Consider the following 43689-nt stretch of genomic DNA (forward strand, 5'->3'; position numbering starts at 1 on the left):
TCCCGTGGCTGCGCAGCCGCGCGATGTCCTCGACCGCCAGGACCTGCGCGTGCTCGATGCGGTGCCGCATGTCCCCGCCGACCTCGGCCATCGCGGCCTCGTAAGCGTCGAGCACCATCCGGTTCCCGGCGTCGCCGATGGCGTGGGTGGCCACCTGGAACCCGTCCCGCATCACCTGCGTGACCCGGTTGCGCAGCTCCGCGGCGTCCATCTGCGGCAGCCCGGAGTTGCCGGGGTCGTCGGCGTAGGGCTGGAGCATCGCGGCACCGTGCGAGCCGAGCGCGCCGTCGATGTAGAGCTTGACGGTGCGGACCCTCAGCATGTCGTTCGCGAAGGAATCACCGCGCGCCTGCACGCCGAGTTCGCGGTAGGCGTCGTAGGTGAGGAACGAGTTGGTGCGGATCGTCAGCTCGCCGGAGGCGGCGAGCTGGTGCAGGACGGCGAGTTCGGCGGCGCTGGTGCCCGCATCGCTGACCGAGGTGAGCCCGACCTCGTTGAGCTTCCGCTGCGCGGCCAGGAAGTTCTGCTTGATGTCCTCGGTGGTCGGTTTCGGCAGGTGTTCCTCGACGAGGTCCTGCGCGGCGTCGACGAAGGCCCCGGTGGGCGCACCGTCGGCCCCGCGCACGATCTCCCCGCCCGAGGGCGTCGGGGTGTCGCGGTTGATGCCGATCTGCCGCAGCGCGGCGGAATTCGCCACGCCGGCGTGCCCGTCGACCCGCACCAGCCACACCGGGCGGTCCGGCACCACGGCGTCCAGGTCCGCGGCGGACGGCAACCTCCCGAGGCCCCAGATCACGTCGTTCCAACCGCGCCCGAGGATCCACTGCCGGTCCGGGTGCTCCGCGGCGAAGGCCTTGAGCGCCTTCATCGCTTCGTCCAGCGACTTGGTCCCGGCGAGGTTGAGCTGCGAAACGTTGGCGCCGAGCTGCCCGAAGTGCCCGTGCGCGTCGTGCAGGCCGGGGATGAGCACCCGCCCGCGCCCGTCGATGCGCTCGGCTCCCCCGGCGTTGCCGACGTCGAGCCCTTCCACCCGCCCGTCCGCCTTGATCAGCAGGTTCGAGAACTCGAACGGCCCGTCGGGGGTCAGCGTGAAGCCCCGCACGTTGTCGATCAGCACCGGCCCTCCTCCCCCAGCTGGACCCGGCGCGCCCGTGGAACACCCCGCCGACACCGCAACGCCCGCCGTGGCCAGCCCGACGAGCTTGAGGAACTGGGCCCGCGAGATGCGGGGCTGCGGGGAACGCCGACAGCAGTCCTGGCACATGCCGACCTCCTAGCTGATCATTCGCGAAGCGAAGGTAAGCCCGCGTCCTTGCCCGGTCAATCAGCAGAAGGTGGGCAAATCCCCCGCCAAGCCCGCCCTCTCCTTGCGCCCAGCCACAGCAAAAACCCGGTTCCGGCACCGCATCCGCCACGAACAAAGATGTCTCAGTGTTCATTTAATTGACATTCACATGAACGCTGATTATCTTAACGTTCGCCTACTTCGATCGACCGAGGAGCAGTACGGCCGATCCGGCCCCACGACCTGCTCGAACCCCTCCGCACCGACTGAGGAGGCCGTGTCCTATCCCGATCCCCGCTACTTCGGCGAGCACGGCGAGATCAGCGCCAGCTTCCGGCCCTCGACCGCCGAGCCCGACTTCGTCGCCAAGCCCATCGCCACCGACGGCCCCACCGTCGGCGCCGGCACCGCCTACCACTACCTGTCCACCACCGCCTCCACCGGCGGCGAGTACGGGCTGTACCGGGTGGACATGGGTCCGGAGAGCGCCGGGCCAAGCACGCACTTCCACAAGGCGATGTCGGAGTCGTTCTTCGTCCTCTCCGGCACCATGCGGCTCTTCGACGGCGAGCGCTGGATCGACGCCACGTCCGGCGACTACCTCTACGTCCCGGTGGGAGGCCTGCACGCCTTCCGCAACGAATCGGGCGAACCCGCCTCGATGCTCATGCTCTTCGCCCCCGGCGCACCCCGCGAGGAGTACTTCGAAGGCATCACCGAACTGGGTTCGCTCAGCGACGAAGAACGCGCGGAGTTCTTCCACCGCCACGACAGCTTCTTCGTCTGAGCGGGCCCCAGATCTCCGACGAAGCGGGCCTCGCCACCGCCTGACCGACTCCCCGGGCGGGTTCGACAATTCGACTGCGCAATGGAGCGCGCCCGAGGTAGTGTGGCCGCACTCTGATCAGGTTCCCCAGGAGTTCGCCGCAGAACGGGAACCCGCTCGCGCGAAACGAGGGGCGGCACAGGTGTTCACCCTGCCCTTTCGGAGGCGCAAGACATGAAGATCGGCCTCGGCCTTCCCATCGCCGACCCCACCGCCCGGCAGCCCTGAAAACCCAACTCCGCCAACTCGAATCCCTGGGTGCGGACGATGCGGTCCTCTACTGCTGGTCACCCAATCCCGACCAGGTCCACCACCTCGCAGACCTCCTCCCCTGACCCGGCAACAGGCGGTCGTGAGCGGTTCGGGGTGCTGGGGCGCCCCGAAGTGCTCACGAAGCCGGTGAGCTCGGTGGTTCCGACAGGAGCGAACATGGTGAAGGGCACCTCGACGGATCGAGGTGCCCTTCACCGCGTTGCGAAGCTCAGATGGTCCAGGTGTCGTTGCCGTGGAGCAGGTGCTGGAGGTCGGCCGGCTTGGACTGCTGGGCCTCCTCCACCTGAGCCCTGGCCAGATCGTCGTAGGTGGGGCGCTGGACCGAGCGGAAGATGCCCGTCACCGCCGGGCTCAGGTCCTGGCCGCCGAGGCGGGACAGCGCGAAGGCGTAGGACGGGTCCTCGCGGTTCGCATCGTGGACCACCACCTCGGACTCGTCCACTTCGGACAGCTTGGAGACGCGGAAGCCGTCGGCACCCGAAACCACGCCGTAGCGCTCGTCCTCCGGGCCGAAGGTGATCGGCTCGCCGTGCTTCAGCGAGACGATCCGGCGCTGCTTCTCCTCGTTGTCCTTCAGCACGTCGAAGGCGCCGTCGTTGAAGATCGGGCAGTTCTGGTAGATCTCCACCAGCGCGCTGCCGCGGTGTTCCGCCGCCGCCTTCAGGGTTTCCGTCACGCTCGCGCGGTCCGAGTCGATCACCCGCGCCACGAACGACGCCTCCGCGCCCAGCGCCAGCGACACCGGGTTGAACGGGTGGTCCAGCGAACCGGCCGGGGTCGACTTGGTGACCTTGCCGACCTCGCTGGTCGGCGAGTACTGGCCCTTGGTCAGGCCGTAGATCCGGTTGTTGAACAGCAGGATCTTGAGGTTCACGTTGCGGCGCAGGGCGTGGATCAGGTGGTTGCCGCCGATGGACAGCGCATCGCCGTCACCGGTCACCACCCACACCGACAGGTCCGGCCGGCTGGTCGCCAGGCCGGTGGCGATCGCCGGGGCCCGGCCGTGGATGGAGTGCATCCCGTAGGTGTTCATGTAGTACGGGAACCGGGACGAGCACCCGATGCCCGAGATGAACACGATGTTCTCCCGCTTGAGCCCCAACGACGGCAGGAAGCTCTGCACCGCGTTGAGCACGACGTAGTCGCCGCAGCCCGGGCACCAGCGGACTTCCTGGTCCGACTTGAAGTCCTTGGCCTTCTGCGGTTCGTCGGCGGTCGGCACTCCGGCCAGCCCGCCCAAGCCCGGGATTCCCAGATCGGTGGTCGTCACGCGGACACCCCCTGCACGACATCGGTGAGCACGTTCTGCAGCTCCTCGGCTCGGAACGGCAGTCCGGCGACCTTGGTGTAGGACTGCACGTCGACCAGGTAGCGGGCGCGCAGGAGCATCGCCAGCTGCCCGAGGTTCATCTCCGGGACGATCACCTTGTCGTAGCTGCGCAGCACGTCGCCAAGGTTGCCCGGCATCGGGTTGAGGTGGCGCAGGTGGGCCTGCGCGATGGACATCCCCTGCGCGCGCACCCGGCGGCAGGCCGCACCGATCGGCCCGTACGACGAACCCCAGCCCAGCACCAGCACGCGGGCGTCGCCGGACGGGTCGTCGACGGTGATGTCCGGAACCGGCACGCCGTCGATCTTGGCCTGGCGCAGCCGGACCATCCGGTCGTGGTTGTCCGGGTCGTAGGAGATGTTGCCCTTGCCCTCGGCCTTCTCCAGGCCGCCGACCCGGTGCTCCAGCCCCGGCGTGCCAGGCACGGCCCACTCGCGGGCCAGCGTCTCGGGATCGCGCACGTAGGGCCAGAACTCGCCGGAACCGTCCGGCGCGTTGGGCTCGGTGGCGAACTCCACGCGCAGGTCGGGCAGCTGCTCGACGTCCGGGATCAGCCACGGCTCCGAACCGTTGGCGATCGCGCCGTCGGACAGCAGCAGCACCGGCGTCCGGTAGGTCAGCGCGATGCGCACCGCGTCCAGCGCCGCGTCGAAGCAGTCCGCGGGCGAGCACGGGGCGATCACCGGCACCGGCGATTCACCGTTGCGGCCGTGCAGCGCCTGGAGCAGGTCGGCCTGCTCGGTCTTGGTCGGCAAGCCCGTGGAGGGGCCGCCGCGCTGGATGTCGCACACCAGCAGCGGCAGCTCCAGCGTCACAGCCAGACCGATGGTCTCCGACTTCAGCGCCAACCCGGGCCCGGACGTGGTCGTCACGCCCAGCGCACCGCCGAACGAAGCGCCGAGCGCCGCACCGACGCCGGCGATCTCGTCCTCCGCTTGGAAGGTCGTGACGCCGAAGTTCTTGTGCTTGGCCAGCTCGTGCAGCACGTCCGAGGCGGGCGTGATCGGGTAGGTGCCGAGGAACACCGGGAGGTCGCTGCACTGCCCGGCGGCCACGATTCCGTAGGCCAGGGCGGTGTTCCCGGTGATCTGCCGGTAGGTACCGGCGGGCAGCGCGGCGGGCGCGACCTCGTAGGTCACCGCGAAGGACTCGGTGGTCTCGCCGTAGTTCCAGCCCGCGCGGAAGGCCAGCACGTTGGCCTCGGCGATCTGCGGCTTCTTGGCGAACTTCTCGCGCAGGAACCGCTCGGTGCCCTCGGTGGGCCGGTGGTACATCCACGACAGCAGCCCGAGCGCGAACATGTTCTTGCAGCGGTCGGCGTCCTTCTTGCCGAGCCCGGTGCCCTCCAGCGCACCCTGGGTCAGCGTTCCCATCGCCACCTGGTGCACCTGGTAGCGGTCGAGGTCGTCGCCCTCGAGCGGGTTGCCGTCGTAGCCGACCTTGGTCAGGTTGCGCTTGCTGAACTCGTCGGTGTTGACGATCAGGATGCCGCCGTGCGGCAGATCGCCCAAGTTCGCCTTGAGCGCCGCCGGGTTCATCGCCACCAGCACGTCCGGCCGGTCGCCCGGGGTGAGGATGTCGTAGTCGGCGAAGTGCAGCTGGAAGCTGGAGACGCCCGGCAGGGTTCCGGCAGGAGCGCGGATCTCGGCGGGGAAGTTCGGCAGCGTCGCCAGGTCGTTGCCGAAGGCCGCGGCTTCGGAGGTGAACCTGTCACCCGTCAGCTGCATGCCGTCGCCGGAGTCCCCGGCGAACCGGATGACCACCCGGTTCAGCTTCTGGGCGCCGTTGGTCCGGTGCCCGTTCGCGGTGCTCAACTTGATCCGTTCCCCTTCACCTGCAGGCAACGTCCATTCTGTGGCGAACGATACAGCCCCGTTCTTTATTCCGATCACAGCCCGACTCGAACCGATCACCTTGCGCACGCAACCGCACGTTCGCCCGGATCGAGGGATGTTCATCGAAACGATCGAGTTCCGCATCGTCGCGCAGGTAATGCCCCCTGTACCGACGTACCCGACACTCGACCACGGCAGACGGCCGGCGGAAAATGTGACGTGCCCCATATCGTGGCTGCCGCCCGTCTCGCGTTGCCGATTTTCCCACCATCCGGGAACGCGTTCGCCGAAACGGCCGATACCTGCGGCGCCGGCGGTCCGCTTTCATCACAGCCGACCGGGCGCGATGCGCTGGAACCCGAACAGCCCCAGGAGGATCAGTGACCGCACCAGCACCTCGGCCCCACTCCCACCCGTTCGTCCCCTACGCACCACCGCGGCTCGACGTCGCGGAGGGGTTGCGGCGCGGTCAGGAGCTCTTCGAGCACTTGGACGGTCGCCGCAGCGTGCGGTTCTTCAGCTCCGACCCGGTCCCGCGCGAGGCGATCGAGATGGCCGTGCGGACCGCGAACACCGCGCCCAGCGGTGCGCACCAGCAGCCGTGGACCTTCGTCGCCGTGCAGGACCCCGACCTCAAGCACCGCATCCGGCTGGCCGCCGAGGCGGAGGAACGCGCGTTCTACGAGCGCGAGGACATCCCGCAGTGGCACGGGGCGCTGTCCCGGCTGGAGACCGACGCGGACAAGGAGTTCCTCGACGTGGTGCCGTGGATCGTGGTCGCCTTCGCCCAGAAGTACCGGGTGGACGACACCGGGCGGCAGAAGCACTACTACGTCAACGAGAGCGTCGGCATCGCCTGCGGCATGTTCATCACCGCCCTGCACACCATGGGGCTGGCCACGCTGACCCACACGCCGAACCCGATGGGATTCCTGACGAAGATCCTGGAGCGCCCGTCCAGCGAGCGCCCCTACATCCTGTTCCCGATCGGCTATCCGGCCGCCGACTGCGAGGTTCCCGAGCTGACCCGCAAGCCCCTGGACGAGGCTCTGCTCTGGCGCTGAGACCCTGTCCCCGAACGCGTTCTGCGTGGCGGCGCCGAGCACGAAGTGGTGCCCTGGGACGAGACGGTGACGAACGGGAACGGGGTGGGTGCGGTGGCCGACGAGGTCGACGTCGTGGTGATCGGCATGGGTCCGGGCGGCGAGGACGTCGCCTCCCGGCTGGCCAGGGCCGGGCTGTCGGTGGTCGCGGTGGAATCCCGCCTGGTCGGCGGCGAATGCCCGTACTTCGCCTGCGTGCCGACGAAGATGATGGTGCGCGCCACCGATGCGCTGGCCGAAGCGCGCCGGGTTCCGCAGCTCGCCGGGCGGGCCGACGTGCGTGCGGAGTGGACGCCGGTGGCCGACCGGATCCGCGACGAGGCCACCACCGATTGGGACGACGAGATCGCCGCGCAGCGCTTCGAACGCACCGGCGGTCGCCTGGTGCGCGGGTTCGGGCAGATCACCGCGCCGGGCGAGGTCACCGTCGGGGACCAGGTGTTCCACGCGCGGCGCGGCATCGTGCTCAACCCCGGCACCGATCCCGTGGTGCCGCCCATCGACGGGCTCGCCGGGAGTCCATATTGGACGAACCGGGACGCGGTGCCGGCCCGCGAGGCGCCGGAATCGCTGCTGGTGCTCGGCGGCGGGCCGGTCGGGCTGGAACTCGCACAGGTCTTCGCCCGGTTCGGCACCGCCGTCACGGTGATCGAGGCGCAGCCCCGGCTGCTGGCGGTCGCCGAACCCGAAGCATCCGAGCTGATCACCGAAGTGCTGCGCGCCGAAGGAATCCAGGTGCGCACCGGCAACGGCGTGGAGCGCGTCAAGCACGACGACCAGTTCGAGGTGCAGCTGGCCGGCGGCGAACAGCTCACGGCGCAACAGCTCCTGGTGGCCACCGGCCGGCGCACCGATCTGCGCGCGCTGGGCGTCGGCGCGGTCGGTCTGGACGAGCAGGCGCGCACCATCCCGGTCGACGAGCGCATGCGCGCCGCCGAGGGGGTGTGGGCGATCGGCGACGTCACCGGTCGTGGCGCGTTCACCCACACATCGATGTACCAGGCGCGCATCGCCGCGGCCGACATCCTCGGGCAGGACGGCGAGACCGCCGACTACCGGGCGATGCCGTCGGTGGTGTTCACCGATCCCGAAGTCGCGACCGTCGGGCTGAGCGAAGCCCGGGCGCGCGATGCCGGGATCAACGTACGCACCGGGATCACGCGGATCCAGGAGTCCACGCGCGGTTTCATCCACAAGGTCGACAACGCCGGGATCATCAAGCTGGTCGCCGACGCGGAGCGCGGCGTGCTCGTCGGAGCGACCGTCGTCGGCCCCTACGGCGGCGAGATCGTGGGGGCGCTCGCGGTGGCCGTGCACGCCGAGGTCCCGGTGTCCAGCCTCCGCAGGATGATCTTCGCCTACCCGACCTTCCACCGAGCCATCGAATCCGCCCTGGCCGACCTCGACGTCTAGCTCCCTCGACGAGTCCCCCGCGCCGGTGCGGGCGGGTCACCGACGAGTCTCAAAATTCAATGGAAATCGGATGTCCGATTTCCATTGAATTTGCGGAACTCCGCCACAGACCGGACCACCTGTCCACAAGTTCCGGTGTGTCGGGATCTGACACGCCGGTGCTGTGTCCGGGCGGGGACCACAGTTTCAATTGAAACTGCGAGCTCCAGGCACGGCGGAGCACAGTTTCAATTGAAACTGCGGGTTGGGTCAGCGGCCGCCGCGGGCTTCTCGGCGGCGGCGCTTGCTGGCGTACATGTCCCGGTCCGCCAGGTGCAGGAGGGCGTCCGGGGCGATCGACGGGTCCGAGGTCACCGCGTAGCCGACGCTGGCGCGCAGGGTGATGGGCATCGCGTGCACCACGATGTCGGTGTTCATGTGCGCCGCCACGCGGTCGCGCAGGGCCTCCGCGGCGGCCTCGTCCGGCAGCAGGCTGACCACCACGAACTCGTCGCCGCCGATGCGCGCGACGGTGTCGCCTGCGCGCACCGCCAGCTGGATCTCGCGGGCGGCGGCGATCAGCAGCTGGTCGCCGACCGCGTGGCCGTAGCGGTCGTTGGCCGGTTTGAGCTGGTCGAGGTCGGCCAGCACCACCGCCAGCACCCCGTTGCCGCGCGCGAGCTGCTGGAGCCCGTGGTCCAGGCGGTCGGCGAGCAGGGCCCGGTTGGCCAGCCCGGTCAGCGGGTCGTGCAGCGCCAGGTGGGCCAGGCGGGCGTCCACCATCCGCTGCTCGCCGATGTCCTCGTACTGGCTGACCACGAACGCCGGCGATCCGTCGGCGCCGGGCACCGTGGTCGCCCGGATCAGCATCCAGATCGGGCGGCCGTCCTTGTGCCGGTAGCGCTTCTCCAGGTTCACCGAGTCGATCAGGCCGGAGGCCAGGTCCTCGAGCGCGGCGTTGCCCTGCTGCTCGTCGTCCTCGTAGGTGATGTCGGCGAACGACATCGACAGGATCTCCTCGCGCGAGTAGCCGAGCATCGAGCAGAGCGTGTCGTTGACCGCCGTCCAGGCGCCCTTGAGGTCCAGCAGCGCCATCCCGATCGGGGCGTTGGCGAAGCTGCGCTGCCACAGCAGCTCGGCCTCCCGGCGCTGGGTGATGTCCTGGATCTGGGAGAGGAAGCAGATCGGGTTGCCGCGGGCGTCGCGGATGAAGGTGCGGGACACCAGCGCCCAGATCAGGCTCCCGTCGGAGCGGATGTAGCGCTTCTCGAGGATCTTCTCGGACTCCACCGGCCCCTCGCGGTCGATGTCTTCCGGGTGGGTGACCTCGCGGTAGTCCAGCCCCTCGAGCTCCTCGGGCTGGTAGCCCAGCAATCGGCAGAGTGCGGCGTTGACGTGCAGGTAGCGGCCCTGCAAGTCGAGGATGGCCATCGCCGCGGCAGCTTGGTCGAAGACGCGCTGCCAGGGCAGGCCAGCAGCGCCGTTCGGCTCGGATGCGGACATGAGAACCGAACCATAGCCGGAGGACCTGCCCCGTGCAGCGAGCGGTCGGTCAGGCGTCGCCCCGGTTCATGGCCAGGAGGCGGTCCAGCACCGCCGGTGAAGCCTTCACGCCGTCGTGCTCGTACTCGTTGGTCACCCACACCCGAGCTCCTCGCACCTGCTCGGCGGAGGCCAGCGCGTGGTCGCGGTCGACGAACATGTCGTCGTGGTAGACCGCCGCGGCCACCGGGACGTCGTTGCGGGCCAGCTGGTCGAGGTCGTAGAGCGCGGGCCAGTCGCTCTTGGCGGCGAGCAGGTCGGCTGCCCCGCGCAGCGGCACCAGCGCCGGGTCCTGCTCGAACAGCCAGGGGTAGATCATCTCGCCGGTGAAGTTGACCCGGCCGGCGGTGGTCCAGTCGAACTCGGGGAACTCCTCGCGCACCCGGTGCGCCGACCACCGCGACGCGGTGCCCTGGCAGTAGATGGACTCGTGCAGCACCGCGTAGAGCGGCCGAGCGGCGAAGGAGACCGCCGCGTCCACGCCGCGCAGGAACGTGTCGGAGAGCGCGCCACCGATGAACGCCTCTTCCAGCTGGTAGTGCAGCGCGTCGAACTGCGAGGCCTGGCCGAACTGGATGCCCAGGGTCTGGAAGCGCTCCGGGGTCAGCCGCTCCCCCGTCGGCATGATCACCTCGTGCTCGGCGAGGTGCTCGACGATCCGCCGCGCGATGTCGGCGTCCTGCGGGTAGCGCGCGAAGTAGGCGTCGTTCTTGCGCAGCGTGCGCGGGTAGGCCGCGCGGTAGACGTCGTCGGCGTCGCCGGTCAGGGTCGGGATGCCGCCGGTGATCAGCACCTGCCGCAGGCCCTGCGGCGCGAGCGACAGGTAGGTCAGCGCGCAGAACCCGCCGAAGCTCTGCCCCAGCACCGACCACGGCTCGTCGCCGATCAGCTGGGCGCGGACGGCTTCGGCGTCTCGGACGATCGAGTCGGCGCGCAGCAGGCTGAGGTGTTCTGCCTGCTCGACCGGGGTCAGCCCGGCCAGGCTCTGCCGGTTCGCCGGAGTGCTGCGCCCGGTCCCTCGCTGGTCGAGCAGCAGCACCCGGTAGTCCTGCAGTGCGCGCCCCAGCCACGCGCTGGTGCTCAGCGGCCGGTCCGCCTTGCCGCCCGGTCCGCCCTGGAGGTAGACCAGCCACGGCAGCTGCTGGTCCTGCTTGGCGGGCGCGACGACCTCCCTCCCGAACACCTCGATCTCCCCGGCGCCGGGGTCGTCGTGGCGCAGCGGAACCCGGAACACGTGGTCCCGGGCGACCAATCCCGGACGGCGGTAGCCGACGGACATGCCAATTCCTCCAAAGTGGACGTCGTGAGCGGCGGTGGTGGTGAGGACGACCATCGCCGCTCAGCCAACCAGGTCGCAGCGAGTCGTGAGCGTAGATGGTCGCAAGGACCACCGTCGCCGCTCACGGGAGCGGGGCGCCGCGGTGGGCTACCCTCTCCGTCACCGGTCGAGCAGAGTGGGGAGCCATGGCGGGGACTTCGGTGGGTCGCGCCGTCGAGCAGATCCGGCAGATGATGCGCAGCCAGGAGTTGTTGCCCGGGCAGCCGCTGCGGCAGGAGGCTCTGGCCGAACGCCTGGGGGTCAGCCGGGTCCCTGTGCGCGAGGCGCTGAAGGCGCTCGAGGCCGAAGGCGTGGTCCGCCACCAGCCGAACGTCGGCTACACCGTGACCCGCTTGTCGTCGGAGGAACTGCGGCAGGCCTACCTGATGCGCGGGGCGCTGGAGGCGGTCGTGCTCCGCGAGCTGCCGCGGTTGAGCGCGGCGCAGATCGTCGAGCTCGGCGAGCTCAACGATCAGATCGCGCAGGCCGCAGACGAGGTCGACGTCCTGCGGATGACCGAGCTCAACCACGACTTCCACTTCGTGATCTTCCGGGCTTCGGGGCTGCGGCTGGTCGTCGACGAGATCGAGCGGATCTGGAAGATGACCGAGGCGTACCGCTCGGTGTACCTCTACGACGAGGCGGCGCGGCGCCGGATCGTCCGCGAGCACCGCCAGCTGATCAACGCCCTGCGCCGCGGCCACACCGAGAAGGCCATCGCGATCATGGATTCCCACCGCGACGCCACCCCGGCCCAGCTCGCCCCGACCCTGGGCTCCGGCCTCCAGCTCCCGGGCTAGTCAGTCCACTATGGATGTTCAGGCAGTCCGCAGGGGAACACCCGAACCTCGCCGGGATCGTCGCCGCTGACCAGGCCGACGGCGAGCCAGCGGCCCGACACCGACCGCCGATTTCGCCGAGTTCGCCGTCCCGCGCAGATTGCATTCAATTTTGTATGGACCGCGGGGGTTCGGCGTGCCAGACTCGGCGCCATTCGGCGAGCGCGGAGGGATGGACATGGCGGACCTCGAGTACCAGGTCAAGGATGGGATCGGGACGATCCTGCTCAACCGGCCGGGGCGGAAGAACGCCTTCACCATGGAGATGATCGACCAGTGGGCGGCGGCGATCCGGTCCGCCCGGTTCGACCCCGAGGTGCGGGTGCTGGTGCTCACCGGTGCTGGTGACGCGTTCTGCTCGGGTGTCGACCTGGACGACTTCACCGCAGGCGAGAAGGCCGTGCTGGACCACAAGACGATCCTGACCGAGCGGATCCACCAGGTCGCGCTGGCGTTGGAGGACTTCGACAAGCCGGTCATCGCCGCGGTCAACGGCGTCGCCGTGGGCGCGGGCATGGACATGGCGCTGATGTGCGACATCCGGTTCGTCGGCGAATCCGCGCGGATGTCCGAGGGGTACGTCCGCATCGGTCTGGTGCCCGGCGATGGCGGTTGCTACTTCCTGCCGCGGCTGGTCGGCACCGCCAAAGCGCTGGAACTGCTGTGGACCGGGGACTTCATCGACGCCGCCACCGCCGTGGAGCTCGGCATCGCCAGCCGCAGCTACCCCGACGACGAGCTGGCGGAGCAGACCTACGCCTTCGCGCGTCGCCTCGCGGACGGTCCGCCCGTGGCGATCCGGGCCATCAAGCGGACCGTCTACCAGTCCGCGCGCACCGACCTGCGGACCTCCCTCGACCTGATCTCGTCGCACATGGCCGTCGTCCAGTCCACTGAGGACTCGGCGGAGGCGATGCGCGCGTTCAAGGAGAAGCGCAGCCCGAAGTTCCACGGTCGGTGAGCGCCGTGGACGGGTTGCTGCACCCGCGGGCGGTGGCGGTCGTCGGGGCTTCCGAGCGTTCGGCGATGGCCGGCCGGTTGACCCGCTACCTGCGCGATTTCGACGGTCCGGTCTACCCGGTGAACCCGAACCACCAGCAGGTGCACGGCCTGCCCTGCTACCCGTCGCTGCTGGAGCTTCCCGGTCCGGTCGACCTGGTGCTCGTGATGGTCCCGGCGGCGCGGGTGCTCGCGGTGGTCGAGGAGGCCGGGCGGGCGGGCGCGTCCTGCGCGGTCGTGCTGTCCTCGGGGTTCGCCGAGGTGGGCGCGGACGGACGCGCGTTGCAGGAGCAGCTGGTCGAGGTGGCCCGGCGGTACGGCTTGCGGGTCATCGGGCCGAACTGCCAGGGCTTGCTCTACCGGCCGACCGGTTTGGCAGCCACGTTCACCGCTGCCGCGGACGGGGAGCAGGCACCTGATTCCGGGATCGCCTACGTCGGGCAGAGCGGGGCGCTGGGCGGCAGCTTCCTGGGCATGGCCGGGGATCGCGGGATCGGGCTCACCGCCTGGATCAGCGTCGGCAACCAGGCCGACATCACCGCGACCGACGCGGCCGAGCTGCTGGTCGCCGATCCGAACGTCCGCGTGCTCGCGTGCTACCTGGAGGAACTGCCCGACGGAGCCCGGTGGCAGCGGCTCACCGCGCACGCCGCTGCGCTCGGCAAGCCCGTCGTCGTCCTGCGTTCCGGGCGTTCCGCCGCGGGTGAGCGGGCCGTCGCCTCGCACACCGGCGCGCTGGTCCGCGCCGGCACCGCGTTCGACCTGCTGACCAGCGAATCCGGTGCGATCCAGGTGGACGACCTGGACGAACTGCTGGACACCGCGGTGGCGCTGACCGCCGAACCCCGGCCGAGGGGCCGCCGGATCGGCGTGATCACCAGTTCCGGCGGTGCCGGCGGATTGGCCGCCGACCAGGCCGAACCCGCCGGTTTGGTGCTGCCCGAGCTGGACCCGGCCACCCGGGACGTGCTGGCGCCGCTCATCCCGGCGTTCGGCAGCGCGGTCAACCCGGTGGACGTCACCGCCCAGGTCATCGACGACGCCGGGCAGTTCGGCGCGGTGTGCGACGCGGTCGCCGCATCCGACGAGGTGGACGCCGTGCTGGTGGTGCTGACCACCATCGGCGGCGAGGCGGCGTTGGAGGTCGCCGAGTCGATCCTGCGGGCCGCCAAGCGCAGCACCAAACCGTTCGCGGTGGCCTGGCTCTACTCGCACGAGCAGATCGCCGAAGCCGGTTCGGTGTTGCGGCGCAACGGGATCTCCGTGCTGGGCACGACCACGGCCGCGCTGCGCCTCATCGCGCACTTGGTGCCGCGGGAACATCGCCGGGCGGAACGGGCGGTTCCCCGCGGTCTGGCACGCTTCCTCGACCGCTCCGAGCTCACCGAGGCCGAGGGCGCGCAGCTGCTCGACGCGCTGCAGGTCGACAGGCCGCGTGGGCGTGTGGTCGAGCCCGCCGATGCTGCCCGGGCCGCGCGGGAGTTCGGCGACGAGGTCGTGCTGAAGGTCCAATCCCCTGATCTGGCGCACAAAAGCGACGTCGGCGGCGTTCTCGTCGGCGTCCCCTCCGAACGCGCGGGCAGCGCAGCCCGGGACATGCTCGACACGGTCGCAGCGAATGCTCCCGACGCGCGCATCGACGGTGTGCTGGTCCAGGAAGTGGTTCCGCGCGGCGTGGAGCTGCTGGTCGGCGTGCAGGGCAGCGAGCACGGCTACCCGCCGGTGCTGACGGTCGGGATGGGCGGGACCACCGCCGAGCTGAACCCCGACGTCGTGTCCGCGCTCGGACCCGTCGATGCCGAACGCGCCGTCGCGCTCCTGCGGGAGCTGCGCGGATGGCCGCTGCTGGACGGGTTCCGCGGTCATCCGCGCTGCGATGTCGACGCGGCTGCCGCGGCGATCGCATCGATCTCCCAAGCCGCCGCCGAACTCGGCGACGAGCTGGGCGAACTCGAGATCAACCCGCTCGTGGTCCACCAGACCGGCGCGGTGGCCGCCGATCTGGTCGTGCGGAAGGAGGCACCGTGAATCCGTTGGCCGAACTGCGCCGGGAGGTGCGGGAGCTGTGCCGCGAGTGGCGGGAGGCGGGCCGGTACCGGCCGCGGCCGGACGCCTGGTTGCGGTCGTTCGACCTGGACTTCAGCCGGGAACTGGCCGGACGCGGCTGGCTGGGCATGACCTGGCCGCGCTCGGTCGGCGGCGGCGAGCGGTCCAACCTGGCGCGCCTGGTGCTCACCGAAGAACTCCTGCGCGCGGGCGCCCCGGTGGCCGCGCACTGGATCGGCGACCGGCAGATCGGACCGTCGATCCTGCGCCACGGAACCGCCGAGCTGCAGCAGGAGATCCTGCCGGGCATCGTCGCCGGGGACTTCGTGTTCTGCCTGGGCATGAGCGAACCGGACGCCGGCTCGGACCTCGCGGCGGTGCGCACCACCGCGACCCGCGTGCCGGGCGGCTGGCGGATCGACGGCCGCAAGATCTGGACCAGCCACGCGCACCGGGCCACGCACGCCTACCTGTTGGCGCGCAGCGAGAAGTCCGAGGTCAAGCACGCGGGGCTGACCGAGTTCGTGCTGGACATGAGCGCCCCCGGGGTGTCGGTGTCGCCGATCGTGGACATGGCCGGGTCGCACCACTTCAACGAGGTGGTCTTCGAGGACGTCTTCGTCCCGGAGCACCGGGTGATCGGTGCGGTCGGCAACGGCTGGCAGCAGGTCACCGAGCAGCTCTCCTACGAGCGCGGCGGACCCGAGCGGGTGCTGTCCACCTACCCGGTGCTGGCCGAACTGCTGGGCACCGCGGACGAGGGCCTGGCGGCGGAAGTCGGTGAGCTGGTCGCGCGGTTGGCCTCGCTGCGCGCGTTGTGCGCGCAGGTCGCGGAATCGCTGGACGCCGGTGAAGCACCTGTCCAGGCCGCCGCCACGTTGAAGTACCTCGGCACCGCGTTCGAGCGGGACGTGCTGGAATGCGCGCGGCGGGCAAGCGGATCCGGGATCGTCGCGCCTGAGAGCGTGCTGGGCGAAGCGATCCTCGCGTCCCCGGGGTTCAGCATCCGCGGCGGTTCCTCCGAGGTGCTGCTGTCCATCCTCGCCAAGCAGGAGGCACGACGTTGAGCTTGATCGCTGAAGTCGCCGCCGACGTGCTGTCCGGAGCCGATCCGCAGGCGACCGGGCTGCACCCGGTGTGGTCGACGATGGTGGAACTGGGCTGGCCGCAGGTCGGCGTGGACGAGTCGCGCGGCGGCGTCGGCGGAACCCTGCAGGACCTGACCGAGCTCGTGGCCGCGACGGCCGCGCACGGGGTGAGCGTGCCGCTGGTCGAGGTGTCGGTTTCGCGCTGGATCCTCGGCGCAGAGCTGGAAACCGCTCCCCTGGTCGTCACCACCACCGATGCCGCCGCCGTGCCGTGGGCGCGCTACGCCAGCCACGTCGTGGTGCGTCCGGAGCGGGAGCCCGCTTTCCTCGTCGAGCGCGGCGAAGTCGAGCACGGCGAGAACCTGGCAGGTGAACCTCGTGATGCGCTGCGGGCGTCCGGAGCCACGACTCCCCTGCCGGACGCGCCTTCGCACGAAGACGTGCTCGCACGCTTGGCGCTGCTCAACTCCGCTGCGCTGCTCGGCGCGGCGCGCGGGGCGTACGAGCACACGCGTGAGCACGTCACGCGGCGCGAGCAGTTCGGTCGTCCGCTAGTCGCGCTCAAGGCCGTGGCCAATTCGCTGGCGGAGATGCGCGTTCACCTCGTCGCCACCGAAGCCGCCGTGTCCCGCGCTGTGCGCGCGCAGAACTCCGAGCGAGCACTGGTCGCGACAGCGGCGGCGAAGATCACCGCGGCGCGGACGGCCACCAGCATCGCTCGGACGGCACACCAGCTGCACGGCGCGATGGGCGTCACGCGGGAACACCCGCTGCACCACGTCACCCGCAAGTTGTGGGCGTGGCGGGACGAATGCGGCACCGAGCGGGACTGGTCGGCACGCCTGGGCCGAACCGCGCTCGCCTCGGGCGAAGCGGAGCTCTGGGACCGGTTCACCGCCTGAGCGGTGGAATTCGGGGGGTTGCGGCCCGGTTCAAGCCGTATCCTGGTTTCCGTGACGACGGCACCGGAATCCTCGTCCCACACCGGCCCAGCGATCCCGCGCGGTCAGGGCGGCGATGCGCTCTCCGTCGCGGCGCGGGAGATCTTCGCCGAGCGCGGCTACCACGGCGCGTCCATCCGGGACATCGCCAAGCGCGCCGGGTTGAGCCTCTCCGCGCTGTACTACTGGCACTCCAGCAAGCAGGAGCTGTTCGCCGGGCTGATGGAGGACAGCGTCAACGACTACGTCCGCACCTGCGACGCGGCGCTGCACGCCTGCGGTGACGATCCCGCCGAGCGGTTGCGCGCGCTCGTGCGCGCCACCGTGGACTACCGGGTGCGGCGGCGGGTGGAGAGCACCATCGCCGCTCGGGACGCCCGCAACCTGGATCCGGTGCACGCGCAACGGCTCGCCGAGCTGCGGGAATCCGCGACGCGGCTGTTCCAGGACATCATCGACGACGGTGCGCGGTGCGGGCGGTTCCGCTGCGAGCACCCCGCCGAAGCGCGCCGCGCGATCCAGGCCGCGTGCAACGCGATCCCCCAGTGGTACGACCCGGAAGGCGACACCGACCCGGCCGAGCTCGCCGACCGCTACGTCACCATCGCCCTGCGCATCGTCGGTGCCTGACACCGGGATTTCGCCTGCGCGTTGACCTCCAGTGCTGTGGAAGTCCTAGCGTTCGTGGTGTGATCGAAGACCTCGGGACGGAACCCGCAAGCCCCGTGCGCCGGGTTCCCCGCGTGCTCCTGCCGTTCCGGCGCAGCGCCTACCGCAGGCTCTCCGCCGCGTTGTGCTTCACGCTGTTCACCACCGGTTTGTGGACCGTCGGGCAGGTCTGGGAGGTCGTGCGGATCGGTGGCGGCGCCAGCCAGCTCTCGTTCGTCGCCGCCGCGGCGTCGCTGGGCGCGCTGCTGCCCATGCTGCTCGGCGGCGCGGTCGCGGACCGGGTGGCGCAGAAGACGATCCTGCTCGTCGTGCAGGGCGTGCACTTCGCGCTGCTCACCACCGCGGCCGTGCTGTCGTTGACCGATCAGATGCAGCTGTGGCACCTGGTCGCGATCGGTTTCCTCGGTGGAACCGCGGTGGCGTTCTACTTCCCCGCCTATTCCGCCTGGCTGCCCTCGTTGCTGGCCGAGGACGAGCTCATGGCGGCCAACGGGTTCGAGGGCATGGTGCGCCCGAGCATCCAGCAGGCCGCTGGTCCCGCGCTCGGCAGCCTCATCATCACGGCTTTCGCGCCGGGCGCGGCGATGGCGGTGGCTGCGGTGCTGGCGTTCGCGGCCTGGTGCACGTTCTGGACCGTCCCGCGCACGCCGGTGCGCGGTGCCGAGGGGCCGGCTCGCGGTGTCTTCGCCGACATCGCCGAGGGTTTCCGGTACATGCTGGCCACGCGGTGGTTGGTCGCTTCGCTGGCCTTCGCCTCGCTCATGGTGATGGTGATGATGGGGCCGTTGCAGGTCGTGCTGCCGTTCCTCATCAAGGACCGCCTCGGCGGTGGTGCCGGGGAGCACGCGCTGGTGCTGGCCACGTGGGGAATCGGTGGTGCGGTCGGATCGCTGGTGATGGGCTCGCTGCGGATGCCCCGCCGCTACCTGACCACCTTGCTCGGGTTGTGGGGTGTGGCGGGCCTGCCGCTGTTGGCGGTTGCCGCCGCCAAGGAGATCTGGGTGGTCACCGCGGCGGCCTTCTTCGTCGGTGCGCTGTTCTCCAGCCCGATGGTGCTGTGGGGCACGCTGCTGCAGCGCCGGGTGCCGCCGCAGCTGCTCGGCCGGATCACCAGCCTGGACTTCTTCGTGTCCATCGCGTTCCTGCCGCTGTCGATGGCCGTCGCCGGGCCGGTCTCCGAAGCGATCGGCACGCAGGCGACGTTCGTCGTGGCCGGGATCGTCCCGCTGATCGCCGCGGTGGTGGCCGTCGTGCTGGGCCGGTTGCCCGCCGACGAGATCGCGCACCCGCTCGACTAGTCCAGCAGTTCCACCGGGACGTCGACGTGGCGGGCGCGGAGGAACTCGCCGACCGCTTTGCCGATCGGGTCGACGCGCAGGTTGCTCGAACCGCCGGTGCCCAGCAGTCCGCGCAGGACGAAGTGCACCGCCCGAAGGTGCGGGAACTCGTGCCGGACGACGTCGAGGTCCTTGGCCTCCGGCATCAGCCGCCGCAGCTCCTCGGTGCTGAGCAGGTCGCGCAGCCACGGCCAGGCCTCCGGGTCTGCCACCCACAGGCCGACGTTGCTGTTGCCGCCCTTGTCGCCGCTGCGCGCGTGCGCGAGGCGGCCGAGCGGGACGCGGCGGGTTTCGCCCGGTGCCACCGGTCCTGGCTCCGGGTGCTGCGGTTGGCTCGGCTGTTCGGTGGCCGGTGGTGGGGCGATCGGGATCCGGGTGCCGTCGTCGAGCACCGCCTCGTGCGGGACCGCGTCGATCGCCAGCAACGACGGCCAGTAGTCGATGCGCGGTTTCGGCGAGCTGGACTGGCGGGCCGCGTTGTCGGTGTAGAAGCCGGGGATGCTGGACAGGAACAGCTCGCCGATCCCCTCGGCCAGCCGTGCCAGGGGTTCCCGGTGGGCGGCGGTGGCCATGATGCGGACCTGGACGGTGGCGTCCCACTGGCGTTCGGGGTCCTCGGCAGCGGTGCCGAGCGCGCTCACGTCGAGTTCGGCGTCCACCCCGGCCAGCAGCGCTTCGGCCTGGGCGCGGATCAGCTCGACCTTCTCCCCGATGTCCAGGCCGGTGGCGTAGACGCTGATGACGATCTGGTGGCCGATCGGGGCGAACACCGCGACCTTGGTGGTCGGGGGCGGTGGGGAGCCGGTGGTCCCGGAGATCTCCACCCGGTCCGGTGCGAGCTGCCGCAGCCGCACGGTGTCCAGGTGCGCGGTCACGTCCGGGTTGAGGTAGTGCGGGCCCTGGATCTCGTAGACCAGCTGGGCCGTCACGGTGTCGGTGGTGACCGCCCCGCCGTCGCCGGCGTGCTTGGTGATCACGGTGGTGCCGTCGGCGGCGATCTCGGCGACCGGGAAGCCCGGCGCGACCATCCCCGGCACCTGGGTGAACCCGGAGAAGTTCCCGCCGACCGCGTGCGGACCGCATTCGATGACGTGCCCGGCCACCACCGCGGCGGCCAGCTCGTCCCAGTCGTCGGTGCGCCAGCCGTGCCACCACGCCGCCGGGCCCGCGGTCAGCGACGCGTCGGTGACCCGGCCGCACACCACGACGTCCGCCCCTTCGCGCAGCGCGGCGGCGATGCCCCACCCGCCGAGGTAGGCGTTGGCGGCGATGGGCCGGTGGCCCCAGTCCGCCAGCGGCGCTCCGCTGTCCAGGCTCGGCATCGCGTGCCCGGCGGCCTGCAGATCATCCACTGTGGACAGGATGTTGTCGCCTTCGACGTGCGCGACCCGCAGCGCCGCACCGCTCTCGGCGATCATCGCGCGCACCGCCCCGGCCAGCCCGGCCGGGTTGAACCCGCCGGCGTTGACCACCACCTTGGTACCGCGTTCGGCCAGCTCCGCGAGGTGCGGGCGGAGCTGGTCGAGGAAGTACTCGACGTAGCCCTTCGACGGGTCGCTGCGGTGCCGGGCAGCCAGCATCGCGAGGGTGAACTCGGCGAGGTAGTCGCCGATCAGCACGTCGCACGGGTCACCGGCCATCGCCTCGTCCAAGGCGCTGCGCCGATCGCCCAGGTAGCCGGAGAAACCACCGATCCGGATCGCCCGCGTCATCTTCTCGCCTCCACGTCGAGTCGCTGTTCACACCAGACCGAGGTCCTGCACCGCCTGCCAGGCCGATCGGGCCTGCCGCAGTTCGTCCTTCGCCCGGTCTTCGGCGTCGTATCCGTCGTCGCCCATCACCCCGGCCAGGTAGCGGGCCCGCACCCCGGCCGTGATGCAGCACGACCGCCAGCGCTGGAACGCCACGTAGTACGGCAGGTCCGACACGTCGCGACCGGTCAGCGCCGCGTAGCGGTCGACCAGTTCGGTCCGGCCGGGGAATCCGGGCTCGGCGGTGGGGCCCGGGGTGACCGCCGGTGCGTCGTCGCCGGGCTGCGCCCACGACGCCACCAGCCAGCCGAGGTCGGCCAGCGGATCGCCCAGGGTGGCCAGCTCCCAGTCGAAGACGGCCAGCACCTCGCCGTCCGGCGCGTACGACAGGTTCCCGGGCCGGAAATCGCCGTGCACGATCCCGGTGCCCTGCTCGGGCACGTTGGCCGCCAAGGCGTCGTGCACTGCGTCCAGCAGCGCCAAGTCCGGGGCGCCCGACTGGTGCACCTGCCGCTGCCAGCGGTGGAGCTGCCGCAGCACGTAGCCCTCGCGGCGAGCGGTGCCGCCCAGCCCGACCGCGTCCGGGTCGACGGTGTGCAGCGCCGCCATGCACTCCACGGTCGCCAGCCCGGCCCTCCTGCGGGCCTGCGGTGAGAACGCCTCGACCGCGGCCGCATCGGCCAGCACGGTGCCGTCGACGAAGCCCATCACGTAGAACTCGGCACCGGTCACCTCCGCGTCGGCGCAGTAGGCCAACGGCTCCGGCACCGGGACGGCCGTGTCGTGCAGGGCGGAGATGGAGCGCCACTCCCGGCTCATGTCGTGGGCGGTGCTGAGGACTCCACCGGTGGGCGGCCGGCGCAGCGCTCGCACCACGCCGTCCGCATCGGTCACCCGGTAGGTCAGGTTGGACCGGCCGCCGGAGATCAGCGAGAACTCGACCGGCGCGCGCAGCCCGGGCACGTTCTCGCGCAGCCAGCGCTCGGTCGGATCCGGGTCTATCCCGCGGAGTTCCACGTCAGGCTCCGATGTGGTCGCGCAGCTGGCGCTTGAGGACCTTGCCGGTCGGGGTGCGCGGCAGCGGGTCGGGGCGGACCACCACGTGGGCCGGGACCTTGAACGCCGCCAGCCGCGCTGCGACGTGCTCCTGCAGCTCCGCGGGCTCGACCGGGGTCCGCAGGTTCACCACGGCCGCCACCTCCTCCCCCAGCTTCGGGTGCGGCAGCCCGATGACCGCGCAGTCGAGCACTGCCGGGTGCTCGAACAGCGCCGCCTCGACCTCCGCGCAGTAGACGTTCTCGCCGCCCCGGATCACCACGTCCTTGAGCCGGTCGACCACGTGCACCCAGCCGTCCTCGACATACCCGAGGTCGCCGGTGCGGAACCAGCCGTCGACGAACGATTCCGCGGTGGCCTGCGGGTTGTTCCAGTAGCCGCGCACGATGTTCGGCCCGCGGAACCAGAGCTCACCGATCTCGCCGTCGGCCACCTCGTCACTGGTCGCCGGGTCCACGACGCGCAGATCCGCGCCCGGGACGCACCGGCCTACGCTGTCCGCGCGGGCGAGGTAGTAGCTGCCCGCGTTGCTCACCACCGCCGAAGTCGTCTCGGTCAGGCCGTAGCCGTTGGCCGGTGCGACGCCCGTGCCCAGGGCGTCGATGCGGTGCACGAGGTCCGGCGGGACCGGCGCGCCGCCCATGTTGACGCCGTCCAGCTTCCGCACGGCTTCGCCCTGCTCGACGAGATCGCGCATCACGGTCGGCACCCCGGCCGCGGTGGTCAGTCCTTCGTCGAGGATCAGCCGGGCCGCGACCTCCCGGTCCCAGCGGTACGTGGTGGCCAGCTTCGCCCCGGACAGCGTGGCGAAGTACATCGTGGTGAGCCCGGCGATGTGGAACATCGGGAACGTCAGCAGCACACCTGGTTGCGGCGCGTCAGGATCGCCCAGCGGTGGGAAGACCCCGTCGTTGGCCAGTGCGGCGTGCACCCGGCGGGCCACCACCGTGTTGAGCAGGTTCGTGCAGTGGTTGCGGTGCGTGGCGACCGCGCCCTTGGGACGGCCCGTGGTGCCGGAGGTGTACATGATCGTCGCGTCGTCGTCCGGGCTGATGTCCACGTCCGGCAGCTCGGCGCGCTCCGGCAGCGATGCCACGAGCTCGGCCCACGCGCGCACGCCGGGCGCCGGTGTTCCGCCCCGGACCTCCACGGTCGGGATCTCGCGATCGATCAGCGCCGTCCGCTCGGCGTCGGCGAACACCAGCTTCGCGCCGGAGTCGGTCAGCCCGTAGCGCAGCTCGGCGTCGGTCCACCAGGCGTTGAGCGGGACCGCGACCAGCCCAGCGGCCTGGATCGCGAAGAAGACCACCGGCCACTCCGGGAAGTTGCGCATCGCGATGGCGACCCGGTCACCGCTGCTCAGCCCGTACTCCTCGCGCAGGCAGCGGGCGAGCCCGGCCACCAGCCGGAAGTGCTCGGCGAAGCTGCACCGGAAGTCCTCGTAGACCAGGAACTCCCGGTCGCCGTAGCCGCTGCTGAACAGCACCACGTCGCGCAGCGTCGCCGGGCCCCCGGTGTAGACGCGCATCGGGATGCCGCCGACGTCCTGCTCGACGATCTCGAAATCGCCGCCCGGCCCGATGAGTTCGGTCAGCAACCGCTCCCGCAGGTCCTCCGCCATCAAGCCCTCCTCGGCGCGTGGTTGAGCTCCAGTCCGGGGCAGTGCCACTCCATCTCGTAGAGGATTCCCCAGCCGGACGAGGTGATGTAGGCGGTGCGCAGGTCCGGACCGCCGAAGCAGATGTTGGTGACGTGCGCGTCGTGGCGGGGCGGTTTGAGCACGTCCTTGAGCTCGCCGTCCGGGCTGAGCACGCTGATGCCACCGGTGATCAGCGTCGCCACGCACACGTTGCCCTCGGAATCCACCGCGAGCGAGTCCAGCAGCTGGTAGCCGGGGAAGCCGTGCAGCAGCGCGGCGCCGGCGGGTCCGTTCCCGGTGCGGCGCAAGCGCCCCGGGCCTTCGACGTCCCAGTACCAGACGCGGCCGGTGGAGGTCTCCGCGACGTAGATCCGCTCGCCGTCCGGGGACAGCCCGACGCCGTTGGCCTCGGTCAGCGGGTAGGCGATCTCCTCGATGCGGCTGCCGTCGGGGGTCGCGTAGTAGAGCCCGCCGCGGTCGGTGTCGCGGGGCCGCCGCTTGCCCAGGTCGGTGAAGTAGAAGCCGCCTTCGGCGTCGAAGACGATGTCGTTGGGGCCGCGCAGCCCGCGACCTCCGACCTCGGCGTAGAGGTCGGTGACGGTGCCGTCCATCGTGACGCGCTGGATCCGGCCGCCGGTGTAGTCGTACGGCTGCATCCCCGGGACGTCGCGGCCGCGGATGTCCAGCCACTCGAAACCGCCGTTGTTGCACACGTACACCGCACCGTCCGGGCCGATCGCGGCCCCGTTCGGACCACCGCCGCAGTCGGCTACCACCGACACCTCACCGCCGGGACCGACCTTCGACAGGGTGCCGCGCTTGATCTCCACCAGCAGCACGGATCCGTCGGGGAGCGCCACCGGCCCTTCCGGGAACTGCAGTCCCGAGGCGATCTGCCGCATCTCGGTCATGGTGCTCCTCTTCCAGATTGTCCACAGTGGATGTTGAGCGCTGCGAGAACCTGATCGGTGACATTAGGCTCGATCGCGCGGCGAGCACAAGGGACGTCCTTGACGCCACGTGAGAAGCCGCCATAGCGTTCGAAAATCCTTGGCGCACCGCACTCTGGAGGTTCCGTGACCACAACGGCCGAGCAGCGGGTCAGCTGCACCACCACCGACGGCGTGGCGGACGTGCGGATGAGCCGGCCGGACAAGCTCAACGCGCTGGACCAGGCGATGTTCGACGCGCTCGTGGCCACCGGCCTGCGACTGCGCGAGGACCCCGCGGTGCGGGCCGTGGTCCTCTCCGGCGAGGGCCGGGCCTTCTGCGCGGGACTGGACTTCGGCAACTTCGCGAAGATGGCCGACGGCGGCCGGTCCTTCGAACGCCGCGCGGCGACCACCGAACCGGTCGGCCCGGCCGAAGCCCGCGGCCAGCAAGCGGCCCACGTCTGGGCGACGATCCCGGTCCCGGTGATCGCCGCGGTGCACGGGGTGGCCTTCGGCGGCGGCCTCCAGATCGCGCTGGGCGCCGACATCCGCCTGGTGGCCGCCGATGCGCGGCTGTCGGTGATGGAGATCAAGTGGGGCCTGGCCCCGGACATGACCGGCACCCAGGTCCTCCCGGAACTGGTGGGCCGGGACGTGGCCAAGGAACTGACCTTCACCGGCCGCGTCGTCAGCGGTACCGAAGCGGCCGACCTCGGCCTGGCCACCCGCGTCGAGGCCGATCCGCTGGCCGCAGCGCTGGAGCTGGCCCGCGAGATCGCCGCCAAGAGCCCGGACGCGATCCGCCACTCCAAGCGCCTGCTCGACATGGCCGGGCGCGCCACCCTCGCCGAGGGCTTCGCGGCCGAGCAGGAAGCGATCCGGGCCCTCATCGGCAGCCCCAACCAGACCGAAGCGGTCAAGGCCAACCTCGACGAGCGCACTCCGCACTTCACCGATCCCACCTGACCCTCCTCCACGATCGCGTCCCGGCGAACCCCGCTCGATCAGGGCGAGCCGGGACGTCGTGGCCAGGGCGGGATGAAATCGGGGTAGTCGGCGCTGACCTTCATGGGGAACTGCGCCGGGCGCTTGGCCAGGAACGCCTCGACGCCTTCCGCCGAATCCGCCGCCGCGCCGAGGTGGTTGATCGCCTTGGAGTCCAGGCGGTGCGCCTCCCACGGCGAGTCGGCGCCGAGCATGCCCCACAGCAGTTGGCGCGATACCGCCACCGAGACGCCGGAGGTGTTGTCGGCGATCTCGCGGGCGATCGCGCGCGCCGTCGGCAGCAGGTCGTCGTCCGGGACCACCCGGGACACCAGGCGTCCGGAAAGTGCTTCCTGCGCGCCGAAAACCCTGCCGGTGGCGACCCACTCCATCGCCTGCGAGATGCCGACCACGCGCGGCAGGAACCACGACGAGGCCGCTTCCGGGACGATCCCCCGGCGGGCGAAGACCAGGCCGAACTTCGCCGACTCGGCGGCCAGCCGGATGTCCGCGGGCAGCATCATCGTCACGCCCACCCCGACCGCCGGACCGTTGAACGCCGCGATCACCGGCTTGCGCGATTCGGCGATGCGCAACGCCACCGTGCCGCCGCCGTCGCGCGGCACGCCGTCGATCTGCCCCGCCGCCCAGCGGGTCGCGGCCCGCTCGTCGTTCGCACCGGCGTTGAACGTCTCCGCGCCCGCGCTCAGGTCCGCCCCGGCGCAGAACCCGCGTCCGGCGCCGGTGACGATCACCGCGCGGACCTCGTCGTCGGCGTCGGCGTCGTCGAACGCGCTGATCAGCTCGTCGCGCATCACGTGGGTGAACGCGTTGAGCTTGTCCGGCCGGTCCAGCATGATCGTGGCGATGCCCTCGGAGACCTCGTAGCTGATCTGCTCGCGGCTCATCGCAGCACCCAATCGCCGGTGAACTCGGGTTCGGTCTTGTTGATGAACGCCTCCTTGGCGGCCTGGCTGTCCGCGGTCGCGAAGTTGATGGTCTGGGCCCGGGCTTCGCTCTCCAGTGCCTCCCGGAAGCTCTGGCTGCCGACGGTGTTCAGCATCTGCTTGCTCTGCGCGAGCGCGATCGGCGGGCCCTGCGCGAGGCGGGCGGCCAGATCGGCGACGTACTCGTCGATCTCGGAGTCCTCCCGCACCGCGGTGACCATGCCGAGCTCGCGGGCCTCGTCGGCACCGATGATCTCGGCGAGCAGCGCCAGCCGCTTGGCCTGCTGCAGGCCGACGATCCGCTGCAGGAGCCAGGATCCGCCGAAGTCCAGGGACAGGCCCCGCTTGCCGAAGATCTGCGAGAACCGGGCGTCCGGGGTGCAGACCACCAGGTCGCAGCCCAGCGCCAGGTTCCACCCGGCCCCGACCGCCACGCCCCGCACCTTCGCCACCGACGGTTTCGGCAGCTCGTGCAGCGCTAGTGCGATCTCGTTGATGCCGTGCATCCGGTTCAGCGGGTGCTGCGGGCCGCGGTCGCCGCTGAGGTCCGCGCCCGCGCAGAAGTCGCCTTCCGCTCCCGTGATCACCAAGCACCGCACGTCGTCGTCGGCCGCGGCTTTCCCGATCGCCTCGTGCAGGCCGCGCCAGGCCGCCAGGTCCAGGGCGTTCTTGCGCTTGGGCCGGTTGATCGTGACCGTCAGAACGGGGCCTTCGTGCGCCACCCGGATCGCATCACTGTCCACTGTGCTCACCCATCGTCTCGGTGCCGGCCGTCGACCGGTCTCGGCGACTTGAAAACCTCTTGGCCTGCTGGAAGGGTCCAGGCGGACCAGTTGCCCAGGGAAGTGAGCCAGCATGTCCGAGGTGGAGTACCGGCAGTCCCGTTTCGCGGTCCCGACCGGGGCCACCGACGTCCTGCTGATCCGGCACGGCGAATCGGCCCCGGCCCGCCCGGACCGGCCGTTCCCGCTGGTCGACGGGCAGGGCGACCCGGAACTGGCGCCGCAGGGCCGGGAGCACGCCGAGCGCGTCGCGCAGCGGCTGGCCGACGCGGGCCTGGACGCGATCTACGTGACCACGCTGATCCGCACCGTCCAGACCGCCGCACCGCTGGCCGCGCGCACCGGCCTGACCCCGCAGGTCGAACCGGACCTGCGGGAGGTGCACCTCGGCGAGTGGGAAGGCGGGCTGTTCCGGCAGAAGACCGCCGAGAACGACCCGGTCATCCAGCGGATGCACGCCGAGCAGCGCTGGGACGTCATCCCCGGCGCGGAGTCCGGGGCGGCGCTGAGCGCCCGCGTCCGCGGCGCGATCGAGCGGCTGGCCGCAGCGCACCCGGACCAGCGGATCGCGGTGTTCACCCACGGCGGCGTGATCGGGCAGGCCCTGGCGCTGGCCACCGGATCCCGCCCGCTGGCCTTCCTGGGCGCCGACAACGGCTCGATCTCCCGGATCGTGGTGACCGCGGACCGGTGGATCGTCCGCAGCTTCAACGACTCCGCGCACCTCGACTCCGATCTCTCCGCACAGGCCGCCGCGCTGAGCTGACCCGTCGGGGGTCTCCCCCGCTACTTCAGGCCCAGCGCGCGGACCGCGTCCGCCGGGTTCCCCTGCGGCAGGACCGCGATCGCCGGGGTGGTGACCCCGTTGTCCACGTACTGCTGGATCCGTTCCCGGCAGTGCTCGGCCGGGCCGTGCACCACCAGGTCGTCGACCACGCTGTCCGGGATCGCCTCCAGCGCCGCCTTGCGGTCACCGGCGTCCCACGCCTGCCACATCGGCGAGAGCTCCTCGCGGCCCAGCCACTCGTGGAAAGCCCGGTACACCGGCACGTTCATGTACGCCGCGATCTGCCGCCGCGCGATACCGCGAGCGGTGTCGGCGTCGGCGTCGGGCATCGCGAAGATGCGGGCCACGACCTCCTTGCCCTCGCCGCCCTCGTGCACGTGCGGGACCACCGCGCGCACGTCGTCGGGCGAGAGCCAGTTGATGATCGCGCCGTCGCCTTCCCGGCCCGCCAGCCGCAGCATCCCCGGCCGCAGCGCCGCGACCAGCAGCGGCGGCGCCGGCTCGGCGACCAGACCGGCGGTGAAGCCCTTGACCTGGAAGGTGTCGTAGGTCTCGGTGACCTTCTCCCCGCTCAGCGCCTTGCGCAAGAACCGCAGCGTGTCGCGCACGCGCTTGTACGGCTCCTCGAACGGGATGTCGTTCCAGCGCTCCACGATCACGTTGGACGAGGTGCCGATGCCCAGCGCGAACCGGCCCGGGGCGGCCGCGGCCAGCGAGGCGGCGCTCATCGCCAGCGTCGCCGGACCGCGGGTGTAGACCGGGACGATCGCGGTGCCCAGCCGCAGCTTCGGGGCCCAAGCGCTGGCCAGCGCGAGCGGGGTGAACGCGTCGGCGCCGTTGGACTCCGACGACCACACGTCCGTGTAGCCCAGGTCCGGCAGTTCGGCGATGAGCTCGCGCTGCTCGGCCAGCGGAATGCCCTGGAACGGCACCGTGATGCCCCAACGTCGTTGCACGAACAGTCCTCCCGATCACGAAGGCGCGTAGCGCGCCTTGAGCTTTCCCTTGACGAGCTTTCCGGTGGGGGTGCGCGGCAGCTCGCTCGCGAAGTCGACGCTGCGCGGCACCTTGTAGTGCGCGACGCGCTGCCTGGCGTAGTCGAGGATCTCCCGCTCCAGGTCCGGTCCCGGTTCCGCGCCGGGTGCCGGTTGCACGACGGCTTTGACCGCCTCGCCCATCTCGGCGTCCGGTACCCCGAAGACCGCGACGTCGAGGATGGCCGGGTGCAGCACCAGCACGTTCTCGACCTCCTGCGGGTAGATGTTCACCCCGCCGGAGATGATCATGAAGGCCTTGCGGTCGGTGAGGAACAGGAAGCCGTCGTCGTCGACGTAGCCCAGATCGCCGACGGTGGCCCAGTTCCCGTGCTCGGGGTGCTTGACCGACCGGGTCTTGTCCGGGTCCCCCAGGTACTCGAAGGGCACCTCGTCCCGTCCGAAGTAGACGGTGCCGACCTCACCGCTGGGCAGCTCGCGGCCGTCCTCGTCGCAGATGTGCACCTCGCCGAGCACCGAACGGCCGACCGAACCGGGTTTGTCCAGCCACTGGGCGGAATCGATCAGCGTCATGCCGATGCCCTCGGTCGCCGCGTAGTACTCCTGCAGGATCGGGCCCCACCACTCGATCATCGCCCGCTTGACCTCGACCGGGCAAGGCGCGGCGGCGTGCACCGCCATCCGGTGGCTGCTCAGGTCGTAGCGCTGCCGGATCTGCTCGTCCAGCTTGAGCATCCGGACGAACATCGTCGGAACCCACTGGCTGTGCGTGATGCCGTACTCCTCGATCGCCCGCAGCGCGCCCTCCGGGTCGAAGCGCTCCATCATCACCACGGTTCCGCCGATCGCGTGCACCGAGGCGCTGTAGCGCAGCGGTGCCGCGTGGTAGACCGGTGCCGGGGACAAGTAGACGGTGTCCTCGGTGAACCCGTAGAACGCGCTCAGCAGGTCGACCAGCACGTTGCCGGGTTCGTGCACCTGGCGATCGGGCAAGTTGGGCTTGATCCCCTTGGGACGCCCGGTGGTTCCCGAGGAGTACAGCAGGTCCGCGCCGCACGGCTGCGAAGCGGGAACTTCGGTCGAGGCTGCGGCCAGCGCTTCCTCGTAATCGTCGAAACCCAGCACCGCACCACCGAAAGCCAGCCGCAGCCCGACGGTCACCTGCTCGGCGACCGCCTCCGCCAGCTCGGCCAGCCCGGCGGACACCAGCAGCGCGCTGGCACCCGAATCGTTGACGATGTAAGCGACTTCTTCGGGTTGCAGGTGGCTGTTGACCGCGCAGACGTACAGTCCGGAGCGCAGCGCGGCCCAGTAGACCTCGAAGGCCTCCGGGGAGTTGTCGCTGAGCAGCGCGACGACATCGCCCTTGCCCAGCCCCGCCGCGCGCAGCTGGTTGGCCAGCCGCAGCGACCGCTCGTCGAGTTCGCGGTAGGTCAGGCGCCGACCGGATCCGGCCATGATCAGCGCGGGCCGGTCGGGGTGGGTAGCGGCGTGGACTCCTGGGTACATGCGGCTCCTCCTTGAACCATCGGCACCCGCTGATCACCTCGAGAGGCGCTCCAACTCCCCGAACAGCCGCTTGGACTGCTCGGCGCTGGGCACCACGAAAACGCCCTTGGCCTCCACCAGCACGGTGTCGGGGTCGTCCTCGGTGCTGATCGTGGCGATCGACTCGGTCCACCGCCCGTCGACGTTCTCCAGCCGGCCGACGATGCGCAGCGGCGTCTGCAGTGGGACCGGACGCCGGTAGCGCAGTTCGAGCTTGACCGTCATGCCGTGCTTGCCGCGGGTCGAGTGCGCGTGGCCGAGGATCTGGTCCACCAGCAGGGCGCTGATGCCGCCGTGCCCGTAGCTGGGCGGTCCCTCGTAGGCCAGGCCGAGCGTGCAGCGGCCGATCGCCGCGCCGTCGACGATCTCCACCCGCATCGGCGGTGCGATCGGATTCCCCGGGCCGGATGCCGGGTTGTACATCCGGCGCGCGCGCTGACCACCGTCCACAGTGGCCGGTTCACCGCGTTCGCGGCGGGCCGCGGCCAGCGGTGGGACCAATGCGCGGACCTGTTCGGCGAGTTCGGTCAGGGTCTCGGTGTCGACCTCGGTGGACACCGCGGCGTCGGTCAGCTCGCGCAGCGCGGCACCGAGCTCCCGCACGGCCCGACGGCGCTGCGCCTGGTCGTCTTCAGCGGTCACCGGTTCACTCACCCCGCCAGACCGGCTTGCGCTTCTCGGCGAACGCGCGCGCCCCTTCCTGGGCGTCGGCGGAGGCGAACACCGGAGACGAGATCTCGCGCTGCTGGGCGAAGGCCTCGGCGTCGGTCCACCGCACCGCACCGGAGACGATCTGCTTGGTGGCGCGGATCGCCAGCGGCCCGTTCGCCGCCACCCGCGCGGCCAGCTCCCTCGCCCCGTTCAGCGCCTCGCCCGGCTCGGTGATCTTGTTGATCAGCCCGTGCGCGTGGGCGACCTCGGCGGTCAGCGGATCGCCGGTCAGCGCGACCTCCATGGCCAGCTGGTACGGCAAGGTCTTGGGCAGCCGCAGCAGACCACCGGCAGCGGCGACCAGACCTCGCTTGACCTCGGGCAGCCCGAACTTGGCCTCCCGCGAGGCGACGATCAGGTCGCAGCTGAGCGCCAGCTCGCAGCCGCCGGCCAGGGCCCAGCCCTCGACGGCGGCGAGCAGCGGTTTCGACGGTGGCCGCTCGGTGACGCCGCCGAATCCCCGACCCGGGATGGAGGGGCGCTCGCCGCGGGTGAAGGCCTTGAGGTCCATGCCCGCGCAGAACGTGCCGCCCGCGCCGGTGAGGATGCCGATGACCGCGTCAGAGCGCTCTTCGAGCTCGTCGATCGCGGCGGCCAGGCCCTCGGCGACCGAGCGGTCCACCGCGTTGCGGGCCTCGGGCCGGTTGATCGTGATGACGGCGACGCCGTCGGCGATCTCGGTCAGGACGCTCTCACCCACGCTGCATCTCCTCCGGTCTCGAGCCAAGGCCGCCCCAGTATCCCGCTCGCGGCGACCCAGGTCCAGACCGACCGGCCGGTATGATCCAGACCAAACCCCGCACGCACCCATAGCCCGGACCAATGCACCGCCACCGGGTCGTATCCTTCCGGGGTGGACCTGCGGCTGGTGGAGTACTTCGTTGCGGTGATCGACCACGGGAGCGTCACCAAGGCCGCGCAGTCGCTGTACATCGCGCAGCCGTCCCTGTCGCAGGCCATCCGGAGCTTGGAGCGCCAGCTCGGGGTGCAGCTGTTCCGCCGCACCGGGCGCCAGCTGGTGCTCACCCCCGACGGCGAGGCGTTCGCGACGCCCGCGCGCCGCATCCTCCGCGACGTCGAGCGCGCACGCAGCGCCGCGCGCGACGTGCTCGCGCTCAGCAGCGGCCAGCTCGACATCGCCGCGCTGGCGACGCTGGCCGCCTACCCGCTGCCCGAACTGGCCGGCGAGTTCCACCAGCGCCACCCCGGTGTGCTGCTCAACGTCATCGACCCCGGCGGCTCGGCCCGCGTGGTCGACGAGGTGCGACGCGGGCGCGCCGAGCTCGGACTGACCACGCTCCCCCTGCACAGCACCGGGCCCCGCGGCTCCTCGCTGCGCACCCGCGAGCTCCACACCCAGGAGATCGTGCTGGTCCTGCCCCCGGAGTTGGCCGCGCAGCTGCCCGACCCGGTGCCGCTGTCCGCGGTGGCCGGCATCCCGCTGGTCCTGGAACTGGGCGACACGCTCAGCCTGGTCGACGACGTGCTGGACACCTCGGCGCTGACCGTCGCCGTGGAGTCGGCCAACCGGCAGTCGATCTGGGACCTGGTCGCGCACGGCGCGGGCGCCACGTTCCTGCCCCGCAGCCTGGCCGAACGCGAACTGCAGGGCGTGGTCCTGCGCTCCACCACACCGGAACTGCGGCGCAGCATCGGATTCGTGCACCGCCCGGGACCGCTGTCCCCCGCCGCGGAGGCGTTCCTCGCCGTCGCCGGGGTCAGCGCGGAGTCCGAGCCATCCGCAACAACGCCCGCCCCGCAGGCGACAGAACAGCGGGGTCGTAGAGCACCCCGTAACCGAGGCTGATCGGCGGATCGACCGCCCGCACGATCGCCCCGCGCGCGGCGGCCTGCTCGGCCATCGGCCGGGCGAGCACGGTGCCCCCGACCCCGGCCAGCACGAACGGCAGCATCGACTCCCGGTGCTGCACGACCGCCGACGGCCGGGTGCGCTTGCGGGCCGCACTGAGCGCCCTCTCGATGGCAGCACGGCCACCGCTCTTGGGCACGATCACCAGCGGCAGGTCCGGGAGTTCGGCCAGCGGCAGCGGATCCTTCGCCGACACCTCCGTGCCCGGCGGGAAGACCAGCCAGTACTCGTGCCGCCCCAGCTCCTCCACCTGCAGGTCCGAGGCCGGAACGGGCAGGTTGGTGAACACGATCTCGCAGTGCCCCTCGCGGATCAGCGAAGCACCGGCCTCCTCGTCGCGCAGCTCTGCCAGCCGCAGCGAAACGTTCGGGTAGCGCTGCCGGAACCGGCCGACGAGCTGCGCCACCGGATGCACCGCCAGCGCAGCCGCGACGTGGATGTCCAAGCGCCCGCGCGGCAACCCGGCGGCATCGACCAACGTGCCCTCGGCGGCTACGACGTCCCGCAGGATCTGCCGGGCCGGACCGACGAACGCCTGACCGGCCGAGGTCAGCACCATGCCGCGGCCGATCCGGTGGAACAGCTCGACCCCGAGGTCGCGCTCCAAACCGCGGATGGCCTGCGACACCGTGGGCTGCGCCAGCTGCAGCGCGCTCGCCGCAGCGTTGATGCCGTTGTGATCGACGACGGCCAGGAAGTACTCGACCTGGTGCAACTCCACCGGGGCAGCCTAGCCTGCGCTGCGGGCGCGAAAACCGGTCGCAGCCGGTTTCCGCGCCCGCACGCGATCAGTCCGTCACCCTCGTGTCCCAGCCGTAGTCGGGTAGCGCGAAGAAGTCGTTGCCGCTGACGCGGTCGACCTCACCGGAGGCCATCGCCGCGATCAACGACTCGACGCCGGTCCGCACCGACTGGATGAGCATGCCGTGCTGCTTCTGACCGAGGTCGTCCTGCTGACCGCGGACCTCGAACAGCACCGTGGCCGAACCGTTCAGCGCGAACGCCGAACGCCCCTGGCCCGCGTACTCGCGCTCGTCCGGGTGCAGGTACCGGCCCACCCCGGCCAACGGCGACTGGGAGCCGTAAGCGGCCTGGATGCCGCGCGCCACGGACAGCGCGTAGCGGCGGGACTTGTCCTGGTCGAGCAGCGGGAACTTCTCCTTGTACGCCGCCCCGTCGTTGACGCCGAGCGGCGGGTAGTCCAGCGACACCGAGATGAGCTTGCCGTCCTGCGGCCCACCGGTGGTGCGCCCGCACGGGCCCATGTGGTGCAGGTCCACCACCGCGTCGACCGCACCGAACTCATCGCGCAGCGACAGGTAGGTGTCGCGGATCGCCTGCGACTCCGGGGCCAGGAAGAACCCGGCGTCGGTCTGCTTTCCGGGCAGGTCCTCCGGCCGCGGCACGTAGTTCAGGTCGGGGTTGAAGTCCCGGTTGAGGTCGAAGCCCGGCAGGTCGATCCCGTCGCCGTTGGGGCTGTGGTACCAGGCCGTGGGAGCGCCGGCCAGCTGCGGGTGGTCGGCCACCACCTGGTCCCAGCCGTACACGTTCATGCGCCGGTTCAGCTCCCCGCCATCGGGGTTCACCATCGGCATCGCCACCAGCGTGACCTGCGACAACAGCTGCTCGGTCGCGGCATCCCGGCTGGTGCCGAGATCCCGCAGGATGCCGAGCAGCGCTTCGGTGCCGGTCCGCTCGTTGCCGTGGATGGCGCTCTGCACCATCAGCACCCGCTTGCCGGTCCCCACGCGCGCGGCCCACAGCTCGCGCCCCTGCTTGGTGGTGCCGACCTGCTTCACGCCGACCCGGCCGTTCGAGGTGGCCTCGATGTCGCGCAGGGTCTTGCCGAGCTCGGCGTGGGAGGTCCACCCCTCCCACTGCGGATCGTCGAAGATCCTGCACTGCCCCTGGTCCGGCCCCTCCGGAGGATCCGCCTGCACCGGTGCGGCGAGTCCGGTCATCGCAGCGGAACTGACCGCCACGCAAGCCAACGAAGCTCTCCAACGCGGAATTCGACTCACAGTCGCACATCTCCGTTCACGAGTTGCAAGCTGCGGGGCCCGAACCCGGCGCACCGATCCCGCCGAGTTCCGGGCACATCGCACTGCTGGGGAAGCCGAGGGCGGGGAACGTCCTGGGCCGAGATCGCAGCAGGACAGTAAGTTCCCGTCAGAGCGGCGTCAATTGCCCAGAACGGACGCATTTCCGGTCCGACCGAGAGATCCCGTTGGGCTCGGGGGCTTGCGGACGCGCGAACGGGCGCTCCTCGCCGCCAGGACGAGGAGCGCCCGGTAATCGCGTCAGAGGCCGAGGTCCTTGGCGATGATCGTCTTCATCACCTCGGTGGTTCCGCCGAAGATGCGGGTGACGCGGGCGTCGGCGTACATGCGGGCGATCGGGTACTCGAGCATGTAGCCGTAGCCGCCGTGCAGCTGCAGGCAGCGATCGACCACTGTGGACTGCAGTTCGGTGCAGTACACCTTGACCTTCGCCGCGTCCGCCGCGGTCAGCTCCCCCGCCTCCTGCTCGTCCAGCGCGCGGTCCAGCAGCGCCCGCCCGGCCTCGATCTGCACCGCGCACCCGGCCAGCTCGAACTTGGTGTTCTGGAAGCTGCCCACCGTCTTGCCGAAGACCTCCCGCTCGCGCACGTAGTCCAACGTCGTGCGCAGCGCGGCTTCCGCCGCGGCCTGACCGGACACCGCGATGCCCAGCCGCTCCTGCGGCAGGTTCGCGCTCAGGTACTGGAAGGCGCGGCCTTCCTCGCCGAGCAGGTTCTCCGCCGGGATGCGCACGTCGTCGAAGAACAGCTCCGCGGTGTCCTGCGCCTTGAGCCCCAGCTTCTCGAGGTTGCGGCCCCGGCTGAAGCCGGCCATGCCGCGCTCCACGACCAGCAGCGACAACCCGTCCCTGCGGTTCTCGCCCTGCCCGGTGCGGGCCACCACGATCACCAGGTCTGCGTTGTGCCCGCCGGTGATGAACGTCTTGGCGCCGTTGAGCATGTAGTAGTCGCCCTCGCGGGTGGCGGTGGTGGCCATGCCCGCCAGGTCCGACCCGGTGCCGGGCTCGGTCATGGCGATGGCGCTCATCAGCTCGCCGCTGGCCAGTCCCGGCAACCAGCGCTTCGCCTGCGCCTCGTCGCACAGCGAGATGAAGTACGGCACGACCACGTCGGTGTGCACCTTGAACCCGCCGAGCGAAACCCCGGCGCGCGAGGTCTCCTCGGTGATGACGGCGTTGAACTTGAAGCTGCTCGTCCCGCCGCCGCCGTGCTCCTCGGGCACCTGCAACCCGAGCATCCCGACCGCTCCGGCCTTCTGGAACAGCTCGCGGGGCACCATCCCGGCCCGCTCCCACTCGGCGAAGTGCGGCACGACCTCCTTGGCCAGGAAGTCCCGCACCACCTCGCGAAACGCCTCGTGTTCCGCCCCGTAAGCACTGCTGCGCATCCGCCCCTCCTCATCCGCTGTCTTCGCAACACTCGCCCGGAACCACCCGAGCGCCCGGCAACCTCTCGCTCCGCCACGCAATTTCAATGGAAATTGGACGTGCGATTTCCATTGAATTTTGATTCCCGTCCGGTAACCGCGAAGCACGGTGAGGTTCCGCCACCCGCACCGCCACGCAGAACGAGTCTGGAAAACCTCAACGCTCAGAGCAGTTCGAGGATGGTGGCGTTGGCCATGCCTCCGCCTTCGCACATCGTTTGGAGGCCGTAGCGGATTCCGTTGGCGCGCATGTGGTGCACCAGGCGGGTCATCAGCACCGCGCCGGATCCGCCGAGCGGGTGGCCGACCGCGATCGCCCCGCCCAGCGGGTTCAGGCGTGCCGGATCGGCTCCGGTCTCGGCCAGCCAGGCCAGCGGAACCGGCGCGAACGCCTCGTTGACCTCGAACGCGCCGATGTCGTCGATGCCGAGCCCCGCCTTGCGCAGGGCCTTGTGCGTGGCCGGCCACGGGGCGGACAGCATCATCACCGGGTCGTCGCCCGCCAGCACCGCCGTGTGCACCCTGGCCATCGGCCGCAGGCCGCGCTCGCGGGCGATGTCGCTGGTGGTGATGAGCAGCGCCCCGCTGCCGTCGGAGATCTGCGAGGCGTTGCCCGCGGTGACCACACCGTCCTCGCGGAACGCGGTCTTGAGCTTGCCCAGCGATTCCAGGCTGCCACCCCGGCGAACGCCCTCGTCGGCTTCGAGTTCCGGCAGTTTCACCAGCTGTCCGTCCAGCGCTCCGGAGTCGATCGCGGCGGCGGCCTTCGCGTGCGAGGACAGCGAGTACTCGTCGACCTGCTGGCGGGAGAAGCCCCACTTCTCGGCCACCATCTCCGCACCGATGCCCTGGTTGAAGCCCTTCACGCCGTAGCGGTCCAGCACCGAGTCGGGCAGCACCTTGTCCACGCCCTTGCGCGCGAAACCCATCGGCACCCGGCTCATCGACTCCACCCCGCCGGCCACCGCGATGTCGTAGTAGCCCGCGAGGACCCCGGCGGCGGCCGCGTGCACCGCCTGCTGGCTGGACCCGCACTGCCGGTCGACCGAGGTGGCGGGCACCGATTCCGGCCAGCCCGCGGCCAGCACGGAGGTCCGCGCGATGTTGCCCGCCTGCTCTCCCGCCTGGCTCACGCACCCCCACACCACGTCGTCGACGTCGCCGGGTTCGACCCCCGCGCGCTCCACCAGCTCGTTGAGCACGCGCGCGGACAGGTCCGCCGGGTGGATCCCGGACAGCGCGCCGTTGCGCTTGCCGACCGGGGTGCGCACGGCTTCGACGATGACTGCGTCCCTCATCTGCTTCTCCTGTCTGGGAAACGGCGGGCCAGGACTCGAATGAACCACCACTGCCCGGCTGCGGGCAAAGACCGGGCGTGGAACGTTGGGATAGGCCGCGCCTATCCGCCCCAGTACGGCGCGCGCAGTTCGCGGCGCAGCAGCTTGCCGGAGTCGGTGCGCGGCAGGTCCGGGGTGAGCTCGATGCGCCGCGGGACCTTGAACCCGGCCAGGCGCTCCCGGCAGTGCTCCGCCAGCCGGTCGACCAGGCCGTCCGCGACGTCCGGGGCGGGTTGCACGATCGCCAGCACGGACTGGCCCCACTCCTCGTCCGGCACTCCGATGACCGCCGCGTCGGCCACCTCCGGGTGCGCCAGCAGCGCCGCCTCGACCTCGGCCGGGTAGATGTTGACGCCGCCGGACAGGATCAGGTCGGTGCGCCGGTCGCACAGGAACAGCCAGCCCTCATCGTCCAGGTAGCCGATGTCGCCGACGGTGATGAGCTCCCCGTGCCGGGCGCCCGCGGTCTTGTCCGGGTCCTTGAAGTACTCGATCCCGGTGATGCCGCTGCGGAAGTACACCGCGCCGACCTCGCCCGCGGGCACCTGTTCGCCCTGCTCGTCGAGGATCTGGACTTCCGCCGCGGACAACGGGAATCCGACCGTTCCGGGCCGGTCGAGCCACTCCGCGGAGCGCACCGCGGTGACCGATCCTTCGGTGGCGCCGTAGAACTCGGTGAGCACCGGCCCCAACCACTCGATGCAGCCGCGCTTGACCTCCACCGGGCAGGGCGCGCCCGCGTGCACCACGCTGCGCAGGCTCGAGGTGTCGTAGCGGTCGCGCACGTCGGCGGGCAGCCGCAGCAGGCGGTGCAGCACGGTCGGCACCGTGAACGTCGTGGTCACGCGGTGCTCCTCGACGAGCCGCAGCACCTGTTCCGGGGTCGCCCGCTCGCTGAGCACGACGGTGTGGCCGAAGTTGAGCCCGATGAAGGCGAAAGCGGCGGGTGCGGCGTGGTACAGCGGCGAGATCACCAGGTGCACGCCGGGACCGGGCTCGATGTCCAGGCGCCCCATGAAGTCCAGGTAGTGCGGCGGGACCTGCGGCGGCCGACCGGTGAGCGCTCGCCGCACGCCCTTGGGACGACCGGTGGTGCCGGAGGTGTAGAGCATGAGCTCCCCGGCCGTCCGCTCGTCCGGTGCGGTGCGCGGCTGACCGTCGAACAGCTCCTCGTAGTCCCGCCAGCCGGGCGAGCCGCCGACGGCGAACCGCATCCGCTGCGGTATCCCCGCGGCGTCCATCGCCGGGCCGCACTGCGCGGTCAGCGCCGCGTCCACGACGACCAGGTCCGCCTCGCAGTTCTCCGCGATGTAGGCGATCTCCGGTTCGGCGAGGTGGTGGTTGATCGGGGTGAAGTACAGCCCGGACTGCCAGGTGGCCAGCCGCAGCTCGAAGAACGGCAGTCCGTTGTGGACGACGGCGGCCACGCAGTCCCCCGGCCGCAGCCCGAGCTCGCGGAAGGCGTGCGAGAGCTGGTTGGCCCGCTCGGCGAGCTGGGCGAAGCTCACCGAGCGCCCTGCCAGGTCCACCACCGCGGACCGGTCCGGATCGGTGCGGGCGATGTTGAACAGACCCAGTTCGCCGAGCGCGACGGGCATCTTCGACCTCCTCGATCAGAGAACCGCGGTCAGGAGCGGACGCCACCGAAGATCCGGCGGGCATCGCGATCCGGGTCGACCAGCAGCGCCATCACCACACCTCCGACGAGCACAGCCACGCCGAACAGCTGGAAGGCCTGCGCGTAGCCGGCACCGGGCGTCGGCGCGACGTCCACCAGAGCACCGGTCAGCGCCGGGGCGAACAGGCCGGAGAGCGTCTGCAGCGCGAGGAAGAAGCCGAGCGCGCCGGGCTGCTGGCGGGTCGGGCTGATCTGCGACACCACCGCGTTCATCACCGGCAGCGACACCACCATGAACCCGTAGGCCACCACCACGACGGCGACCGCTGCCCAAGCGCCACCGATGTAGGGCAGCGCGGCCAGCAGGCCACCGCCGATCAGCAGCGAGACGGCCGGGACCAGGCCGCGCTGGACGCGGGCGCTGGAACCGCGCGAGACCATCCGGTCGGTCAACCAGCCGGCCCCGACCATGCCGATCATGCCGGTGATGCTGGGCAGCCCGAACATGCTGCCCGCCTGCACCCGGCTGAACCCGAGGCCCACCTCGAAGTAGGACGGCAGCCAGGTCAGCACCACCGACACCATCCCGTACACCATGAAGGTGCCGATCGCGCCGCCGATGAAGCTGCGGCTGAGCGCGATCTTGCGGAACGGCACCCGGATCCCGGTGTCGGACTGCTGCTCGGCGGTCTTGCCGCGCGGTGTCGCGTAGGGGCCTTCGCGGCCGATCAGCAACCAGGCGACGCACCAGACCACGCCGACCAGCGCCAACGTCACGAACGCCGCCCGCCAGCCCCAGGCCACCACGATCAGCGTCAGCACCGGGGCCACCGCGATCTTGGCGATCGACGCACCGGAGGACAGCCACGCCGAGGGCAGGCTGCGCTTCTCCTTCGGGAACCACTCGAAGGTCCCGGCGTTGGCCATCGCGGTCGCCGGACCTTCCGCCGCTCCCAGCGCGATGCGGCTCATCAGCAGCGCCGCCCCGGTGGCCGACAGCAGCACCGGGACCTGCGTCAACGACCACAGCACGGCGAGACCGAGCAGCACCCACTTCGTCTTGACCTTGTTGGCCAGGAACCCGACCGCCACACCGCTGATGCTGTACAGGAAGAAGAACGCGCTGCCGATGAAGCCGATCTCGGCGCTGCTGAGCCCGAGGTCCGCCTTCAGCGGCTGGGCGACGATGCCGAGCACAGCCTTGTCCGCCCAGTTGACGATCATGAACAGCACGAGCATCGCGGTGATGGTCCAGGCCATCGCCGGGCGGAAGACCGGTGGTGCCGCGGGTGCGGCCACCGCGTGGTCCAGGTTGCCAGCGGTCATGCGGACCGTCCCTTCGCCAATGGCCGGATCGGCTACGGTGCCGCCGGCTCCGGCAATTCAACGAGACGCCCATCACACGGTCAAAGACGCCGATCTGAACGCACGAATAGGCAACCGCTATCGATGCAGAACCGCTCGTGAGCGGCGATGGTGGCTCTCACCACCATCGCCGCTCACGAACCGGGTCAGCCGAGGATGCGCCGGGCGTCGCGTTCCGGGTTGACCAGCAGTGCGGTGGCGATGCCGCCGACCACGACGGCCAGGCCGAAGACCTGGAAGGCCAAGGCGAATCCCTCGCCCGGCGACGGCGCGACGTCCACCAGCCAGCCGGTCAGCGCCGGGGCGAACAGCCCGGACGCCGACTGCAGCGCGAGGAAGACGCCCAGCGTCCCGGCCTGCTGGGCGGGCGGGCAGATCTGCGACACCGCCGCGTTCGCCAGCGGCAGCGCGACCGTTCCGACGCCGTACCCGAGCACCACCGCGGCGATCGCCAGCGTCGGCGATGCGAGGTACGGCAGCAGCGCGAGCAGCAGACCGCCGATCAGGAGCCCGACCGCGGGGACCAGGCCGCGCTGCACCCGGGCGCTCGAACCGGCCGCCACGCGCCGGTCGCTGAACCACGAGACCACCAGCATCGCCGTCATGCCCGAGATGCTCGGCAGGCCGAACATCGCCCCGGCCTGCAACCGGTCGATGCCCAGCCCGACCTCGAAGTAGGACGGCAGCCAGGTCAGGATCACCGACACCAGCCCGTACATGGTGAAGGTGCCGATGACGCAGCCGACGAAGGTGCGGGACAGCGCGATCTTGCGGAACGGCACCCGCTGCACCACCGACGCGGCATCGACCTTGCGCCCCAGCGGTGCGGCGAACGGCCCCTGCCGTCCGATCAGCGCCCACGCCAGCGCCCACACGACTCCGGCCAGCGCCAGGACCACGAAGGACGCACGCCACCCCCACACCGCGACGATCAGCGCGAGCAGCGGTGCGATGGCGATCTTGGCGATCGACGCTCCGGAGGACAGCCACGCCGACGGGAAGCTGCGCTTCTCCTTCGGGAACCACTCGAACGCCCCGGCGTTGGCCAGCGCGCCCGACGGCCCTTCGGCCGCGCCGAGCCCGATCCGACTGATCAGCAAGGTGGCGAAGCTGGCCGACACCAGCACCGGCACCATCGTCAGCGACCACAGCGCGGCCAGCGCGAACAGCACCCACTTGGTGCGGACCCGGTTGCCGATGAACCCGACGGTCAGCCCGGTGATGCTGAACAGGAAGAAGAAGGCGCTGCCGATGAACCCGACCTGCGCGGAGGTCAGCCCGAGCTCCTCCTTCAGCGGCTGGGCGGCGATGCCGAACACCGTCTTGTCGGCCCAGTTGACCACGATGAACAGCACCAGCATGCCGGTGATCACCCAGGCCATCACCGGCCGGTGTACCGGCGCTGCGGTGCTGGGTGCAGCTTCGTGCACTCTGTCGACGGACATGCGCGGTCCCTTCGGCGGGAATGGGAGTGGTGATCGCGGTACCGGGCGATCGGGTGATATGCGGCGAACCGCCGCCCGCCCATTGAACGAGACCTGGATCACACCGTCAAAGAGCTAGCCGCTAACGCACCGATAGCCCACCACTATGGACAGCACACCTGGCGAAAATGGCTTCGTTTCAACTTATTTCGCAGAACAAAGCACAAGGACGGTCCCATCGGCCGTGTTCGGCCACCGCCTGGGGAGGACCCGCTCGACGAAAGTCGTGATGCCGATGGCACAGCACCGCACCGGCTCCGCGATCAGGGCTCGAGGGCCGATCAGCCGATGAGCGTTCACCCCTTCGGCACAACCTCGCGGCCTCCCAGTGTTCGCCTTCCCGACCACGTCTGGTGGTTCACAACGTGATCTCCATCGGGCAAGGTCGAGCGCCGAGTTGTGTGGAGGTGACGGGGTTTGGGCCAGTTCAACCGCGGTGAGCGGTTCACCGCAGTGACGACCGGTCTGCTCGTGGCACTGGTCCCAGCGCTGGCGCTGGGCGGCGATGCCCTGGTGCAGGAGGTCGACAGCGCCCGCGCGGCACCGCAACTGCCGCCGGGCGTGGGGATCAACGGCGAACTGCCCGCCGAGGAGGAGCTCAGCCCGGAGTTCCTGGACGAGGTCCGCACCGAGCAGGACCTGGCCGACCGCGCCGAACCCGCGGACCTGGGCCCGACCGGTCAGCTCGGCATCCCCGGCACGGTCCTGGCCGCCTACCAGCGCGCCGACCGGACGTTGGCCGCCACTGCTCCGAGCTGCGGTCTGCACTGGTCGGTGCTGGCCGGGATCGGCCGCATCGAGTCCCACCACGCGCGGTCCGGCCGGGTGGACACCAACGGCAAGACCGTGTCGCCGATCCTGGGGCCCCGGCTGTCCGGCGGACCGGGGATCGCGGCCATCGCCGACACCGACGGCGGAACGCTGGACGGCGACGTGACGTGGGACCGCGCGGTCGGCCCGATGCAGTTCATCCCGTCCACCTGGCGAAGCCACGCGGCCGACGGGAACGGCGACGGCGCCCGCGACCCGCACAACGTCTTCGACGCGACCCTGGCTTCGGGCCGGTACCTGTGCGACGGCGGCGGCAACCTGCGCGACCGCGCCCAGCTGGCCGCGGCGATCTTCCGCTACAACCACTCGCAGGAATACGTCCGCAACGTGCTCGCCTGGGCGGACGCCTACGCCCGCGGCGTCATGCCGACCCCCAACGACACGAGCATCCCGCGGGACGCCGCGCACCTCGCCTTCGCACCGGGCTCCCCGCCCGGCGCCCCGCCGCCCATCGCTCCGCAAGTCGCCGGAGCCCCGGTACCCGCCCCGGCCCCAGGAGCGGCTCCAAGCCCTGCCCCGGCGAGCCCGCCGGCACCCGCACCTCCGCCGCCGGGCGGCACTCCCCCGCCCCCGCCGCCGAACGACCCGCCGCCACCGCCACCTCCGCCGCCACCGACGACTGTGCAGCCGCCCCCACCCTCGGACCCACCGCCCCCGTCGGTGCCGCCACCCCCGTGCGAGCCGCCGCCGCCGTCGGTACCGCCACCCAGCTCGGAGTCTCCGGCGACCGCCCCCGCTGAGCCG

The 43689-nt window shown here is 70.9% G+C and carries 36 protein-coding genes; 14 read left to right on the forward strand and 22 right to left on the reverse strand.

What is annotated here, in order from left to right:
* Positions 1–1117 (reverse strand): amidohydrolase (locus OU415_RS28760; protein WP_270952477.1); only part of this gene is annotated, 1117 nt, incomplete at its 3' end.
* Positions 1118–1562: 445 nt separating this feature from the next.
* On the opposite strand from OU415_RS28760, the gene OU415_RS28765 reads away from it, so the two are divergent.
* The gene (locus OU415_RS28765) at positions 1563–2072 is read left to right on the forward strand and encodes a cupin domain-containing protein (RefSeq protein WP_270952478.1); all 510 of its coding nucleotides are present in this window, start codon (positions 1563–1565) and stop codon (positions 2070–2072) included.
* 520 nt (positions 2073–2592) lie between these two features.
* Here the strand turns inward: OU415_RS28765 and OU415_RS28770 are convergent.
* Together OU415_RS28770 and OU415_RS28775 are read right to left on the reverse strand one after the other, a co-directional pair.
* On the reverse strand, positions 2593–3654 hold the full coding sequence (locus tag OU415_RS28770) for a 2-oxoacid:ferredoxin oxidoreductase subunit beta (RefSeq protein WP_270952479.1): 1062 nt from the start codon (positions 3652–3654) through the stop codon (positions 2593–2595).
* Positions 3651–5528 carry a 2-oxoacid:acceptor oxidoreductase subunit alpha gene (locus OU415_RS28775; protein ID WP_270952480.1) on the reverse strand — a complete coding sequence of 626 codons (1878 nt, stop codon included), beginning with the start codon at positions 5526–5528 and terminating at the stop codon, positions 3651–3653. Before OU415_RS28775 ends, OU415_RS28770 begins: the two co-directional genes overlap by 4 nt.
* A gap of 401 nt (positions 5529–5929) precedes the next feature.
* Between OU415_RS28775 and OU415_RS28780 the strand changes: the two genes are divergently transcribed.
* Complete coding sequence (locus OU415_RS28780) at positions 5930–6613, forward strand: nitroreductase family protein (protein ID WP_270952481.1); 684 nt, start codon at positions 5930–5932, stop codon at positions 6611–6613.
* A 66-nt stretch (positions 6614–6679) separates the two neighbouring features.
* On the forward strand, positions 6680–8065 hold the full coding sequence (locus OU415_RS28785; protein WP_270952482.1) for a dihydrolipoyl dehydrogenase family protein: 1386 nt from the start codon (positions 6680–6682) through the stop codon (positions 8063–8065).
* 249 nt (positions 8066–8314) lie between these two features.
* On the opposite strand, the gene OU415_RS28790 is transcribed toward OU415_RS28785, so the two are convergent.
* Both OU415_RS28790 and OU415_RS28795 read right to left on the reverse strand, forming a co-directional pair.
* Complete coding sequence (locus OU415_RS28790) at positions 8315–9547, reverse strand: PAS domain S-box protein (protein WP_270952483.1); 1233 nt, start codon at positions 9545–9547, stop codon at positions 8315–8317.
* Between the two features lie 49 nt (positions 9548–9596).
* On the reverse strand, positions 9597–10865 hold the full coding sequence (locus OU415_RS28795) for an alpha/beta fold hydrolase (protein ID WP_270952484.1): 1269 nt from the start codon (positions 10863–10865) through the stop codon (positions 9597–9599).
* Between the two features lie 185 nt (positions 10866–11050).
* On the opposite strand from OU415_RS28795, the gene OU415_RS28800 reads away from it, so the two are divergent.
* From OU415_RS28800 to OU415_RS28830, 7 genes are all read left to right on the forward strand, one after another.
* Positions 11051–11704: a GntR family transcriptional regulator gene (locus OU415_RS28800; protein WP_270952485.1), complete on the forward strand. Its 654-nt coding sequence runs from the start codon at positions 11051–11053 to the stop codon at positions 11702–11704.
* 217 nt (positions 11705–11921) lie between these two features.
* A complete protein-coding gene (locus OU415_RS28805) occupies positions 11922–12704 on the forward strand; it encodes an enoyl-CoA hydratase/isomerase family protein (protein WP_270952486.1) in 783 nt (260 codons plus the stop codon).
* A complete protein-coding gene (locus tag OU415_RS28810) occupies positions 12701–14770 on the forward strand; it encodes an acetate--CoA ligase family protein (protein ID WP_270952487.1) in 2070 nt (689 codons plus the stop codon). The genes OU415_RS28805 and OU415_RS28810 overlap by 4 nt, the downstream gene beginning before the upstream one ends.
* On the forward strand, positions 14767–15855 hold the full coding sequence (locus OU415_RS28815; protein WP_270952488.1) for an acyl-CoA dehydrogenase family protein: 1089 nt from the start codon (positions 14767–14769) through the stop codon (positions 15853–15855). Before OU415_RS28810 ends, OU415_RS28815 begins: the two co-directional genes overlap by 4 nt.
* Positions 15852–16778: an acyl-CoA dehydrogenase family protein gene (locus OU415_RS28820; RefSeq protein ID WP_270952489.1), complete on the forward strand. Its 927-nt coding sequence runs from the start codon at positions 15852–15854 to the stop codon at positions 16776–16778. Before OU415_RS28815 ends, OU415_RS28820 begins: the two co-directional genes overlap by 4 nt.
* A gap of 51 nt (positions 16779–16829) precedes the next feature.
* Positions 16830–17447, forward strand: coding sequence for a TetR/AcrR family transcriptional regulator (locus OU415_RS28825; protein WP_270952490.1), 618 nt, complete (start codon positions 16830–16832; stop codon positions 17445–17447).
* Between the two features lie 59 nt (positions 17448–17506).
* On the forward strand, positions 17507–18784 hold the full coding sequence (locus OU415_RS28830) for an MFS transporter (RefSeq protein ID WP_270952491.1): 1278 nt from the start codon (positions 17507–17509) through the stop codon (positions 18782–18784).
* Here the strand turns inward: OU415_RS28830 and OU415_RS28835 are convergent.
* The 4 genes from OU415_RS28835 to OU415_RS28850 are packed head-to-tail and all read right to left on the reverse strand — an operon-like array spanning position 18781 to position 24180.
* Entirely contained in the window at positions 18781–20535 is a 1755-nt protein-coding gene (locus OU415_RS28835) for an acyclic terpene utilization AtuA family protein (RefSeq protein WP_270952492.1), read from the reverse strand. The genes OU415_RS28830 and OU415_RS28835 overlap by 4 nt on opposite strands.
* A gap of 27 nt (positions 20536–20562) precedes the next feature.
* Positions 20563–21591: a phosphotransferase family protein gene (locus OU415_RS28840; RefSeq protein WP_270952493.1), complete on the reverse strand. Its 1029-nt coding sequence runs from the start codon at positions 21589–21591 to the stop codon at positions 20563–20565.
* 1 nt (position 21592) lies between these two features.
* Positions 21593–23251 (reverse strand): class I adenylate-forming enzyme family protein, encoded by a 1659-nt coding sequence (locus OU415_RS28845; protein WP_270952494.1) that lies wholly within the window; start codon positions 23249–23251, stop codon positions 21593–21595.
* On the reverse strand, positions 23251–24180 hold the full coding sequence (locus OU415_RS28850) for an SMP-30/gluconolactonase/LRE family protein (RefSeq protein ID WP_270952495.1): 930 nt from the start codon (positions 24178–24180) through the stop codon (positions 23251–23253). Before OU415_RS28850 ends, OU415_RS28845 begins: the two co-directional genes overlap by 1 nt.
* Before the next feature lie 165 nt (positions 24181–24345).
* Here OU415_RS28850 and OU415_RS28855 point away from each other — a divergent pair, with 165 nt between their 5' ends.
* Positions 24346–25167: a crotonase/enoyl-CoA hydratase family protein gene (locus tag OU415_RS28855; RefSeq protein WP_270952496.1), complete on the forward strand. Its 822-nt coding sequence runs from the start codon at positions 24346–24348 to the stop codon at positions 25165–25167.
* 38 nt (positions 25168–25205) lie between these two features.
* Here the strand turns inward: OU415_RS28855 and OU415_RS28860 are convergent, their stop codons facing one another.
* Entirely contained in the window at positions 25206–26093 is an 888-nt protein-coding gene (locus OU415_RS28860; protein WP_270952497.1) for a crotonase/enoyl-CoA hydratase family protein, read from the reverse strand.
* The gene (locus tag OU415_RS28865) at positions 26090–26875 is read right to left on the reverse strand and encodes an enoyl-CoA hydratase/isomerase family protein (protein ID WP_270952498.1); all 786 of its coding nucleotides are present in this window, start codon (positions 26873–26875) and stop codon (positions 26090–26092) included. The genes OU415_RS28860 and OU415_RS28865 overlap by 4 nt, the downstream gene beginning before the upstream one ends.
* A gap of 112 nt (positions 26876–26987) precedes the next feature.
* On the opposite strand from OU415_RS28865, the gene OU415_RS28870 reads away from it, so the two are divergent.
* Positions 26988–27680, forward strand: coding sequence for a histidine phosphatase family protein (locus OU415_RS28870; protein WP_270952499.1), 693 nt, complete (start codon positions 26988–26990; stop codon positions 27678–27680).
* 20 nt (positions 27681–27700) lie between these two features.
* Here OU415_RS28870 and OU415_RS28875 read toward each other — a convergent pair whose 3' ends face one another.
* Genes OU415_RS28875 through OU415_RS28890 form a run of 4 tightly spaced genes read right to left on the reverse strand, consistent with a single transcriptional unit; the run spans position 27701 to position 31655 of the window.
* The gene (locus OU415_RS28875) at positions 27701–28657 is read right to left on the reverse strand and encodes an LLM class F420-dependent oxidoreductase (protein WP_270952500.1); all 957 of its coding nucleotides are present in this window, start codon (positions 28655–28657) and stop codon (positions 27701–27703) included.
* 15 nt (positions 28658–28672) lie between these two features.
* Positions 28673–30205 (reverse strand): acyl-CoA synthetase, encoded by a 1533-nt coding sequence (locus OU415_RS28880; RefSeq protein WP_270952501.1) that lies wholly within the window; start codon positions 30203–30205, stop codon positions 28673–28675.
* A 33-nt stretch (positions 30206–30238) separates the two neighbouring features.
* Positions 30239–30886: a PaaI family thioesterase gene (locus OU415_RS28885; RefSeq protein WP_270952502.1), complete on the reverse strand. Its 648-nt coding sequence runs from the start codon at positions 30884–30886 to the stop codon at positions 30239–30241.
* Positions 30887–30890: 4 nt separating this feature from the next.
* Positions 30891–31655, reverse strand: coding sequence for a crotonase/enoyl-CoA hydratase family protein (locus tag OU415_RS28890; RefSeq protein ID WP_270952503.1), 765 nt, complete (start codon positions 31653–31655; stop codon positions 30891–30893).
* Between the two features lie 153 nt (positions 31656–31808).
* Here OU415_RS28890 and OU415_RS28895 point away from each other — a divergent pair, with 153 nt between their 5' ends.
* Positions 31809–32762: a LysR family transcriptional regulator gene (locus OU415_RS28895; protein WP_270952504.1), complete on the forward strand. Its 954-nt coding sequence runs from the start codon at positions 31809–31811 to the stop codon at positions 32760–32762.
* On the opposite strand, the gene OU415_RS28900 is transcribed toward OU415_RS28895, so the two are convergent.
* From OU415_RS28900 to OU415_RS28930, 7 genes are all read right to left on the reverse strand, one after another.
* Positions 32674–33546 carry a LysR family transcriptional regulator gene (locus OU415_RS28900; protein WP_270952505.1) on the reverse strand — a complete coding sequence of 291 codons (873 nt, stop codon included), beginning with the start codon at positions 33544–33546 and terminating at the stop codon, positions 32674–32676. The genes OU415_RS28895 and OU415_RS28900 overlap by 89 nt on opposite strands.
* A 67-nt stretch (positions 33547–33613) precedes the next feature.
* Positions 33614–34807 (reverse strand): M14 family zinc carboxypeptidase, encoded by a 1194-nt coding sequence (locus tag OU415_RS28905; protein ID WP_270952506.1) that lies wholly within the window; start codon positions 34805–34807, stop codon positions 33614–33616.
* Positions 34808–35125: 318 nt separating this feature from the next.
* The gene (locus OU415_RS28910; RefSeq protein WP_270952507.1) at positions 35126–36271 is read right to left on the reverse strand and encodes an acyl-CoA dehydrogenase family protein; all 1146 of its coding nucleotides are present in this window, start codon (positions 36269–36271) and stop codon (positions 35126–35128) included.
* A gap of 203 nt (positions 36272–36474) precedes the next feature.
* Entirely contained in the window at positions 36475–37608 is a 1134-nt protein-coding gene (locus OU415_RS28915) for a thiolase family protein (protein WP_270952508.1), read from the reverse strand.
* A 101-nt stretch (positions 37609–37709) separates the two neighbouring features.
* On the reverse strand, positions 37710–39245 hold the full coding sequence (locus OU415_RS28920; protein ID WP_270952509.1) for an AMP-binding protein: 1536 nt from the start codon (positions 39243–39245) through the stop codon (positions 37710–37712).
* A 29-nt stretch (positions 39246–39274) separates the two neighbouring features.
* Positions 39275–40591, reverse strand: a complete 1317-nt coding sequence (locus OU415_RS28925) for an MFS transporter (RefSeq protein WP_270952510.1) — start codon at positions 40589–40591, stop codon at positions 39275–39277.
* A 185-nt stretch (positions 40592–40776) separates the two neighbouring features.
* A complete protein-coding gene (locus OU415_RS28930; protein WP_270952511.1) occupies positions 40777–42075 on the reverse strand; it encodes an MFS transporter in 1299 nt (432 codons plus the stop codon).
* A gap of 456 nt (positions 42076–42531) precedes the next feature.
* Here OU415_RS28930 and OU415_RS28935 point away from each other — a divergent pair.
* Positions 42532–43689, forward strand: a 1158-nt coding sequence (locus OU415_RS28935) for a lytic transglycosylase domain-containing protein (RefSeq protein ID WP_270952512.1), incomplete at its 3' end; no start/stop codon positions are given.

Source organism: Saccharopolyspora oryzae, assembly GCF_027853915.1.
In the GTDB taxonomy this organism is placed as follows: domain Bacteria; phylum Actinomycetota; class Actinomycetes; order Mycobacteriales; family Pseudonocardiaceae; genus Saccharopolyspora; species Saccharopolyspora oryzae.

What these genes read in the sequence shown, in the direction of transcription:
- OU415_RS28790 (WP_270952483.1), bottom strand. Translation starts at nt 9,547, where the DNA reads ATGTCCGCATCCGAGCCGAACGGCGCTGCTGGCCTGCCCTGGCAGCGC.
- OU415_RS28795 (WP_270952484.1), bottom strand. Translation starts at nt 10,865, where the DNA reads ATGTCCGTCGGCTACCGCCGTCCGGGATTGGTCGCCCGGGACCACGTG.
- OU415_RS28800 (WP_270952485.1), top strand. Translation starts at nt 11,051, where the DNA reads ATGGCGGGGACTTCGGTGGGTCGCGCCGTCGAGCAGATCCGGCAGATG.
- OU415_RS28805 (WP_270952486.1), top strand. Translation starts at nt 11,922, where the DNA reads ATGGCGGACCTCGAGTACCAGGTCAAGGATGGGATCGGGACGATCCTG.
- OU415_RS28835 (WP_270952492.1), bottom strand. Translation starts at nt 20,535, where the DNA reads ATGACGCGGGCGATCCGGATCGGTGGTTTCTCCGGCTACCTGGGCGAT.
- OU415_RS28845 (WP_270952494.1), bottom strand. Translation starts at nt 23,251, where the DNA reads ATGGCGGAGGACCTGCGGGAGCGGTTGCTGACCGAACTCATCGGGCCG.
- OU415_RS28850 (WP_270952495.1), bottom strand. Translation starts at nt 24,180, where the DNA reads ATGACCGAGATGCGGCAGATCGCCTCGGGACTGCAGTTCCCGGAAGGG.
- OU415_RS28860 (WP_270952497.1), bottom strand. Translation starts at nt 26,093, where the DNA reads ATGAGCCGCGAGCAGATCAGCTACGAGGTCTCCGAGGGCATCGCCACG.
- OU415_RS28870 (WP_270952499.1), top strand. Translation starts at nt 26,988, where the DNA reads ATGTCCGAGGTGGAGTACCGGCAGTCCCGTTTCGCGGTCCCGACCGGG.
- OU415_RS28880 (WP_270952501.1), bottom strand. Translation starts at nt 30,205, where the DNA reads ATGTACCCAGGAGTCCACGCCGCTACCCACCCCGACCGGCCCGCGCTG.
- OU415_RS28910 (WP_270952507.1), bottom strand. Translation starts at nt 36,271, where the DNA reads ATGCGCAGCAGTGCTTACGGGGCGGAACACGAGGCGTTTCGCGAGGTG.
- OU415_RS28915 (WP_270952508.1), bottom strand. Translation starts at nt 37,608, where the DNA reads ATGAGGGACGCAGTCATCGTCGAAGCCGTGCGCACCCCGGTCGGCAAG.
- OU415_RS28920 (WP_270952509.1), bottom strand. Translation starts at nt 39,245, where the DNA reads ATGCCCGTCGCGCTCGGCGAACTGGGTCTGTTCAACATCGCCCGCACC.
- OU415_RS28925 (WP_270952510.1), bottom strand. Translation starts at nt 40,591, where the DNA reads ATGACCGCTGGCAACCTGGACCACGCGGTGGCCGCACCCGCGGCACCA.
- OU415_RS28930 (WP_270952511.1), bottom strand. Translation starts at nt 42,075, where the DNA reads ATGTCCGTCGACAGAGTGCACGAAGCTGCACCCAGCACCGCAGCGCCG.